Annotated in this window: 53 protein-coding genes, 2 tRNA genes and 1 riboswitch (1 of these 56 cut by a window edge); of the genes, 23 read left to right on the plus strand and 32 right to left on the minus strand. The window is 68.4% G+C overall.

Annotated elements, in window-relative coordinates; translation table 11 throughout:
• Positions 1-91 precede the first annotated feature (91 nt).
• The 5 genes from ACIBH1_RS45855 to ACIBH1_RS45875 all read right to left on the minus strand — a co-directional run bounded on the left by ACIBH1_RS45855 (position 92) and on the right by ACIBH1_RS45875 (position 4009).
• The gene (locus tag ACIBH1_RS45855; RefSeq protein ID WP_397320496.1) at positions 92-1468 is read right to left on the minus strand and encodes an amino acid adenylation domain-containing protein; all 1377 of its coding nucleotides are present in this window, start codon (positions 1466-1468) and stop codon (positions 92-94) included.
• Positions 1469-1483: 15 nt separating this feature from the next.
• A complete protein-coding gene (locus ACIBH1_RS45860) occupies positions 1484-2656 on the minus strand; it encodes a glycosyltransferase (RefSeq protein ID WP_397320420.1) in 1173 nt (390 codons plus the stop codon).
• Positions 2653-2880, minus strand: coding sequence for an acyl carrier protein (locus ACIBH1_RS45865; RefSeq protein WP_181610421.1), 228 nt, complete (start codon positions 2878-2880; stop codon positions 2653-2655). Before ACIBH1_RS45865 ends, ACIBH1_RS45860 begins: the two co-directional genes overlap by 4 nt.
• A gap of 164 nt (positions 2881-3044) precedes the next feature.
• Positions 3045-3443 carry a GNAT family N-acetyltransferase gene (locus tag ACIBH1_RS45870; RefSeq protein WP_397320422.1) on the minus strand — a complete coding sequence of 133 codons (399 nt, stop codon included), beginning with the start codon at positions 3441-3443 and terminating at the stop codon, positions 3045-3047.
• 14 nt (positions 3444-3457) lie between these two features.
• The gene (locus tag ACIBH1_RS45875; RefSeq protein WP_397320423.1) at positions 3458-4009 is read right to left on the minus strand and encodes a TetR/AcrR family transcriptional regulator; all 552 of its coding nucleotides are present in this window, start codon (positions 4007-4009) and stop codon (positions 3458-3460) included.
• Between the two features lie 73 nt (positions 4010-4082).
• On the opposite strand from ACIBH1_RS45875, the gene ACIBH1_RS45880 reads away from it, so the two are divergent.
• Both ACIBH1_RS45880 and ACIBH1_RS45885 read left to right on the plus strand, forming a co-directional pair.
• On the plus strand, positions 4083-5600 hold the full coding sequence (locus tag ACIBH1_RS45880) for an MDR family MFS transporter (protein ID WP_397320424.1): 1518 nt from the start codon (positions 4083-4085) through the stop codon (positions 5598-5600).
• A 269-nt stretch (positions 5601-5869) separates the two neighbouring features.
• Positions 5870-6592: a M15 family metallopeptidase gene (locus tag ACIBH1_RS45885; protein WP_397320425.1), complete on the plus strand. Its 723-nt coding sequence runs from the start codon at positions 5870-5872 to the stop codon at positions 6590-6592.
• Between the two features lie 1449 nt (positions 6593-8041).
• Here the strand turns inward: ACIBH1_RS45885 and ACIBH1_RS45890 are convergent.
• From ACIBH1_RS45890 to ACIBH1_RS45900, 3 genes are all read right to left on the minus strand, one after another.
• On the minus strand, positions 8042-8380 hold the full coding sequence (locus ACIBH1_RS45890; RefSeq protein ID WP_397320426.1) for a hypothetical protein: 339 nt from the start codon (positions 8378-8380) through the stop codon (positions 8042-8044).
• Positions 8381-8392: 12 nt separating this feature from the next.
• Positions 8393-16192, minus strand: coding sequence for an RHS repeat-associated core domain-containing protein (locus tag ACIBH1_RS45895; protein ID WP_397320427.1), 7800 nt, complete (start codon positions 16190-16192; stop codon positions 8393-8395).
• 1200 nt (positions 16193-17392) lie between these two features.
• Entirely contained in the window at positions 17393-17590 is a 198-nt protein-coding gene (locus ACIBH1_RS45900; RefSeq protein WP_397320428.1) for a hypothetical protein, read from the minus strand.
• Between the two features lie 129 nt (positions 17591-17719).
• On the opposite strand from ACIBH1_RS45900, the gene ACIBH1_RS45905 reads away from it, so the two are divergent.
• From ACIBH1_RS45905 to ACIBH1_RS45920, 4 genes are read left to right on the plus strand one after another with little or no spacing between them, the layout of a single operon-like run.
• A complete protein-coding gene (locus ACIBH1_RS45905; protein WP_397320429.1) occupies positions 17720-19096 on the plus strand; it encodes a family 2B encapsulin nanocompartment shell protein in 1377 nt (458 codons plus the stop codon).
• Positions 19097-19098: 2 nt separating this feature from the next.
• Complete coding sequence (locus ACIBH1_RS45910) at positions 19099-21030, plus strand: germacradienol/geosmin synthase (protein ID WP_397320430.1); 1932 nt, start codon at positions 19099-19101, stop codon at positions 21028-21030.
• A complete protein-coding gene (locus ACIBH1_RS45915; RefSeq protein WP_397320431.1) occupies positions 21021-21899 on the plus strand; it encodes a hypothetical protein in 879 nt (292 codons plus the stop codon). Before ACIBH1_RS45910 ends, ACIBH1_RS45915 begins: the two co-directional genes overlap by 10 nt.
• Before the next feature lie 10 nt (positions 21900-21909).
• The gene (locus ACIBH1_RS45920; RefSeq protein ID WP_397320432.1) at positions 21910-22746 is read left to right on the plus strand and encodes an NUDIX hydrolase; all 837 of its coding nucleotides are present in this window, start codon (positions 21910-21912) and stop codon (positions 22744-22746) included.
• Here the strand turns inward: ACIBH1_RS45920 and ACIBH1_RS45925 are convergent.
• The 3 genes from ACIBH1_RS45925 to ACIBH1_RS45935 all read right to left on the minus strand — a co-directional run bounded on the left by ACIBH1_RS45925 (position 22733) and on the right by ACIBH1_RS45935 (position 24892).
• Positions 22733-23752: a DUF4872 domain-containing protein gene (locus ACIBH1_RS45925; RefSeq protein WP_397320433.1), complete on the minus strand. Its 1020-nt coding sequence runs from the start codon at positions 23750-23752 to the stop codon at positions 22733-22735. The genes ACIBH1_RS45920 and ACIBH1_RS45925 overlap by 14 nt on opposite strands.
• Before the next feature lie 129 nt (positions 23753-23881).
• Positions 23882-24496, minus strand: coding sequence for a DUF998 domain-containing protein (locus tag ACIBH1_RS45930; protein WP_397320434.1), 615 nt, complete (start codon positions 24494-24496; stop codon positions 23882-23884).
• A 36-nt stretch (positions 24497-24532) separates the two neighbouring features.
• Complete coding sequence (locus tag ACIBH1_RS45935; protein ID WP_397320435.1) at positions 24533-24892, minus strand: STAS domain-containing protein; 360 nt, start codon at positions 24890-24892, stop codon at positions 24533-24535.
• 92 nt (positions 24893-24984) lie between these two features.
• Here ACIBH1_RS45935 and ACIBH1_RS45940 point away from each other — a divergent pair.
• Positions 24985-25071: transfer RNA gene (locus tag ACIBH1_RS45940), tRNA-Ser, on the plus strand.
• On the opposite strand, the gene ACIBH1_RS45945 is transcribed toward ACIBH1_RS45940, so the two are convergent.
• Positions 25062-26795, minus strand: coding sequence for an AAA family ATPase (locus ACIBH1_RS45945; protein WP_397320436.1), 1734 nt, complete (start codon positions 26793-26795; stop codon positions 25062-25064). The two genes, ACIBH1_RS45940 and ACIBH1_RS45945, sit on opposite strands and share 10 nt — an antisense overlap.
• A 103-nt stretch (positions 26796-26898) precedes the next feature.
• Between ACIBH1_RS45945 and ACIBH1_RS45950 the strand changes: the two genes are divergently transcribed.
• Together ACIBH1_RS45950 and ACIBH1_RS45955 are read left to right on the plus strand one after the other, a co-directional pair.
• Positions 26899-27846: an NAD(P)H-quinone oxidoreductase gene (locus tag ACIBH1_RS45950; RefSeq protein ID WP_397320437.1), complete on the plus strand. Its 948-nt coding sequence runs from the start codon at positions 26899-26901 to the stop codon at positions 27844-27846.
• Between the two features lie 5 nt (positions 27847-27851).
• Positions 27852-28358 carry a bacterial proteasome activator family protein gene (locus ACIBH1_RS45955; RefSeq protein WP_397320438.1) on the plus strand — a complete coding sequence of 169 codons (507 nt, stop codon included), beginning with the start codon at positions 27852-27854 and terminating at the stop codon, positions 28356-28358.
• Here the strand turns inward: ACIBH1_RS45955 and ACIBH1_RS45960 are convergent.
• Positions 28349-29146, minus strand: coding sequence for an HAD family hydrolase (locus tag ACIBH1_RS45960; RefSeq protein WP_397320439.1), 798 nt, complete (start codon positions 29144-29146; stop codon positions 28349-28351). The genes ACIBH1_RS45955 and ACIBH1_RS45960 overlap by 10 nt on opposite strands.
• 221 nt (positions 29147-29367) lie before the next feature.
• Here ACIBH1_RS45960 and ACIBH1_RS45965 point away from each other — a divergent pair, with 221 nt between their 5' ends.
• The gene (locus ACIBH1_RS45965) at positions 29368-29571 is read left to right on the plus strand and encodes a cold-shock protein (protein WP_181610435.1); all 204 of its coding nucleotides are present in this window, start codon (positions 29368-29370) and stop codon (positions 29569-29571) included.
• Between the two features lie 135 nt (positions 29572-29706).
• On the plus strand, positions 29707-30681 hold the full coding sequence (locus ACIBH1_RS45970) for a hypothetical protein (protein ID WP_397320440.1): 975 nt from the start codon (positions 29707-29709) through the stop codon (positions 30679-30681).
• A gap of 9 nt (positions 30682-30690) precedes the next feature.
• On the opposite strand, the gene serS is transcribed toward ACIBH1_RS45970, so the two are convergent.
• From serS to ACIBH1_RS45990, 4 genes are read right to left on the minus strand one after another with little or no spacing between them, the layout of a single operon-like run.
• Positions 30691-31953 carry a serine--tRNA ligase gene (gene serS / locus ACIBH1_RS45975; protein ID WP_397320441.1) on the minus strand — a complete coding sequence of 421 codons (1263 nt, stop codon included), beginning with the start codon at positions 31951-31953 and terminating at the stop codon, positions 30691-30693.
• A gap of 42 nt (positions 31954-31995) precedes the next feature.
• On the minus strand, positions 31996-32913 hold the full coding sequence (gene pheA / locus ACIBH1_RS45980) for a prephenate dehydratase (RefSeq protein ID WP_397320442.1): 918 nt from the start codon (positions 32911-32913) through the stop codon (positions 31996-31998).
• 23 nt (positions 32914-32936) lie between these two features.
• A complete protein-coding gene (locus ACIBH1_RS45985) occupies positions 32937-33356 on the minus strand; it encodes a DUF4446 family protein (protein WP_397320443.1) in 420 nt (139 codons plus the stop codon).
• A 1-nt stretch (position 33357) separates the two neighbouring features.
• Positions 33358-34539 (minus strand): glycosyltransferase family 87 protein, encoded by a 1182-nt coding sequence (locus ACIBH1_RS45990; RefSeq protein ID WP_397320444.1) that lies wholly within the window; start codon positions 34537-34539, stop codon positions 33358-33360.
• 57 nt (positions 34540-34596) lie between these two features.
• Between ACIBH1_RS45990 and ACIBH1_RS45995 the strand changes: the two genes are divergently transcribed.
• Positions 34597-36771, plus strand: a complete 2175-nt coding sequence (locus ACIBH1_RS45995) for a hypothetical protein (protein WP_397320445.1) — start codon at positions 34597-34599, stop codon at positions 36769-36771.
• On the opposite strand, the gene mptB is transcribed toward ACIBH1_RS45995, so the two are convergent.
• From mptB to ACIBH1_RS46010, 3 genes are read right to left on the minus strand one after another with little or no spacing between them, the layout of a single operon-like run.
• The gene (gene mptB / locus ACIBH1_RS46000; protein ID WP_397320446.1) at positions 36653-38068 is read right to left on the minus strand and encodes a polyprenol phosphomannose-dependent alpha 1,6 mannosyltransferase MptB; all 1416 of its coding nucleotides are present in this window, start codon (positions 38066-38068) and stop codon (positions 36653-36655) included. The genes ACIBH1_RS45995 and mptB overlap by 119 nt on opposite strands.
• Before the next feature lie 24 nt (positions 38069-38092).
• A complete protein-coding gene (locus ACIBH1_RS46005; RefSeq protein WP_397320447.1) occupies positions 38093-38803 on the minus strand; it encodes a glycosyltransferase family 2 protein in 711 nt (236 codons plus the stop codon).
• Positions 38800-39147, minus strand: coding sequence for an STAS domain-containing protein (locus ACIBH1_RS46010; protein WP_397320448.1), 348 nt, complete (start codon positions 39145-39147; stop codon positions 38800-38802). Before ACIBH1_RS46010 ends, ACIBH1_RS46005 begins: the two co-directional genes overlap by 4 nt.
• Positions 39148-39449: 302 nt before the next feature.
• Here ACIBH1_RS46010 and ACIBH1_RS46015 point away from each other — a divergent pair, with 302 nt between their 5' ends.
• Positions 39450-39725 (plus strand): hypothetical protein, encoded by a 276-nt coding sequence (locus tag ACIBH1_RS46015; protein WP_397320449.1) that lies wholly within the window; start codon positions 39450-39452, stop codon positions 39723-39725.
• Here ACIBH1_RS46015 and ACIBH1_RS46020 read toward each other — a convergent pair.
• The 3 genes from ACIBH1_RS46020 to ACIBH1_RS46030 are packed head-to-tail and all read right to left on the minus strand — an operon-like array spanning position 39722 to position 40588.
• A complete protein-coding gene (locus tag ACIBH1_RS46020; RefSeq protein ID WP_397320450.1) occupies positions 39722-40117 on the minus strand; it encodes a hypothetical protein in 396 nt (131 codons plus the stop codon). The genes ACIBH1_RS46015 and ACIBH1_RS46020 overlap by 4 nt on opposite strands.
• Before the next feature lie 52 nt (positions 40118-40169).
• A complete protein-coding gene (locus ACIBH1_RS46025; protein WP_397320451.1) occupies positions 40170-40382 on the minus strand; it encodes a winged helix-turn-helix domain-containing protein in 213 nt (70 codons plus the stop codon).
• The gene (locus ACIBH1_RS46030) at positions 40343-40588 is read right to left on the minus strand and encodes a response regulator transcription factor (protein ID WP_397320453.1); all 246 of its coding nucleotides are present in this window, start codon (positions 40586-40588) and stop codon (positions 40343-40345) included. Before ACIBH1_RS46030 ends, ACIBH1_RS46025 begins: the two co-directional genes overlap by 40 nt.
• Before the next feature lie 52 nt (positions 40589-40640).
• Between ACIBH1_RS46030 and ACIBH1_RS46035 the strand changes: the two genes are divergently transcribed.
• The 3 genes from ACIBH1_RS46035 to ACIBH1_RS46045 are packed head-to-tail and all read left to right on the plus strand — an operon-like array spanning position 40641 to position 41683.
• The gene (locus ACIBH1_RS46035; RefSeq protein ID WP_181611165.1) at positions 40641-40817 is read left to right on the plus strand and encodes a hypothetical protein; all 177 of its coding nucleotides are present in this window, start codon (positions 40641-40643) and stop codon (positions 40815-40817) included.
• Entirely contained in the window at positions 40814-41050 is a 237-nt protein-coding gene (locus ACIBH1_RS46040) for a DUF6412 domain-containing protein (RefSeq protein ID WP_397320454.1), read from the plus strand. Before ACIBH1_RS46035 ends, ACIBH1_RS46040 begins: the two co-directional genes overlap by 4 nt.
• Before the next feature lie 24 nt (positions 41051-41074).
• Entirely contained in the window at positions 41075-41683 is a 609-nt protein-coding gene (locus tag ACIBH1_RS46045) for a YidC/Oxa1 family membrane protein insertase (protein ID WP_397320455.1), read from the plus strand.
• Here the strand turns inward: ACIBH1_RS46045 and ACIBH1_RS46050 are convergent.
• Complete coding sequence (locus ACIBH1_RS46050) at positions 41680-42102, minus strand: ATP-binding protein (RefSeq protein ID WP_397320456.1); 423 nt, start codon at positions 42100-42102, stop codon at positions 41680-41682. The genes ACIBH1_RS46045 and ACIBH1_RS46050 overlap by 4 nt on opposite strands.
• A 152-nt stretch (positions 42103-42254) precedes the next feature.
• Positions 42255-44168 carry a PAS domain S-box protein gene (locus ACIBH1_RS46055; RefSeq protein ID WP_397320457.1) on the minus strand — a complete coding sequence of 638 codons (1914 nt, stop codon included), beginning with the start codon at positions 44166-44168 and terminating at the stop codon, positions 42255-42257.
• On the opposite strand from ACIBH1_RS46055, the gene ACIBH1_RS46060 reads away from it, so the two are divergent.
• On the plus strand, positions 44167-44718 hold the full coding sequence (locus ACIBH1_RS46060) for a methylated-DNA--[protein]-cysteine S-methyltransferase (RefSeq protein WP_397320458.1): 552 nt from the start codon (positions 44167-44169) through the stop codon (positions 44716-44718). The genes ACIBH1_RS46055 and ACIBH1_RS46060 overlap by 2 nt on opposite strands.
• Here ACIBH1_RS46060 and ACIBH1_RS46065 read toward each other — a convergent pair.
• The 4 genes from ACIBH1_RS46065 to ACIBH1_RS46080 form a co-directional block, all read right to left on the minus strand.
• Positions 44687-46009, minus strand: coding sequence for a purine-cytosine permease family protein (locus ACIBH1_RS46065; RefSeq protein ID WP_397320459.1), 1323 nt, complete (start codon positions 46007-46009; stop codon positions 44687-44689). The genes ACIBH1_RS46060 and ACIBH1_RS46065 overlap by 32 nt on opposite strands.
• Positions 45999-46112, minus strand: a riboswitch (TPP riboswitch). (Overlaps the previous gene by 11 nt.)
• A gap of 42 nt (positions 46113-46154) precedes the next feature.
• The gene (locus ACIBH1_RS46070) at positions 46155-46583 is read right to left on the minus strand and encodes a hypothetical protein (RefSeq protein ID WP_397320460.1); all 429 of its coding nucleotides are present in this window, start codon (positions 46581-46583) and stop codon (positions 46155-46157) included.
• A 67-nt stretch (positions 46584-46650) separates the two neighbouring features.
• Positions 46651-46974, minus strand: coding sequence for a rhodanese-like domain-containing protein (locus tag ACIBH1_RS46075; protein ID WP_397320461.1), 324 nt, complete (start codon positions 46972-46974; stop codon positions 46651-46653).
• A gap of 13 nt (positions 46975-46987) precedes the next feature.
• Entirely contained in the window at positions 46988-47866 is an 879-nt protein-coding gene (locus ACIBH1_RS46080; RefSeq protein WP_397320462.1) for an Fpg/Nei family DNA glycosylase, read from the minus strand.
• Positions 47867-47908: 42 nt separating this feature from the next.
• On the opposite strand from ACIBH1_RS46080, the gene ACIBH1_RS46085 reads away from it, so the two are divergent.
• A complete protein-coding gene (locus ACIBH1_RS46085; RefSeq protein WP_397320463.1) occupies positions 47909-48556 on the plus strand; it encodes a GPP34 family phosphoprotein in 648 nt (215 codons plus the stop codon).
• A gap of 46 nt (positions 48557-48602) precedes the next feature.
• Here ACIBH1_RS46085 and ACIBH1_RS46090 read toward each other — a convergent pair whose 3' ends face one another.
• On the minus strand, positions 48603-49778 hold the full coding sequence (locus ACIBH1_RS46090; protein ID WP_397320464.1) for an LCP family protein: 1176 nt from the start codon (positions 49776-49778) through the stop codon (positions 48603-48605).
• 392 nt (positions 49779-50170) lie between these two features.
• On the opposite strand from ACIBH1_RS46090, the gene ACIBH1_RS46095 reads away from it, so the two are divergent.
• On the plus strand, positions 50171-51496 hold the full coding sequence (locus ACIBH1_RS46095; RefSeq protein ID WP_397320465.1) for a hemolysin family protein: 1326 nt from the start codon (positions 50171-50173) through the stop codon (positions 51494-51496).
• The gene (locus tag ACIBH1_RS46100; RefSeq protein ID WP_397320467.1) at positions 51493-52500 is read left to right on the plus strand and encodes a hemolysin family protein; all 1008 of its coding nucleotides are present in this window, start codon (positions 51493-51495) and stop codon (positions 52498-52500) included. The genes ACIBH1_RS46095 and ACIBH1_RS46100 overlap by 4 nt, the downstream gene beginning before the upstream one ends.
• A 2-nt stretch (positions 52501-52502) precedes the next feature.
• Here ACIBH1_RS46100 and ACIBH1_RS46105 read toward each other — a convergent pair whose 3' ends face one another.
• Both ACIBH1_RS46105 and ACIBH1_RS46110 read right to left on the minus strand, forming a co-directional pair.
• Complete coding sequence (locus ACIBH1_RS46105) at positions 52503-53993, minus strand: hypothetical protein (protein WP_397320468.1); 1491 nt, start codon at positions 53991-53993, stop codon at positions 52503-52505.
• A gap of 226 nt (positions 53994-54219) precedes the next feature.
• A tRNA-Leu gene (locus tag ACIBH1_RS46110) sits at positions 54220-54302 on the minus strand.
• Between the two features lie 149 nt (positions 54303-54451).
• Between ACIBH1_RS46110 and ACIBH1_RS46115 the strand changes: the two genes are divergently transcribed.
• The 3 genes in view from ACIBH1_RS46115 to ACIBH1_RS46125 are tightly spaced (at most 17 nt apart) and all read left to right on the plus strand, a layout consistent with a single transcriptional unit that may run on beyond the window.
• Positions 54452-55192, plus strand: a complete 741-nt coding sequence (locus ACIBH1_RS46115; RefSeq protein ID WP_181610459.1) for a DUF3662 and FHA domain-containing protein — start codon at positions 54452-54454, stop codon at positions 55190-55192.
• Between the two features lie 17 nt (positions 55193-55209).
• On the plus strand, positions 55210-55677 hold the full coding sequence (locus ACIBH1_RS46120) for an FHA domain-containing protein (RefSeq protein WP_181610460.1): 468 nt from the start codon (positions 55210-55212) through the stop codon (positions 55675-55677).
• 7 nt (positions 55678-55684) lie between these two features.
• Positions 55685-56470, plus strand: the 5' portion of a protein-coding gene (locus tag ACIBH1_RS46125; protein ID WP_397320469.1) for a Stp1/IreP family PP2C-type Ser/Thr phosphatase. It continues 510 nt past the right edge of the window; the window shows 786 of its 1296 coding nt (coding positions 1-786); the start codon lies at positions 55685-55687; the stop codon falls past the right edge of the window.

A 56470-nucleotide genomic window follows, 5' to 3' on the forward strand; every position in this document is an offset into this window, starting at 1 on the left:
CCCACTCAGCATCCGTCATATCGAAGCGCGCCACATCCGACGTTCTACCAGGCTGAGCCACCCCTACCAAGATCCGAACCCCGAACAGCTCCTAGGGCGCCGGCTCGTTGAGGGCTGAGCGGTCGACCTTGCCGTTGGGGGTCATGGGCAGGCTGTCGACCTCGATCACCCGCGTCGGCACCATGTAGGCGGGCAGGATCTGCCCGAGCCTCGCACGAAGGTCGGCGCACCGCCCGACCACGAAGGCCATCAGTGTGTCCCCGCGCACGGCCGCGACCGCCTGCCGTACGCCGGGGAGGGCCTGCATCGCGCTCTCGACCTCGCCCAGTTCCACGCGGTGCCCGCGCACTTTGACCTGGGTGTCGGCGCGGTGCAAGTACTCCAGACCGCCTGGTCCACGCCTCACCAGGTCTCCGGTCAGGTAGAGCCGGCTGCCCGGCTCGTGGCCGTACGGGTCGGGGACGAAACGGTCGGCGGTCAGGGTGGGGCGGCCGAGGTAGCCGCGGCTCACGCCGACGCCGCCGATGGCCAGCTCGCCCTGCTCGGCCGGGTCGAGGCGGTCGTCGACGACGTGGACCCTGACGCCGGGGAACGGCTCGCCGATGGAGATCGAGCCGGGGTCCTCGGGCACGTCCCAGGCGGTGGACCAGACGGTCGCCTCGGTGGGACCGTAGATGTTGATCAGGCGCCCGACGGCCGCGCGCAGTTCCTTGGCCAGGGCGATGGTGAGGGGTTCCGCGCCGGTCAGCGCGGTGACCTCGGGCCGGTGGAAGCCGGCGTACAGCAGCACCCGCCAGCCAGACGGGGTCGCCTGGATGTGGGTGACGCCCTCGGTGTCGATCAGCTCGACCAGCCGCTTGCCGATCAGCGCGGCCCTGGCGTCGGCGATCACGACGCGGCCGCCGGTGATCAGGGGCAGGTAGAGCTCGATCACGCTCATGTCGAACGACAGCGGCGCGATCGCGAGCCAGACGTGGCCGGGTCCTGAGCCGAGCATGGCGCTCATGCCGTCGAGCAGGTTGACGACGGCGTGGTGGGCGACCATGACGCCCTTGGGCCTGCCGGTGGAGCCCGAGGTGTAGATGAGGTAAGCGCACCCATCGAGGCGCTGGCCGGACGACCCCTCGCGGCCGACCAGGTCGTCGTCGGTCAGCAGCAGGTGCGCCCCCGAGTCGGCCAGCATCAGCTCGATGCGCGCCGCCGGGTACGACGGGTCGAGCGGCAGGTAGGCGGCGCCCGTCTTCAGTACGGCCAGCATCGCGGCCACCGGAAACGCCGATCGCCGGGCGAGGATGCCCACCAGGACCCCGGGTCCCGCTCCCGCCTCGGCCAGCCGTACGGCCAGCTGATCCACGTCGGCGCGCAGCTCGCCGTACGTGACCCGTTCTGCCCCCGAGACGACGGCGATCCGGTCGGGCGCGAGGGCGGCCTGCTTTTCGAAGAGAAGTGGGAGCGCTCCCAAAACCATCACGACTCCGAAGATCTAGAAGAGTGCCTCGATGGCCTCGGCCGCGCCGAGCAGCCCCGGCCTGGTAGAGCGCGCCACTTCGGACGCCCGCTCGCGATACCCCTCGCCGGCCTGGGCCGCCGCCCGCAGCAGGGGCACGATCTCGTCCACAGTCCAGCGCCGCTCGGGCAGCCAGCTGCCCAGCCCGGCCCTGGCCAGCCGGATGCCGTTGTCGGACCGGTCGAACCCGTGCGCCAGCAGCACCTGCGGCACCCCGGCCGCCACCGCCCTGATGACCGTGCCGATGCCGCCGTGGTGCAGCACCACCCGGGCACGCGGGATGACCTGATGGAAGGGCAGGTGGGCGAACCAGCGCATGCCATCAGGAAGCGGGTCGGGCACCAGGTCCCGGTAGCGGGTGACCACCAGCGCGGGCAGCCCAGCCGTACGGCAGGCGTCGACGGCGGCCCGGTAGAAGTCGTCGTGGATCATCCGCCCCGTGCCCCCGGTGACGATCACGGCGCCCCGGTCGAGCAGTTCCCCGGCCTCGGCGGGCACGTCGGCCTGGAACATGTCGTCGCCGAACGGCGCTCCCGTCAGCACCGCCCTGGCCGGCGCGGGCACCCCGGCCCGGTCGAACCACTCGGGCCACAGTCCCACGTGCAGCCGCGCGGAGGTGAACCACGCCGCCCAGTCCGCGACCGGCTCCAGCCCGAGCATGATGCGGATCTCGTCGAGCCGGTCGCTCAGCAACGTCGAGTACAGGTGGATGGCGGGGCGCTCCGACATGTACTGCACCGGCGTCACCGCCACCCACGCCGTCGGCACCCCCAGCGCCTCCCCGGCGAAGAGCGCGGAGACGGCCGTGGTGTGCCGGCCCACGAAGACCGTCTCGCCGGGCACGTGGCGCGCTTTCAGCACCTCGCACTCGAACCTGATCTGGTCGAACAGGCCGGCGGCGTCGTAGAAGCGCCTCCAGCGGTCCAGCCCGCGGCCGAGCAGCAGCGGGGTGTCGGCCAGGAACCGCTCGTAGCCCTGCTCGGTGTCGATGGCGGTGAACTCCAGGCCCTCGCGGCGCGCCGTGGGCTCGAACGGCGCGTGCGTGACGAGCTCCACGCGGTGACCGCGGTCGCGCAGGACGCGGCCCAGGCTCACGAACGGCAGGACGTCGCCATGGGTGCCGTGGGCAACCATGATCACGGTGGTCACGCCCTGGCCCCCGCCTCGATCGCCAGCGCCGCCTCGGCCGCGGTCAGACCCTCGGCGAAGAGCACCTCGATCGGGAGCTCGACCCCGAACTCGCTCTCGACCATCGCCACGAACTGCACCATGGCCAGGGACTGTCCGCCCAGGTCATAGAAGTCCTGGTCGGCCGAGGTCACCTCGACGCCCAGGATCTCGCTCCACAGCCGCAGGACGGCGTTCTCGAACATGACGAACTCCCCAAGCTCGTGGGATCGCTCCCACGGCTCACGCTAGGTTTCCCGCAGTGTGACGGTCAACCTTTTCTGCGGATATCCGTCTTCCGTTAAGACGTCAGTTTCTACCGAACACGTGTTCCACAGGGTGTGCATAGCCCTGTGGATAACCGAACAGATCAGCGAGCCAGCGCGGACCGATGCCGCAGCGTCATCCCCGGCACCCGCAGCATGCCGAGCTTCTCGTAGTACGGCCGGAGCTCCTCGTCGCACAGCAGGTCGACGGAGTAGAACCGCTCGGAGCCCTCCAGGACGCGGCGCATCAGCTCGGTGCCGATGCCCTGCCCCTGGTAGCCGGGCAGCACCTCCAGCCACGGGATGAACGCGGTCAGGACCCCGTCGCTGATCATGTTGACGAAGCCGACGACCTTGCCGCCGTCCAGGGCGACGATCGAACGGAAGCTGCCACGCAGGACGGCCAGGTGCTGCTCGGGCGAGGGCGCCGCCGGCCAGCCGACGAAGAAGCCCTCCAGCATCGACGGGTCGAGCGTGCTCGGGTCCTCGGAGTAGTCGATCATCGGCGCGTCCGTTCTCAGGGGGTCAGTGCCGCCGCGAAGACGGCGGTCAGGCGGTCGACGTCGGCGGGGGTGCCCTGTTCTGGACCGACCAGGCGGCGCAGCGTGCCGATGCCGAGGAAGATCGAGGTGACCAGGCGGGCCCGCGCCATGGCCGCGTCAGGCTCGCCCGACTCGGCCAGCAACCTGGCCAGGGGCTCGATGATCACGTTGCGGAGCCGGTCGCGCACCACGTTCTGGATCTCGGGGTGTCCGGCCGACCGTTCGAGGGAGCGCAGGATCGGGCTGTCGGGCTCGGCGTGCATGCGCTGGGCGGCGTACTCCGCCAGCCGCCTGGGCAGCCCCTCCGTGTCGCCGCCGAACACCTGGCGGATGCTCGGCTCTCCCGCCAGCACCTCGGCGAACAGCTCGGCCTTGGAGCCGAAGTAGCGCGCCACGAGTGCGACGTTGGCATCCGCCTCCGCGGCGATCATGCGCACGGTGACGTGCTCATAGCCGTATTCGGCGAACAGGGACCGTGCCGCGTGGAACAACCGCTGCCGCGTCGCCTCGCGATCACGTGACTTCACCCGGGCATTCTATCGGGTTGTAAACGGGCGTATACTTAGCCAATCTAAGCTTTGGGACGGGATTGAGGCCTTCTTGGTGACGACCACAACAACGACACAACCCCCGCAGTACACCCACCGGCAGATCCTGGAGATCCTCTCCGGGCTCATGCTCGCCATGCTGACCTCGATGATCTCCATGTCCGTGGTCGGCACCGCCCTGCCCACGATCGTGGGCGAGCTCGGCGGACAGGACCAGTACTCCTGGGTCGCCACCGCGAGCATGCTCACGATGACCGTCTCCACGCCGCTGTGGGGCAAGCTCTCCGACCTGTACGGGCGCAAGCGCCTCTTCCAGCTCTCCCTGGCGATCTTCGTGATCTCCTCGGTGGCCGCCGGACTCTCCCAGGACATGGGACAGCTGATCGCGGCGCGTGCCGTACAGGGCCTCGGGGTCGGCGGCCTGTCGGCGCTCTCGCAGGTCATCCTGGGCGACATCGTCTCGCCCCGCGAGCGCGGCCGGTACTCCGGCTACATGGGCGCCGTCTTCGGCATCTCCACGGTGGCGGGCCCGCTCATCGGCGGCTTCATCGTCGACGCCGACTGGCTCGGCTGGCGCTGGTGCTTCTACGTGTGCGTGCCGTTCGCGCTGGTGTCGTTCGTGGTGATCCAGAAGGTGCTGCGCATGCCGGTCGTCAAGCGCGAGGCCAGCATCGACATCTGGGGCGCCACCACCATCACCGCCGCCGCCAGCGCGGTGATGCTGCTGCTGTCGCTCGGCGGGCACGAGTTCGAGTGGAACTCCCCCTGGACCTACATCCTCGGCGCGATCAGCGTCATCTCCCTGGTGCTGTCGGTGATCGCCGAGCGCACGGCCAAGGAGCCGATCCTGCCGCCGCGGCTGTTCCGCAACCGGACCTTCGTGCTGAGCTCGCTGGCCTCGCTGTTCGTCGGCGTGGCCCTGTTCGGGGCGATGATCTACCTGCCGCAGTACCTGCAGATCGTCAAGGGCATGAGCCCGACCGCGTCCGGCCTGATGACGCTGCCCATGGTGGTCACCATGTTCATCTCCGGCGTCGTCTCCGGAAAGATCGTGACCTCGACCGGCAAGTGGAAGATCTTCCCGGTCATCGGCCTCGCGCTCGTGTCGGTCGCGCTGTACCTGCTCGCACTGCTGCAGGTCGACTCGTCGGCCTGGCTGATCGGCTTCGACATGGCGGTGCTCGGGATCGGGCTCGGTCTGTCGATGCAGATGCTCATCCTCGCCGCCCAGAACGGCTCCGAACTGCGCGACCTCGCGGCCACCACCTCGGGCGTGTCGTTCTTCCGCTCGCTCGGCGGCGCCGTGGGCGTGGCGGCGTTCGGGGCGATCCTCACCAACCGGCTCAAGGAGGAGCTCGCCACGCGCCTGCCCGCCGGCGCCGGGGGCGGCTCCACGCAGCTGGGCAGCCCGGAGGCCATCCAGCACCTGCCGGGGCCGATCAAGCAGGCGATCCTGGAGTCGTTCACGCGGGCGCTGGAGACGGTCTTCTTCGTCGGCGTCCCGATCGCGGTGCTCGGGCTGCTCGCGGTGCTCTTCCTCAAGGAACTCCCACTCCGCGGCCGCTCGTAGCAGCCACGACCGCACCCAGACGGCCCGCCGGCCCCGCGTCTCTCTCCTCCCGGCGCCGGCGGGCCTCCCTTTCGCAGACCCCGGCGTCGGCGAGCCTCCTCGTGGCACCGGCGGGTCCCTTTTTGTACGGCACGCATGGGTCACCCCCACCCGACGACGCCCCACCCGTCCGTGCCCCACGGCAAGCAGTCGGACGTGGCCGCCCGCCGTGACGTGACGGCGACCGGGCGCTAACACAGTGAGCACGAAGCGTCGCATATGGTGTTCAGATGAAGCGCCCAGCTGCCCTCATGGCCCTGATCCTGGCGGCGGTCGCAGCCTGCAGCGCCGAGGAGCCGGTGGCATCGCCCACCCAGGCGGCCACCACCGCACCATCGCAGAGCCCTGCCCAGAGCGAGACCGCGACCCCGTCGCCCACCGGCCCACCCGCCTTCACCTCGAAGGTGCGCGAGGTGAAGCGCGACGACGTGCCGTACTCCTGGCGCCCCGGCTGCCCCGTGCCGCTGAGCGGGCTGCGCCTGATCACGCTCACCTACTGGGGCTTCGACGACAAGGCCCACACCGGCGAGCTGATCGTCAACAAGAGTGTCACCGACGACATCGTCACCGTGTTCAAGCAGCTGTACGGCTGGAAGTGGCCGATCAAGCGCATGGAGCTGGTCGACGTCTTCAAGGGCGACGACTTCGACTCGATCGACGCCAACAACACCTCGGCGTTCAACTGCCGGGCGGCGACCGGTTCGAGCAACTGGTCGAACCACGCCTACGGGCTGGCGATCGACATCAACCCGCAACAGAACCCGTATGTCACGGCGGGCGGGTCGGTGGCCCATGACAACGCGGAGGACTTCAAGACCCGGCCGCTCGACGAGCCCGGCGTGATCAACGGCAGGGACCGGGTGGTGAAGGCGTTCGAGAAGGTCGGCTGGGAGTGGGGCGGCTACTGGTCAGGCACCAAGGACTACCAGCACTTCTCCAAGGGTGGCGGCTAGGAGCTGGACCGCTGCGGCGGATGTGGGCCTGCCCTGCGGTTTGTCCACTCACCAGTTCTCGACGTTTCCTGGCGCCTCACACCTTCATGTGCCCTGGTTGTGCCCTGCCGTCATAGATCTGCGTGATTTTCGGGTGTTGGTTCGACCACCTGGGCTTGGGGGCGAGATCAAGCTCCTGACCAGAGAGAACGGCTTGCGCTACTTCGCGTTCACTTTCGTGGCCTTTCGCGCCCGCACGGAACACTCACGGAACAAGCGACCGCACGGTCAGCGGTCGCGGGCGAGCGATCGGTGACCCGATCAGCTGGCCTGCGTATGCGATGCCAAGGGCCGACGAAGGAGGTCCTTCGCGGTGGTCCCCCAGCCCTCACGGCGAGTACCGAAGTCGGCGATCGGCACGGCGTCAACCCGTCCGCGGACTGGATGGAGGACACCCGCCTTGGAGAGCGGTGCTCACTCCGAGGGGAAGGGATTCGACGTTTGAACCGGGCGAGGGGGGTCGAAGGCTGGGTCCTGAGCTGAAGATCATCCCGTGACCGGATTGCGCATTTGAGCGAACGCGAGCATTGCTTTGAAGTCGTCAAGGCGTACATCAATTTCGCCCCGCCTCCCAAATTATTAAAGCATCGACAGCGCTCAGCAAACTATCGAACTCGCCGCCAGCAAAGTTGGGCGACTAGGAATGGGGCACATCTGCGCATCCTCATTCAATGGGAGACATCGCCCCATATGACCGGCTCGCGTCTATGAAGGCGATGACTCCTCCAGATGGTGGAACTCAAACCACTCTTCCTCAAAGAAAGAGATCATCCAAGCACGCCACATCTCGGTAGAGGTTGCCAACGCGTAGGCGAGCGCCTCCGAAAGATCGACATCCATCTGCCGCCCTTCAGAAAGGCTGAGGGGCCCAATTAGGTGGTGACACAGATCGGCCCGGGCATAGATCCGACGACACGCCTGTTGGCAGATATCCTCTGGCGCCGTTATGTCCTTGCGTCCTTCACCCAGGTGGCGATCGCCTCTTCGTCGCGCTCGGCGGTGCGGCGCCGGGGGGACCTGCGGGCTCCAGCCCATCCGATGCCACCTGCGCATCGCTAAACCGGCAGCGCTGCCCACATGGCCCTTTCGACGCCAGCGCCTCGGCCCCTGCCGTGCGCCAGGCCTTTTGCCACACACGGGCCGACTTGCGTGAGACCCGCAGCCTCTTGGCCACTTGGGGCACTACATACCAGCGGCGAACAGCCTGGCCGCTTCCAAGCGGACCTGTTAGCGCTTGGCTCGCGCCGCCGGGGTCAGACCACCACCATCCGGATAACGCAACCACCGGCATCCTCCCGAACCCAGCCAAGAGCACGCAACCACGCCGTGTTACCGCAAGCTTTCAACCGCTTTAGCCCGTGGTATCCGAGGTAACGACATGGCCATGGTCAACTTGAACCAGCTGAACATTTACAATCCAGTGCGGACTTCGGATGCAGGATGTTCAAGGTATTGCCGATAAAGCTGGCGAGAAAGTGCGGCATATGCATGCAAATTGCGAGCGGCCTGCCCCACCTCGGAGTCGCCTTCTGCAATCAACACGGTGGCGCGAACCAGGATTTCATCAAGAAAAGATATCACATCCACCTTCGGTGGATCGAATATTCCAAATTCAACCAAATTGGCCACCGATAGAAGGTATTCGTCCGACACCAAAAGATCAGTGCTGATGTCCAGCGTTTCCTCATCAACTCCTGCGGGGGGACGCATGAGCTGTCGCCAGACACAGTAGGAATCCATAAAATTCACAGGCGGTCCATCCTAATCGTTTCGATACCAAAAACTGATCAACTTACCGTTTTGTATAATACCTCCCTTGCCTCCACCGGGGGTAGTGTATTTGATCGCTTTGGTCCCATCGGCCAGCACCACTAGTTTCGAATTTATTCGCTGGCTAGCCGGGTTCGACTCAAGCCACGCCTTTGCGTCCGCATGATATTCGTCCATGGTCTTATTGAAGCGCTTTGCATGTTTTTCATAATGATAACGAAAGGCATCACTGAGTGTCCTGTTAGGAGAACTCCATACAGCCGCTAGCACCTCGTCACATGGCGAATCATTATGGACAAGGATTGCTTGATCGCCTGCGAGCACGTAATAGGTATGGAGGCCAGCGACGGTGAGATTATGTACCCGACGTCCAGCTGTCCATCGCCTGACACTGTCAACTTGGGCCTCGGTACCCACAAAAGTTCGCAGCCGAGATCCAGCACGAAGGTCGGCCGCTTTTACCCACGTGTACAGCGCTGGCACCCAAAAGAGGTGTTCTGCTGTTGCGGTTACGATGTATGAATTGCGCACGCCATCGATTCCGCCAATGGAAATCTCGATCAGGTCTTTGGGACCTTCACTAGAGATGAGAAACGAGACTCTTCGCCCCCCAGCGACGCCAGTCTCCGGGTCGACAGCAGTGACAGAATCACCTACGCGAATATTCTCAATCCGCTTATGGCTACCATCAGCCATGAGCACTCGCGTACCTGGAATAAAGCTACTGCGTCGACACGCAGCAACCGCCACGTCTGCGGCTTCGTCGAACTTCGAGAAAACTCTTCGGAGAAAGGAGATGCCTCCTCTCCCAGCAGTTCCACCAGGGATGAAATTGGTCATGAAGAGTACACACGAGACACCGTCACCTCCAACACACCTTTCGGCGTCTCCGAGGAAGAAGTCGAAGGTCTCGCGAAGAATACTCCGAAGCCAGGATTTCTCGCCCGGGTGTGTCTGCCGATAGATCTCCCACTTAGCGCGCATCTTGTGCCACTGCTTGTCATCCATACCAAGGATGCCAATCACAGTGCCACAATGGGACGAAACTACCCTCCCCATACATTTCTGGTCGAGCTCGCGGATCGCTGTCGCCATAACCGCCGCTCTCCGAATGTCGCTACAGGCGGATTCACCCAGTTGCTTAACACAACTGGTGTAATTCGCAACGGGATCCGATCCGGATCCCCTGCCGCCTGCATCTTGTTGTGCGGGCGGCCCAGCGGCACGCATCCCACCCGGCTTACGTTGGCCACCGCTAAGACCCTGAGCGCCGATGGCTGCTGAGCTCGCCCGCTTAGCCTCTGCAGCTTTCTGCTTGAGGTACTTCCACAGCGCTTCGTTCTGTTCGATACTGTCGGCGTCTCGATACATACTCCGGAACTGATCTTGGAGTGCGGTGTCGGTTTCGTCCCAGAACCCATCGGGGGCTGGGCGTCCGGCACCTTCGCCAGCGTCGATGACGTTGACTCTCTTGGCTTCTTCCTTCTCGAAGGACGGAAGACTGGGAAGGATGTAATTGTCGCGGTACCAGTTCTTGTTGGGCGCGCCATCATGCATATCGGTAAAGCTGGGCATACAGGAGATCCAAGATCCACTATGGTCGTAGCCATAGCCCCAGCATGATCCGCCGCCACCGACCCATTCGCCGTCGGCCCCGATGGAGTAGTACACCATCCCGGCACCACCGGCGGAGATGCCCGCACTGGGGATGTTCGGCCCAACCATTGAGTGTCCGGTTGGGTCGGTTCCGGTTAGTGGGGTGCCGTTGGCGTAGGTATAGCGATTGGCTTGGACGCTGGGGTTGGGGTCCTGGGTGAGGGAATCACGGCTGGCGAATGTGCCGGTTCCTGGCTGGTACCAGCGGGCGTGCATGTTGACCTTGCCGGTGTCCGGGTCGGTGTATTCGCCCTGGTACCCGAGGCTGGTCTTTTCGCCGGTCTGCGCTACGACTTCGCCGAACGGCCCGTAGCTGGCCGTGGTAGCAAGAGTGGTCGTGGTGAAGGTCGCGACCAGGTCGGTGTGCAGGTCAGTCAGGGTCGCGACCGGCGCCGCTGTCCCTTCTTGCATGCCGAGTAGGTCACCGGATGCGTCGCGTCCGTACTTGGCTGCGAACGTGCTGGTGCTCGCGTCGCTGATGGCGGCCAGGTCGTTGCCGAGTCCGCTGTAGCGGAAGGTCTGCTTGCGGGTGCCGTGGATGCGGGAGGTAACGCGGTCGAGTGCGTCGTAGGAATAGAGGCTGTCGCCGTCGGCGATGAGCCGGTCGAAGGCGTCGAAGGTCAGCTGGGTGGTCTGGCCGTCCTTGGTCTCGGTGGCCAGGGTTCCGCGGGGTGTGTAGGCGTAGTTGCTGCCAGCGCCGGAGGAGAGGCGATTGCGCTCATCGTAGGCGAAGGTGTCGTTTCCAGCTTTGGTGCGATTACCAGCGTCGTCCCACTCATACGGGGTGATGGTGCCGTCTGGGCGCGTCCAGGATGTGAGGCGTCCGGCGTGGTCGTGACTGTAGGTGTTGGTCCCAGCTCCGGCGAGCCCAGCGACAGTCTTGCTGGTGAGACGGTCGTTGTCGTCCCAGCCATATGTGATCTTGGCGAGTTGGCTGCCCGCTGCGTTCTTCAGTGTCTGGCTGGTGAGCCGGTCGAGGTCGTCGTAGCCGAGGGCCTGGCTGTCGGCCGCTGCTCCGGTGCTGGTCTTGGCCGTGAGGGAGGTGAGACGGTCGGCGATGTCGTAGCCGTAGGTCAGCGTGCGTCCGGTCACCGGGTCGGTCGCGGTTGCGAGGCGTCCTGCCTGGTCCCAGGTGAACGTCGCTATCCCGGCTGCATCCGTGCGCTGGCTGAGCTGGCCAAGAACGTCGTAGCTGAAGGAACTTTCCTGCGTTCCGTTCTTGGTGACGGTGAGGGGCAGGCCTCGGTCGTTGTAGTTCAGGGTGAGATCGCCCACGGTTGTGGGCTGGCCAGTCAGGTCGTAACCGAATGTCCGTTCGGCTGTGGCTGCGCCCCCGCCTTCGCCGGTCTCGGTGAGCAGACGGCCCAGGTGGTCGAAGGTGCGATCGATCCGGACGCCGCCGGGTTGGAGTGTGGTGACTGGGAGTCCGCCCTGGTTGTAGATCGTGGTCCACGTCCGGTCGGAAGCTTGGGGGTGGGCGGTCGTGGCGGATTCTGTGACGGTTTCGACCAAGCCCAGGCTGTTGTAGTTGGTCCAGGTGGCGTTGCCTCGCCCGTCGGTGAGGCGGGTGCGGGAACCGCCGGCGTTATATCCGAACGACGTGGTGATCGTCTTGCCGTCGGCCACCGGTTCAATAAGCGAGATCGGGCGGTTAAGGGCGTCGAACGTCTGCCTGGTGGCGTGACCAGCGGGGTCGATGGCTCTGATGGGGTTGCCGACAGCGTCGTATTCGACGCTGTAAGTCCGTAGCACCGCGCCAGCGGCATCCAGGTCCTTCACCGTCGTCGGGCGTCCCGCCAGGTCGTAGTCCGTGGAAGTGACCTTCTTGAGGGCGTCAGTGATCTTGGTCAGACGCCCTGCCAGGTCATAGGCCATGTCGGTCTTGTTGGTCAGCGGGTCGCTGACCTGGGTGACTTCGCCGACCGCGTTGACCGTAAGGTTAGTGACGAGGTTCCCGGGCAGCGTGGTCTTGGTCAGGTGCCCGGCGTCGTTGTATTCCAGTTTGGTGGTGGCGACTGACGACGCCGGCTTGCGCTCGATGGTCGTCTGGGTGATCTGCCTACCGAGATCGTCGTAGGTGGCTTCCGTTCGGGCCCCACGCGGGTCGACGGCTGCTGACTGCTGACCTGCGAGGTTGAATTCGTTCACCCACTGGCCCGCTTGTTGTCCCTCCGGTGCCGGGTCGGTGATGCGTACCTGACGCCCGAGGGCGTCGAACTCGAAGGTGCGGCTATAGCCGCGCGGGTCCGTGGTCTTGATCAGTTGACCGGCAGCGTCGTAAGCGAAGTGAGAGATGGGGGTTAGCGCGGTGCTGCTGCCGGGTGGTGTGTAGGCGGGCGTCTTGGTGCTGATCAGTCGTCCGGCGCGGTCATAGGCCGACTCAACGGTTCGGCCTTCTGCGTCCACTTGATGGGTCTGTTCACCTGCGGTGTTGTAGCCCCGGCGCACGGTCGGACGTGCGGTCGTTGCAGCGCCCGCCTTCTCCACCGGTACTTCGGGGGCGGTGGCCTCGACCAGGCGACCGATGGCGTCGTACCTGAGGGTTACGGCGAAGTCGGCGCTGTCGGCGCCGGCAACGTGTCCACGCGGATCGACTGTGCTGATCACTAGGCCGCGATCATCGTACTCGAGAGTGGAGATGAGATCTTGCTCGCCATTTTCGACGACTTCGCGGTTTATCTGCCCGGTCTTGGTGTAGCCGTACTCCCGAACCTCGGTTCGGGTAGTTCCGGCACCAGACAGGACCGACTTGATCACGTTTCCAGCCGCGTCATACATGAAGGCGGTCTTGCGCTTGGCCCCGGTGGGATCCACGGTCTGCGACGTCAGCATTCCTGCCGCGTCGTAGACGAAATCGGCGGTCAGCCGGTTACCTCCGGTGACAAGCTTGGTGGGATTTCCTGCAGCGTCGTAGGTGTGCTCCTCCAGCACCACATCCCGCGCCGTCGTGGAGCCGTTCAGCTTCACATCATCCGCGATCTTCTGCCAAGGCAGATTATCGGTGTAGTACGTGAAGGAGGTCTTGCGACCCATCACATCCGTCCGAGTGGCCAGCCGGCCCCCTGGGTCGTAGGCGAAGGCTTCCACTACCACGTCTTGGGCAGGCTGCGGGTTCACCGGGCTACCCGTCCAGGCCTTCAGCGTCTTTGTGATCAGCTCGCCGCGCTTGCTATAGCCGTTCTCGATCACAGTGCCTCGGGCGTCGGTAGTGCTCGCCACCTGCCCCAGTGCGTTCCACGACTGACGGATCACTCCGCCTTCAGGGCCGGTCGTGCTTGTCAACCGCCCACTGGCATCGTAGGTGTGCGTCGTGACCCGTGCCGGGTCACCACCCGTGGTGTCGGCAACCGTCATGGTCAGGGTGTTGCCGTCAGCGTTGTAGGTGTAGCGGTGCTGTGCTGTGTGGGTAACTCCAGTGACCTCGTTCTTGACGCCTGCACCCGTCTGCACCGCAAGTAGTCCAGTGGCGTCGTATCCGAAGGTGCTGGCCACACCCTCAGGGTGCGCCCGTGAAAATTCGGTCGAGGTTTGGAGACGGCCGATGGCATCGTAGGTCAGTTTCACGACCAACCCCACCGGATCAGTCTGCTCAGCCAGGTCCCCCGCAGCCGTGTAGGCGTAACGCCAGACGCTACCTGCTGGATCGGTTCGAGTTGCAACCAATCCAGCAGGGGTTGCGCCGCCTCCGACCGCTGGCTCGGTGCCCTCTGTAACCGTCACGGCCACGACGCGGCCGGAGGGGAAGTCCGTCGTGGTCGGACTGATCAGTTTGATCTGCTCACCGAATTCGTTGAACTCCGACACCCAGGCGTAAGTGTTGTCGGTGGAACTCGCGGAGCGGGCGTCCCGCTCCTTGATCATTCGGTCGTTGCGGGGATCGAGAGGGTTGCTTGTGTTGAGGTAGTACTGCGCGTAAGCGGTTTGACAGCTACCGCTCTTTCGACAGGTGGCGGTCGAGATCAGGTTGCCGCGCTTGTCGTATGAATGGGTGACGGTGTTGTCGTTGGGGTCGGTGGTCGTCTTTGGGAAACCTGCCGTGTCGTAGGTGAAACTCGTTTTCTTCCCTAGCTGGTCTGTGCGCGAGACGAGCCGGTTACCCCGCTCTGCGTCGTAGGTGTATGTGATCGAGTTCTTGTCAGGGTCCGTGACCGTAACGGTGGAGATGCCGGTGGACTTGTTGTGCACAGGGGAGGACAGCTGCCAAGTGCCTGCATGGACATTGGTATAGCTCTTGATGCGATCATTGGCAGTGTCGTAAGTGCTCTGCATCCACACGCGACCCGACGGCGTCGTGATCTTCGACATTAGGTGGGGCGCTGCGCTCCGGGCCGCGAAGTGGGTTGTGACGTCCTGAGTTTCCAGTGGGGCGTCGTAGAGCGCCACTTCGTCCAGATGGCCGACAAAGCCGAGGTTCTGGCTGCTGGCGGGGCCACCCGGCCACTTTCCTCCCTCGAGCTTGCCGTTGCCGAAGCGTGCCCCGACTGGCCAGCCGCCAAAGCCCGCGCCTGTGGCGGTGCCTACGCTCTGCCCGTCGAGGAACATCTCCTGGGTGGTGTTGGCCAGCGTCAGGACTACGTGGTGCCACTGCCCATCATTGACAACGCCATCCGAAGTGATCGGCGCGGGTGCCGCTGTTCCCGTAGTCGGTCTGAACTGGCCTCGCAGCTTGCCGTCGGAACCGACGTAGATCACCGATCGAGCCAAAGCATTACTGTCATCGGTGCCAGCCGACATAATGACGCCGGCTTGGCTGGTCTTGAACCAGGCCTCCACCGATGCCGCACCGCTCAGCTGGCTGACCGCGGGCTCGGGGATGGTCAGGGTGCTGGTTCCTGAGAACTTGGCTGAGGTATCCGTACTTGCCTCGACCGCGCCAGACTGCCCCAGCGTGACACCCGCGTATGTGGCGGTGCCTGCCTGTGCTCCGGAGTCAGCAGCCTGCGTGCCGGATGCCTCTCCCAATCGCCAGTAGCCGAGCGGGTCGGAGTTGCGCACGGCGCTGAAGTACTGGGAGCCGCTTGTGTACTCATAGGTCGTGCACAGCGGCACCTGAGGGGTCGAGCCCGGTTGGCACGCGTTGACGAGCTTGTCGCCTTCGTAGGTGTAGGTCCATGTCAGTGGCGCGCTGTCGACTGGGTTTGTGGCGACCTGGATGACATGGCTTCCTGTCCAGATGAAGGACAAGAAGCGGCCGCCCACCCCGGAGACCTTGGAGAGTTTCCCGTCCGCGCCGTATTCCAGCGTCTGGGTGCGTCCCCGCAGATCCGCAATTCTGGTTAGGCGGCCCTGAAGGTCGAAGAAGAAGGAGGTGGACGACTTGTCCATCAACTGCCAGCCAGTGGCGGCACCGCCAGCGCTCTCCCGCGTCTGAACCAGCGTGGCGTACATGCCAGGCGGTGGCTGATACGTACCGGCCGTACCACCGTCGGGAGCGAACTTCACCTGCCGACCGCTAGGAAACGTCACCTGCGCCACGCCGCCGTAAACGACGCTCAGCTTCATGTCCCAGCGCGTCGACCACCCGGCCCCGAACATCCCATCCCGACGGGGGTCCAGACTGTTGTACGAGCGCACCACCGACAGCGGAGGCCCAACCGTTGCCACCACAGCATCCGTAGCCGAAGTCGTGTAGTTGCCTGTGGCGGGCTCGAACTCCTGCCCGTCAGGGGCACCCGTCGAGTACAGCGAACCCGTGGCCGGTTGGCGCACACCCGTGGTGAACGTGCCCTCAGTCCACGACGTCGTCAAACTGTTGCTCGTGTCGGTGACGGTGATGTCCCACCAATACTGCGTACTCCACGACAGCGCCTTCGACGTCGGAACACGCCAAGTGTTCGTCGACAGCGTCCCCGAGGCGACACATCCCGTCGTGCGCGCCGCGTTCGTGCACACCTTGAAGGCGAACCGCACCGAGCCGCCATCGTTGCTGTGCGCCTCAGCGCCCAGCAGCGGAGTGCGCGACCCGATCAACATCCCATTCAGTGGGAAGACAGCGGTCAAGGACGGCGGATACTCCGGGTCCGGCGGCGCATCCGTGCACTCACCAAGCCGACTCCAATAAGGCTTCGAAATAACCGTGCCGTTCACGTTCTCGTAGTAGTCCGACGAGGGGTTCTGATTCATCGGCACGTACACGTTGGCTCGGTAGACATACCGTCCCGACGGGAAGCCTGTGGGGTTTACCCACCACACCTGCGACCCAGCCGAGTAGGTACTGCTCTGGGAGTACTGAGGGTAATCAGAGCAATAGCCAACAGACAAAACAGCTGTCTCCACGCCGGCACGCAAGTCAACCGGCATGGCCCCCTTAGGCTCTTCGGCCGCTGTCTGCGCTGCTGTGCTACGCGTTTGGGTCGTGTTGGGCTGCGTTACTGCCGTGCTGACCAACGATGGCAGCCCCTCAGCTGTACCCGTCTGCTGCTTCGGTGTGTCAGGCGGCGAAGATTGCACAATCGCGGATTCGACTGCCTCCCCCACCGCGACGGGCATGGACGGCAATATCAACAGTCCGGGCACCGAGATTAGAGTGGCCGCCACCACAACCAAAGGCTTCCGCCAGTACGAGCGCAGCAACCAGCCACCACGATGCATGCGAAAGCACACTCCAAGCCACGACGAGGAGACGTCACATCAAATGTGTGGCTCTCTGCCTCAGGCCCCATCGGACAGGTATCAGCTCGGAGCTACTCAAACGAGGACAAATTACTGATCCTTGGCGAGCTGAGTCAAGGTCATCTTTATGGTGACTTTACGCACACCTCAAATGGAGACGAGATGCGCTACTAATCACCTGGTACGCAGACAGTCCTCTGCAGGAGTGGCAGCGGGCCGGGGCAGGCGTGTCAAGCCCGGCTTGATGCGGAGGAGCCGGGCTGGTGGGCTTCAGTCGATGGCTTGTGAGGCGCTCAACTTGGCCGCAACGACGCGATAGGCTCAGGCCGAGCGGGATGACCATCGCAGGCCCCAGAAGTCCCCCGTCGGGAGGCGTGCCCTGCCCGGTTACTGGCTGCGGCTTGTTCGGCTGCCATCAAGCCGTGGTCCGTGTCGACCTGCATCCGATTGATCGTGTCACCCTGACGGCTGAGCCCGGAGGTGCGCTGGCCCTGGTCGGCCGGAGAGCTGCAGCCCGGACAACTGGTATCACCGCGCTGTGGGCGGTATCTATGTCGTGGAGACAATTTCTCATTGACCCGGCGTCGGGTTAGGGCCGGCTGACGAAGCCACTCCTGTTGCGGAGGTGTAGATGGCCCCTCTCTTCGGAGAAGTCTCGACCGCCTTTGTGGCGCTCTGGACCATCGCAAGAAGCCTGGCACCCTGCGACGACTGACAACTCCGTCAGTCCTGCTGCCGCTTCCGTGCGATCGTGACCGACAGGGAGCCGAGGGCGGCACCGATCGCCATGCCGATGCCGATGCCCAGCGCCAGGTTGTCGAGGAGGAGCCCGAACGCCACCCCGATCGCGATCCCGCTGCCGATCATGGCCGGGAAGGCGGCGCAGGTGGGGTTCGGCTCGGTGGGGTCGTTCTGCGTCATGCATAGATCTTCGCAATCTTGAGCCCCCGCCCCCAGTCGCCCCAATCATCGGCTGGAGATGACAACTGTCATCAAAGGCTTGCCCATCTGCTCAGAAGGCCCGCGTCATGGTCACGAGGGTGAAGCCTCATGACAGAACAGAACCTTTCCAGTCTCAGCACAGCCGCGGCGCGGAACCTCGCCACCACCACCAAGTCCGTCCCGCAGATGCAGGGCATCTCCTCGCGCTGGCTGCTGAAGGCCCTGCCGTGGGTGGAGGTTTCGGGCGGCACCTACCGGGTCAACCGGCGGCTCAGCTACACGGTGGGCAACGGCCGCATCGAGTGCGTCAAGACGGGCGCGACCGTGCGGGTGATCCCGCAGGAGCTCGGCGAGCTGCCGATCCTGCGCGGCTACGCCGACGAGGACGTGCTCGCGGCGCTGGCCGAGCGCATGCACCAGGTGGAGTACGGGCCGGGCGACATGATCGTCCAGCCGGAGCAGGAGGTCGACCGCTTCTTCATCCTCGCCCACGGCAAGATCGACCGGCTGGGCACCGGGAAGTACGGGGACCCGGTCTCGCTGGGCATCCTGTCGGACGGCGCCTACTTCGGCGAGCAGGCGCTGCTCGACGAGCACGGGGTGTGGGAGTTCGGTTTCCAGGCGGTCACCCCCTGCGTGCTGCTCACGCTCTGCAGGCGCGACTTCGCCCTGATCGCGAGCGCGGCCGACGGGCTGCAGCGGCATCTGCGGTCGTTCCTCGACGCCGACGCCCCGGCGACCGACGCCTCCGGCGAGGCGGTGATCGAGATGGCGTCGGGCCACATGGGCGAGCCGGTGCTGCCGAGCACCTACGTCGCCTACGAGACGAGCCCGCGTGAGTACGAGTTGTCGGTCGCCCAGACCGTGCTGCGGGTGCACACCCGCGTCGCCGATCTCTACAACGAGCCGATGAACCAGGTCGAGCAGCAGCTCCGCCTGACCGTCGAGGCGCTGCGCGAGCGCCAGGAGCACGAGATCATCAACAACCGCGACTTCGGCCTGCTGCACAACGCGGAGTACGGCCAGCGCATCTCGACCCGCACGGGACCGCCCACTCCCGACGACATGGACGACCTGCTGGCGGTGGTGTGGAAGGAGCCGAGCGTCTTCCTGGCCCACCCGCACACGATCGCCGCGTTCGGCCGCGAGTGCAACAAGGCCGGGCTCTACCCGTCGACCGTGGAGCTGCTCGGCCGCGAGGTGCCCGCGTGGCGGGGTGTCCCGATCCTGACCTGCAACAAGATCCCGATCAGCGACTCCGGCATGTCGTCGGTCGTCCTGATGCGCACCGGCGAGGCCGTCCAGGGCGTGGTGGGCCTGCACCAGACGGGGCTGCCCGATGAGTACGAGCCCGGGCTCAACGTGCGCTTCATGGGCATCAACGAGCAGGCGATCATGTCCTACCTGGTCAGCGCCTACTACAGCGCGGCCGTGCTGGTGCCGGACGCGCTGGGCGTGCTGGAGAACGTCGAGCTGGGCCACTGACGGTGCGCCCCTTCGAGCTGCCGGACTTCTACCGGCCGTGGCCGCCGAGGGTCAATCCGCACGTCGAGGCGGCCCGCGCGCACGCCAGGACGTGGGCCGCCGAGCTCGGGCTGATCGACGCGGCGGTCTGGGACGCGGCCACGCTGGACTCCATCGATCTGGCGCTGTTCGCGGCCTACTGTTTCCCCGACGCCGACCAGGAATCGCTGGAGCTGATCACCGACTGGTACGTCTGGGGGTTCTTCTTCGACGACTGGTTCCTGGAGCACTACAAGCAGCACGGGGACGCCGAAGGGGCCGAGGCGTGGATCGCGAAGGCGCGGGCCTTCATGCCCGTCGACCTCGGCGATGCCGTACCGGAGCCGGAGGACCCGGTGCAGGCGGCGCTGGCGGACCTGTGGGCGCGCACGGCGCCGGGCACCGGCGCCGACTGGCGGCGCCGGTTCGCCGACGAGACGTTCGCCCAGCTCGGCGACGCCTTCTGGGAGCTGGAGAACCTCAGGGCCGGGCGGGTGCCGAACCCGATCGACTACCTGGAGCGCAAGCGCGGCGTCAGCGCGGGCCGCTGGGTGGCGACGCTGGTGGAGCAGGTCGACAAGCTGCACCTGGCGCCCGATACGGTGTCGTCGCGGCCGGTGCAGGTGCTGCGCGACACCTTCACCGACGCGCAGGTGCTGCTCAACGACGTCTTCTCCTACCAGCGCGAGGTCGAGGTGGAGGGCGAGGTCCACAACTTCGTGCTGGTGCTCCGTGACTTCCTCGGGCTCACGCCCCAGGATGCGGCGGACACCGCCAACGACCTGCTGACCTCGCGGCTGCTGCAGTTCGAGAGCACGCTGCTCACCGAGGTGCCCGAGCTGGCGGAGCGTGAGCAGGTGGCCAGGCTGGCGTGCCGGCTGCAGGACATCAACGCGGGCTCGCACGAGTGGCACCTGCGGTCGAGCCGGTACATGAACGAGGGCACCCGCGGCGCCGACCCCTACGTGCCGATCTGGCGGTATCCGACGGGGCTCGGCACGTCGGCCGCCCGCCTGTGGGCGGGTCATCGTCCGCTCGATCACCGGCCGTACGGCTTGCGCCCGCCGGAGGTGACGCTCCAGGCCAGGACCAGCCCGCACGCGTCGGCCGCCCGCATCGCGGCGGCCGGCTGGGCGCGGCGGATGGGCCTGCCGCCCAACCCCGACGCCGTCCAGCGCACGGCGGCGAGCCTGCCTGACGCCCCGCGCGAGCGCCTGGAGCTGGTCGCCCAGTGGCAGGTCCTGCTGGCCGAACTCGACGCCCACCTGGAGGGCTACAAGTCGCGGCATGACCTGATCGGCGGCCGGGCCTTCCTGGACCGGCTCCCCCGGTTCCTCGATCCCGCCCCGCCCGAGCCGGTCAACCCCTTCGAGCGGGCCCTGGCCGACCTGTGGAGGCGCACCGCGTTCGAGGCGCGCGAGCAGGTGGCGGTCCACTTCGCCGACCTGGTCGCCGCCCGGGAGTGGGAGCTGGCCAACAGCGTCAGGCAGCGCGTGCCCGACGCGGTCGACTACCTGGTCGTACGGCGGGGCGAGGGCACCGGGATGCTCCTGGACCTGCTGCAGTTCGGCATGGCGCTGCCCCAGGACGAGCGTCCCACGGGCGACCTGGCCGACTGTTTCGCCGACGCGGCCACCTCCCAGCGTGACCTGGCCGCCTTCCATCGGGCCGACCACAACAACGGCGTGCTGGCCGTACAGCGGCTCTTGGAGTGCGAGCCGCCGGGCGCGGCGGCCATCGTGGGCGACCTGCGCGCGGCTCGCCTGGCGCAGTTCGACCGGCTGGCGCCAGGTTCGCCCCGCTACGCCCCGGCCATGCTCGCCTGGCTGGCCGGGGAGCAGAACTGGAGCCGGGCGCCCCGCCTGCCGGCAGGTCCGACCGGGCTGGGCACGAGAGGGGTGAAGGCATGGCTCTGAGCACCACGGCCGCGCGGAACCTGGCCACGACGACGAAGACCCCGCCCGTCAACGCGTCGGCCACACCTGGCTGGCTGCTGCGGATCATGTCGTGGGCCGAGGTCCCCGGCGGTGTCTACCGGCGCACCAGCACGGTCCGCCGCACGATCGCCCGCCACGGCAGCAGCCAGCCCGGCGTGATCGTGTCGGCGGGCCACCACGGCGAGCCCGCCCTGCCGGGCATGTACATCGAGTACGGCTCGCCGCCGCGTGAGTACGAGCTGTCGGTCGCCCAGACCGTGATGCGCGTCCACAACCGCGTCGAGGACCTCTACAGCGACCCGATGGACCAGTACGGCCAGCAGCTCAGGCTCACCGAGGAGGCCCTGCGGGAGCGGCGCGAGCACGAGCTGATCAACAACCCGGCGTTCGGCCTGCTCCACGCGCCCCCGCCGCGCCACCGGGTGAGCGCCAGGACGGGCCCGCCCGCGCCCAGCGACCTGGACGCGCTGATCTGCAAGCAGACCCGCCCGCGCTACCTGCTGGCCCACCCTCGGGCGATCGCCGCGTTCGCCCGGCAGTGCAACCGCCACGGGATCGTCCCCGGCACCGCCGAGCTCGACGGTCAGCGGCTGCTGAGCTGGCGCGGGCTGCCGCTGCTGCCCTGCGACAAACTTCCCGTCGCCGCCGACCAGACCACGTCGATCCTGGTCGTGCGGCCGGGCGAGAAGCGCCAGGGCATCGTGGGGCTGCGTCCCGAGGGCGGGCTGAAGATCCACAAGCTGGGCACGGACGACCGGGCGGTCACCAGCTACCTGGTCAGCGACTACTTCTCGGTGGCCGTACTGATCCCGAACGCCGTCTGCGCTCTCGACGGGGTTCAGCTCTAGCCTGGTGACCATGGCAGCGAGTGACGGTGACGGCTGGGCCACGTGCGCGCAGGGGCACACCCACTGGGGGGTGCACGGCGCCTCGGGACTCCTCGTCGTCCACCACGACGCCGCCGGCGTGCCGTACATCCTGATGCAGAAGCGGGCTCTGTGGAGCCACCACGGCGGCACCTGGGGGTTGCCCGGCGGGGCCCGCGACAGCCACGAGGACCCCATCGCCACGGCCATGCGCGAGGCGCGCGAGGAGGCGGCGCTCGACAAGCACGATCTGCGGGTCAGCGGCGTCTACCTCGACGACCACGGCGGGTGGACCTTCGACACGGTGATCGCCGAGTCGGGCGGGCTCATCGACGCGCGCCCGGCCAACGCCGAGAGCACGGCGCTGCGGTGGATCCCTCTCGGCGAGGTGACGGGCAAGCGGCTGCATCCCGGTTTCGCCCACACGTGGGTGACGATCCAGGACGTTCTGGCGCCGCAGACGCTGGTGCTCGACGTGGCCAACATCGTGGGCGCGCGCGCCGAGCACGGATGGTGGAGGGACCGGGCGGGGGCGGCCTCCCGGCTGCTGACCGAGGTCGCCGCCGCCCGGCTACGGCACCCGGTGCTCGATCAGTGGTTCCCGCGGATCGTGGCGGTCGTGGAGGGAGCGGCCCGCGGGGTGGAACCGGTGCCCGGCATCGAGGTCGTCGCCGCTCAGGCGAGCGGCGACGACATGATCGTCGACGTGGTGCGGGGCGTGCCCGGATGGCAGGGGGTCACGGTCGTGACCGCCGATCGCGGGCTGCGCGACAGAGTTTCGGACAGGGCGCGGATCGAGGGGCCGAAATGGCTGCTCAACCAGCTCTGACCAAGGCCTGCACCGCCGCGGACTCCACCTCGGCGGCCTGACCGGCCAGCGCGGCGATCTCCTCCAGCGGCTTCCCGGCGAGCGCCGCCGAGGCGAGCGCCGACCACACGTCACCCGCCTCCCGATACAGCCGGGCTTCGGCTCCCACCTCGTCGAGGAAGTCGGCGTACAACGGCCGCGTCGCCCCCGGCGTGGTGTACTCCAGCTCCAGGCACTCGTGCAGGCGCCGCAACGGCACGGAGAGATCGTTCCACCGCTTGCCCCACGACGGCAGCTGGGCGGCGAGCTTGCGCATGCCGGAGAGCCCGAAGTTGACGTCGAAATTGTTGCCCATCACCGGCCCTGTGAGCTTGGCCGCCGTCCCGGCGACCGCCTCGGCGACCATCGGCTCGCCCGTAGCCTCGCCGGTGACGGTGATGAGCTGGTGCTTCTCCTTCTTCACCGCCGACCAGGCGGCCATGAAGTCCGGCAGCGGGAGCTCGTGGACGGTGTCGTCGTCCACGGTCACGACGTCACCCGTGATGCCCGTCACGGCGACGTCGACCGGGTCGGGGAAGGGCATCGAAGGCCGCCAGGGCAGCTCGTGGCGCCCCACCCTGCACAACGCCCCGCCGTACTCGTCGACGGCCGCCCGCAGGTTGCGCTCCGCCACCCGCGGCGACCCCGTGCGCTTCGTGTCGTACGGCACGCAAAGGCGGCCGAGCGCGAGCGGGATCATCGGCTCCGGGTGCGCCTGGCAGACGATGGTCAGCATGGGAGCGTGACCGGAGTACTCGAACACGAAGTACATGAACCCGATGCCGCCGCCGAGCCCGAGCAGCAGCGCCTCGGAAGGGCCGCCGCCGAGGAAACGCCGCAGCAGGGCGGACTCGTGGTGGTGACGCACCGGCGCGGCCGCGTCGCCGTCGACGTGGCGGGCGGCCACGGTCCAGTTCTCGCCGGTTTCCGCCATCCGGGACCGGATCGCGCGCGTGCGGGCTCGATGCTTGGCGTCGTGAGTCATCATGATGTCCTCCGGCGGAGTCCCACGTTCCTCCGCGAGGTCATGGTGACAGGCTCGCCCAGGATCCACACGCTGCGTCAGGGACGGCTTGTCCTCGGTCGCATGATCGGGTGACGACGTGGGCGCCGGTGATCAGGCTCGGAGTCGGGCAGGCGTGTACGGCCGACTCCGACGGTACCCGCTGCCACGGACCGCGGCAACGACCAGCCACCCGAGGTCGGCCGCGAGCGCGATCCGCTCGGTCACCCCCAGGAGCGGGGGCAACGACCGCGTGGCCATCGCGTCGACCAGGGTGACCAGGAAGAGCAGCAACCCGACCACGACCGCCACGGTCATAGCCAGCAGCACGGGATCACGCGGCAGGGCCCGGGTGATCACGATGGCGGCGATCATGAGGGCGAGGAGCGCCACCCACGCGGCCAGGCCGTGCACGGTCTCCGACAGCGACGGGTCGTCCCACCGGCCGGGAGGGTCTGCGGGGAAGATCGCCGCCACGAGGATGCCCGCCGACCAGACGGCGAGCAGGCCGGTGCCCAGCCGGCTGAGGCCCGCGCGGGCGACCATGGCGGTCAGGGCCGCCGATCCCATCGCTATGCCCAGCAGACCGACGGTGACCAGCCAGCCGGCGTCGGTGTTGACGAACCGGCTGACCGTCTCCTCGACGGGGCTCATGCCGGTGTTGACGATGTCGGAGAGGGCGAAGGCCAGGGCTCCGACGAGGGAACCAGTGATCACTGCTTGCTTCATGCGGTGGACAGTAGGGAGCAGGCGAGGCCTCGCGCGTCATACCGGGGGAGGCAGCTGCGTACCACGCAAGTTGTGAGGAACCGCCCCATCCGTCGGAAAGGCCGCCGAAAGCCCCGTGATCTCCAGGATGCGCCGCAACACCCCGTGCACCCCTTCGAGCCTCATCGCCCCGCCCTGCTGGCGGATCTGCTGCTGCGTCTCCAGCAGCAGCCACAACCCGCTGGAGTCGCAGAACGCCAGCTCGGTCGTGTCGATGACCAGCGACGTGCAGCCATCGGCGATGAGCGCCCTGACCGGCCGCTGGAGCTGGGGCACGGTCGTCTTGTCCAGGTCGCCCATGAGGCGTACCAGCGCGGTCGAACCGGATCTCTCCACCTCGACCATGAGCTCGACCAACGGGAGTGCCTCCTGGCCTGGAACCTGGCCCTGACGCTACACCTCAGCAGCGCGACGCGTCAGGGGCCGCTATCGTGGTTTCCGCAACCTCTGGAGGGTTCGCATAGTGGACTAGTGCAGCCGCCTTGAAAGCGGCCAGGTCAGCGATGGCCTCAAGGGTTCGAATCCCTTACCCTCCGCTCGTCCCGGCGAAGCCGTCCCCGACAAAGGCCGCCAGCTGCAGGTAGGCCTCACGGGTCTGCTCCTGCAGCCTGTCCAGGTCGATCTCCGCGCCTTCCTCCAGGTGAGGGTCGTACGGCACGCGCACGACAGCCCGGCACCTGGCGGCGAAGTGCGCCTCCAGCTTCTTGATGTCGACCGCCGACTTCGAGCGCGGCCGCACGCTGCACAACACGACGGTGGCCTCGCGAACGAGGTCGCCGTAGTGGTGCGCCTCCAGCCAGTCGAGCGTCGCGGAGGCGGCGCGGGCGCCGTCGACGGACGCGGAGCTGACGAGCACGATCTGATCGGCCAGGCCGAGCACACCGCCCATCGCCGAATGCAGCAGCCCGGTGCCGCAGTCGGTGATGCAGATGGAGTAGAAGTTCTCCAGCACCTGCGCCACGGACTGGTAGTCGGTGCCGCTGAACGCCTCGGAGATCGACGGGTCGCGGTCGGAGGCGAGCACCTCCAGCCGCGAGGGCGCCTGCGTGGTGAAGGCCCGGATGTCGACATAGCGCTTGACCTGCTCACGCTCGTTGAGCAGGTCGCGCACGGTCGCCGAGGTCTCCAGCTCGACCTTGTCCGAGAGCGTTCCACGATCGGGGTTGGCGTCGACCGCGATCACGCGGTCGCCGCGCACCTGGGCGAGCGTCGCGCCGAGCCCCACGGTGGTCGTGGTCTTGCCCACGCCGCCCTTGAGCGACAGGACGGCCACGCGGTGGTGGCCCGTGGCGACCGGGGTGCGGGCGCGCCCCAGCAGCTCGCGGCGCCGCCGTACCTCGGGCGACTCTCCGGGACGGATCCAGCCGCCCGACGCCTTGTAGACCAGACGCCGCCAGCCGCCCGCGGGAGCGTTCCTACGGCCGGCGCCGCGCAGCAGCGACTCGGGGTCGAGGCTGTCGGCGGTCGGCCCGCCAGGCGTGGCCTGCGGGATGGGGATGTGCCTGCGCCGCCGCGGTTCACGCGGTTCAGCGACGAAGGCCTCCTCGAAGGCGGGCTTCTGCCGTTCGAAAGCGGAAGGCTGGGGCTGCTCGAACGGGTGGGGCTGCTCGAACGGCGACGGCTGCTCGAACGGCGACGGCTGGTCGAGCGCGGACGGCCGCTTCAGGCCAGGATCCGTCGCCGACTCCAGCGCCTCGTCGAACGCCCGCGCCTTGCCGAACACCGGCGCGGCCGGCTCGGCCTCCGGCTCCTCGGCGGCCGGCTGCTCGTCGAACGCCGAGCGGCGCGGCTCGTCGAAAGCCGACCTGCGCGGCTCCTCGAAGCTCGTCTGCGGCCACTCGGGCGGCTTCGGCCAGGTCGTGCCTGACGTGCCCGCCTGCTCCTTCTTCTGCCCGGCGTCGAACAGGCCGCGCGACTGCTCCAGCGAGGTGTCGGTGTCGTCGGGACGCGGCAGCGGCTTCAGCGGCGCCAGGAAGCTGTCCTCGGCGGGCTTGGCCTGATCCAGCCACTCGTTGGCGGTCGCCTCCTCGGCGGGCGCCTCTTCAGACGTCGCCGGGCCGTACACGGTGTCGACGGCCGCGCGGAACAGCGGCGGCGTCGACGTCTCCCCCCATGGATCCTTCGGGTACGGCGAAAGGGAGCCGTCGTCCGCCATCGTCACCGCGCTCACCGCGATGGGCGTGGAGTCCTCGGCCTCCTTGATGGCATCGAGCCATGCCAGCTGTTCTTCTAGAGATTCTTCACGATCGTGTCTTGCCACCGTGTTCCCCCTCGGGACGGGTGCAAAGGGGTAGCAAATACATTGCAGATTAACGCCCCGTGTTCCCATGAATGCGGTCAACCCACAAGTTAGCGTGGTTGGCATGAGAGCAATAGTGATCACCGAGGCCGGCGGGCCAGAGGTGCTGGAGTGGCGAGAGGTGCCCGAACCCACGGTCCGACCTGGGGAAGTACTCATCGAGGTGACCGCGTCGGCGGTGAACAGGGCCGACGTCATGCAGCGCCAGGGTTTCTACAATCCTCCGCCAGGAGACCCGGAGTACCCCGGTCTCGAATGCTCCGGAGTGATCATTCAGGGCGGTTACGGATTCGAACCCGGTGATCAGGTGTGCGCCTTGCTCGGCGGGGGCGGATATGCCGAGCGCGTCGCCGTTCCGTGGGAGCAGGTGATGCCGATCCCGGAGAACATTTCCATAACAGATGCGGCCGGGCTGCCAGAAGTGGCGTGCACCGTCTGGTCGAACGTCTTCATGCTCGCCCGCCTGCGCCGCGGCGAGACGCTGCTCGTGCACGGCGGCGCCAGCGGCATCGGCACGATGGCCGTCCAGCTCGCCAAGGCCCACGGCGCGCACGTGGTCGCCACCGTCGGCTCCCACCTCAAGGGCGCGGCCGTCTGCGCGCTGGGCGCCGACGAGGTGGTCAACTACCGCGAAGAGGACTTCTCCGAGAAGGTCAAGGCGGACGTGATCCTCGACATCATGGGCGCCAAGTACCTGGCGGACAACGTCCGCGCGCTCAAGACCGGCGGCCGGCTGGTCGTCATCGGCCTCCAGGGCGGCATCAAGGCCGAGCTCGACCTGCTGACCCTGCTCAACAAGCGCGCCGCCGTCCACGGCACCACCCTGCGCTCCCGCCCGGCCGACGAGAAGGGCGCCGTCTGCCGCGGCGTCGTCGACAACGTCTGGCCCCTGCTGTCGGCGGGAGCCGTCCGGCCCGTGGTGCACACGACGCTCCCGATGGCCCAGGCCGCCGAGGCGCACCGCCTGCTCGATTCCGGCGAACACGTCGGCAAGATCCTGCTAGTACGGTGAGACGTATGAACGCTGAGGACAACAACACCCCCCACATCGTGGTGGTTGGGCCTGACTTCAAGAGTGGCGAGGAAGAAGGCGAGGAGCGTTCGATCACCAACCTGGTCGAGCAGCCCGCCAAGGTGATGCGTATCGGCAGCATGATCCGTCAGCTGCTCGAAGAGGTGCGCGCCGCTCCCCTCGACGAGGCGAGCCGTAAGCGCCTGAAGGAGATCCACGAGAGCTCCATCAAGGAGCTCGAGGACGGTCTGGCGCCCGAGCTGGTCGAGGAGCTGGAGCGGCTGTCGTTGCCGTTCACCGACGACACCGGCGCCCCGCCGAGCGAGTCCGAGCTGCGCATCGCCCATGCTCAGCTGGTGGGCTGGCTCGAGGGGCTCTTCCACGGCATCCAGACGACGCTGTTCGCGCAGCAGATGGCGGCGCGGGCCCAGCTGGAGCAGATGCGGCGGGCGCTGCCCGGCGGCATCCAGCAGCAGGCGCCCGAGGGCCGCGGCTCCGGGCCCTACTTGTAGAGCTCTTCGAGCACCTGGGCGACTCCGTCGTCGTTGTTGGCCGCGGTCACGTGTTCGACCGCGGCCAAGACACTGGGGTGGGCGTTGGCCACGGCGTACGACCGGCCGGCCCAGCCCAGCATGGGCAGGTCGTTCGGCATGTCGCCGAACGCCACCACCTCTGCCGGCTTGATCTCGTGGCGTTCGGCCAGGGTGGCCAGCGCCGTGGCCTTGGTGACGCCTCGTGCGCTCATCTCGATGAGGGCGCGCCCGCTGGAGTGGGTCGCGGTCACCAGATGCCCTACGAGCTCGTCGACGGCCGTCTGGAGCGTGTCTGGCTCCATCCGCTGATGCAGGGCGAGCAGTTTGAAGCAGGGCCGGGCCGTCAGGGTCGAGGTGCCCACGCGCAGTCCGGCGACCGCGTTGCGGTCCCAGCCGCCGAGCTGAAATTCGGACTCGTGCGAAAATCCCCCTTCATACTCAACCGAAAAGGCCAGATCCGGAACGTTCGCTCGAAGCTGAGCGACGACTTCGGCGACCACCTCGGCGTCGATCAGGTGAGATTCCACTATCCGCTCGGTGTGCAGGTCGTAGACGAGGGCGCCATTGGCGCAGATGGCCAGACCCCGGTGCCGTACGGCTCCCGCGACCGTGCTCATCCACCGAGGTGGACGGCCTGTGACGAACACCAGCTTGGCCCCGGCCTCCTCCACGCGGGCGAAGGCGGCGGCGGTGCGCGGCGAGATGCTCCCGTCGGTCCGCAGGGCGGTTCCGTCGAGGTCGGTGGCAACGAGGCGTGGTGGTTCCATGACGGTTCCAGTTTGCACTGTGATGTGCCCCGCCAGAAATCTTCGTAGGGACAGGAACACCAACGACCCTGAATGGTGTTAGATGTGATGGCGTTGTATTAGCTGATCCCGAAGTGAAAACCAGCACGACTTTGTCTGAGCCACCCGGGGTGTTTGCTGTACGACACACTGGGAGCCGCGAGGTGCGGCTTCCTTGGATTCACCATCCTGAGGAGAGCTTCATGGCTCAGGGAACCGTCAAGTGGTTCAACGCCGAAAAGGGCTACGGCTTCATCGCCCCGGACGGCGGTGCGCCGGACGTGTTCGTTCACTTCTCCGAGATCCAGGGCAACGGTTACCGTTCCCTTGAGGACGGCCAGCGTGTGGAGTTCGAGGTGACGCAGGGCCAGAAGGGCCCGCAGGCCTCGGCAGTCCGCGCCATCTGACCTCAGATCGGCCGAGACCTAGGCGGGACTCACCCCCGGTGAGTCCCGCCTTCGTCGTCTCCGGGGCCGTCTCAACCGGATCACAATCCCGGCATCTCACGAACCCGGGCTCCGCAGGGGGCCGTCTACTCGGGCATGAGAGCCGGATTATGGGTCGTCATCGCCCTGCTCACCCTCGCCGCCTGCAGCCCCGTTCCCGTCGACCGCGTGGACGTGGTGGAGCGCAGGGACGACGCGCTGTTCGCGTACTCCAACCTGGCCTCCTGGATCTCCCGCGACCACGGCCGCACCTGGACCTACTGGTCCGGCGAGGCCGCCAAGAGTCCCCAGACGAGCGCCTGCCACTCCCAGTCGTGCTACCGCGTCGGCCCCCGGCCCCTGTCGGTCGAGGAGTCGACCGACGGCGGCGTGAGGTGGCGGGAGGCCTGGTCGGTCTCGGAGGGCCGCGTGGAGCTCCTGAGCCGCGCGCTCGACGGCCCGCCCGAGTCCACGACTCTGGCCGTCCTCGGCCGCCCCGGGGGCTCCCACGTGGTCGTGGTGGCCAATTCCTACGACGGGATCGCCGTGCGCGACGAGAGGGGCGTCTGGAGGCGCTACGGCGTCAACGGCGGCGAGCTCTCCCTGGCCGCCGCGGTGCCGCTCGACCACTCCAGCCAGGACCACATCGTCCCCGAGACCGCCATCGCCGTCCTGGCGGGGCTGTGGACGCTGCTGGCGGGTCTTTTCCTCGCCGTCGCCCCGGGGCACGGCAACAGGCGCTCCCTGGCCGTCCTGCTGGCCGTGGGGACGGCCACCACCCTCGTCACGGCGGTGGGATTCCTCGACGCCTACGGCCTGACCGTGCTCGGCGGGGTCGCCACGGTGAGCCTGCTGATCGGCTCGGCCGCCGTCGCCGTGTCATCGCGCGTCGGCGGCCAGGCCCTGTCGCTCGTGGCCAGCGCGGGGATCGTCGTCACCCTGGCCGTGCTCCTGCCCTTCCGGCTGTGGACCGGCGGCTGGCCGGATTCGTACGGCACGGCGCTGCTGGCTGCGGCCGGGGGCGGGCTCGCGCTCGGCTCCGTCGCCCTCATGGGCGTGCGGCGTCACGCGCGCCATGCCGTACTGAAGTGACGCCCCGGGTTACTTGGCCGGCTCCAGCACGTCGAGCCCGACGAACGGCCGCAGCGCCTGCGGGACGACGACGGAGCCGTCGGCCTGCTGGTGGTTCTCGAGGATCGCCACGATCCACCGCGTGGTCGCCAGGGTGCCGTTGAGCGTGGCCGCGGACTGGGTCTTGCCGTCCTTGTCGCGGAAGCGCACCCCGAGCCTGCGGGCCTGGAACTCGGTGCAGTTGGAGGTCGAGGTGAGCTCGCGGTAGCGGCCCTGGGTCGGGATCCAGCCCTCGCAGTCGAACTTGCGCGCGGCCGACATGCCCAGGTCGCCCGCGGCCGTGTCGATGATGCGGTAGGGCACCTCGATCTTGGCGAGCATCTCCTTCTCCCACCGCAGGAGGCGCTGGTGCTCCTCCGAGGCGTCCTCGGGACGGCAGTAGGAGAACATCTCGACCTTGTCGAACTGGTGGACGCGGATGATGCCCCTGGTGTCCTTGCCGTAGGAGCCCGCCTCGCGGCGGAAGCACGACGACCAGCCCGCGTAGCGCAGCGGCAGGTCGCCCTCGGGCAGGATCTCGTGGGCGTGGTAGCCCGCGAGCGCGACCTCGGAGGTGCCGACCAGGTAGAGGTCGTCGTCCGGCAGGCGGTAGATCTCCTTGTCGTGCGCGACGTGGAAGCCGGTGCCCGCCATGGTCTCCGGCTTGACCAGCACCGGAGTGATCATGGGTACGAACCCGGCCTCGATCGCCTGCTGCATGGCCATGTTGAGCAGGCCGAGCTGCAGGCGGGCGCCGACGCCCTTGAGGAAGAAGAACCGCGAGCCCGACACCTTGGCGCCGCGCTCCATGTCGATCGCGCCGAGCAGCTCGCCGAGCTCCAGATGGTCTCTGGGCTCGAAGTCGAACTCGCGCGGCGTGCCGACGGTCTCGAGCACGATGTAGTCGTCTTCGCCGCCGTGGGGGGCGGCCGGGTCGACGATGTTGGGGATGGTCTGCATGAGCTCGTCGAGCTCGCCGCCCAGCCGCTCGGCCTCGGCCTCGGCGGTCTTGACCTGCGCGGCGAGGTCTTTGGCGCGCTCGAGCAGAGCGGCCTTCTCCTCGCCGGAAGCCTTGGAGACCGACTTGCCCATGGACTTCTGCTCGGCGCGCAGCGTCTCGAACGAGGTCAGCGCGGAGCGCCGGCGCTCGTCGAGCTCGAGCAGCGAGTCGACGACCGAGTCGCTCTCGCCGCGGGCCCGCTGCGATGCACGCAGCCTGTCGGGATCCTCACGAAGGGTACGCAGGTCAATCACGACACTAAGGCTACAGAGGTGCGACTGCCGCCCGCGCCCGGATTACCCGCCTGCGCGCACCCTCTTGAGCCATTCGGCCGCCTCGGCGAACTCGGGGTCGGCCGTCCCGCGCTTGATCTGCGGCGAGACGCCGTCGGCCCGCGGGTAGGAGCCCAGGAAGCGCACCTCGCCGCAGATGCGGTGCAGGCCGGAGACGGCCTCGCCGACGCGGGCGTCGGCGATGTGGCCCTCGAAGTCGAAGTGGAAGAAGTAGCGGCCGATGCCGTCGCCGGTGGGCCGCGACTCGATGCGGGTCAGGTTGACGCCGCGCACGGAGAACTCGGTGAGCATCTCCAGCAGGGCGCCCGGGTGGTCGTCGGCCAGGAAGACGACGAGCGTGGTGCGGTCGCTGCCGGTGGGCTCCGACGGGGTTCCCGGCCGGGCGACCTGCACGAAGCGGGTCATGGTGTCGGTGCGGTCGCCGATGTCGGAGGCGATCTCGGTCAGCCCGTAGTGCTGTCCGGCGATCGGCGCGGCGATGGCCGCGTCGTACGGCGAGCCCGGCAGCGCCACCTCCTGGGCGGCTCCCGCGGTGGAGGGCGCGGCCACCACGACGGCGTCGGGCAGCTCGCGCGAGATGTAGCCGCGGCACTGCGTCAGCGCCGCCGGGTGGGAGTAGATGCGCTTGATCTGGTTGAGCGTGGTGTCGGGGCGCGCCAGCAGCGAGAAACGCACCGGCAGCAGCACCTCGGCGGTGATCAGCAGCGGCTCGCCCCAGGCGAACTCGTCGAGGGTGGTGGCGATCGCACCTTCGAGGGAGTTCTCCAGCGGGACCACGGCTCCGTCGGCCTCGCCGCTGCGCACGGCGTTGAGCGCGGCCGGGATGTTGGCCGCGGGCAGGCCTTCGGCGTCGGGCGCCAGGCGCCGCAGCGCTTCCTCGGCGAAGGTGCCCTCGGGTCCGAGATAGGCGAGTCTGACCATAATCCCCAGGGTATCCGCCCCGTTCACCTGCGCGCTTGAGAAGGCTCGATCTCGGGGCCGAGCCCGAGCCTGGCCGCGCGCACCGCCTCTTCCTCCTCGGGCGACAGCGGCTGGCTGCCCTTGCCGCCCACCACGGGCCGGATGTAGGTGCGGGTCTCGGAGCGGCCGTTGATCGAGGTGAGCACGATGCCGTCGCCCAGCCCGTTGATCATCGCCACCGAGAACGACAGCCGCCCCGTCATCTCCTCGAGCGCGTCGTAGCGGTAGACGGCGACGTCGCGGATGGCCTTGAGGTCACCCGCGGCCCCCACGCCGGTCTGCCGCGCGAGCATCTGCTGGCACTCGTCGACCGCGATGCGGGCCTGTTTGAGCGCCACGTAGCCGATGACCACGCCGCCGGCCCCGGCGAGAACCCCAACGATCACCCATATCGTAATCAACACATTACAAAGAGTAGCGTCGTTTGGGCAGCCACGTCCCGAGCAACCACACCAAAGCCAGCGCGCCCAGGCCGTAGGCGTTCTGCACGACCTTGCCGAGCACCGGGCTCAGCACCGGGATCTCGGCGGCCTTCAGCGTCACTCCCCACCAGGGGATCGGCAGCACGTAGTAGAGCCACACGCCGGCCGCCACCCTGATCCTGGTGACGTCGGTCGCGTCGCCGACGATCGCTCCCAGCACCACGACGACCCAGGCCAGGTGGTGGATCCAGGCCACCGGCGACAGCAGCACGGCCATCAGGCCGACGAGCGCCACCGCCGTGATCGGGTCCTGCCGCCGGTAGGCCTCACGCGCGAAGCGGAAGCCGTACCAGCCCACCACCGCGACCAGCGCGAGCCAGATCGCCGACGTCAGCAGATCGGACGGCAGGTAGAGCCTGATCAGCATGCCGCGCATCGACTGGTTGGTGGTGCCGGCGTTGGAACCCAGCCGCTCTGGGTCGAGCAGCGCGTGGAACCAGAAGTCGACCGCGTCCTGCGGGATCACCGCGAACGGCAGCAGCGTCAGCAGCGCGGTCACCCCGGTGGCCGTCCAGAAGGTGCGCCACTGGCGGGTGATCAGCAGGTAGATGAGGAAGACGCCCGGCGTGAGCTTGACCGCCGTGGCCAGGCCGATCAGGAAGCCCCTGGGCCACCGCGGCCGCTTGGCCACGCAGTCGGCCAGGCAGAGCGCCACCAGCAGGATGTCGACCTGGCCGAAGCGCACCTGGTCGCGGATGGGCATCAGGTAGGTGCACGCCACCATGAGGAAGGCGAACACCAGCGGGCGGTAGTCCTTCAGCGATTCGCGGAAGGAGAAGCCGACCGTGATGCCCAGGCAGACGAAGATGCCCGCCGTCCAGACCCACTGGGCGGTGTCCCACGACATCAACGCCAGGGGTACGGCCAGCAACGCCGCGATCGGCGGGTAGGTGAAGGGCAGCAGCTGCGGCGGCGGTGTGACGAAGTCGTAGACCGGTCGCCCGTCGAGGATCATCTGGCCGCCGACGCGGTAGACCTCGAGGTCGACCAGCCGCTGATCGTCGGGGTTGGAGAGCCAGTACTCCACGAGCGGCCACACGCCGAGCACGATGACGATCGCGACCGCCGGCCACGGCCACCACTGCCGCCAGTTCACTCCTGCCACGGTCAGGCACGTTACCGTGAGGTCAGTTGATCCAGTGTCATCACCGGGGGTAGCCGAATGCGCCGTCTCGCCGCGCTCTTGCTGGCGTTCGTGCTGATGGGCCTGCTCGCCGCAATACCCGCGAACGCCGCGATGCCCGCGAACGCCGCCCCGCAGGGCCGGGTCGCCCTCGTCGGCATTCCCGGCCTGCAGTGGAGCGACCTGTCCGCCGAGCGCACCCCCAACCTGTGGCGACTCATCGGGGAGGGCGGCTCCGCCTCGTTGTCGACGCGTGCCGTGCCGCCTCCCGACCGGGGCGTCACCTGTCCCACCCAGGGCTGGCTGACCGTCTCGGCGGGCCAGCGTGCCGGTGCGCCCGGCCGTGGCTGCTCGATGCCCCCTCAGCCGTCCGGCGACGCCGTCCCCGGCTGGCAGGAGCTGGTCGCCTTCCAGGCGGGCACCGGCTACGACGCTCGCATCGGCACCCTGGGCCAGGCCGTGCACGACGCCGGGGGCAAGATCGCGGCCATCGGTCCCGGCGCCGCCCTGGGCGGCGCCGACCTGCAGGGACGGGTCGACACCTATGCCGGGGAACCCGGGCTCGCCGGCGACCTGTCCGGCTACAGCCTGATCGTGATGGAGGCCGACCAGCTGGCCGCCGCCTGGACCGCGCGGCCTCGCGACGAGCAGGGCTTCTCCCAGGAGCCCACCGTCCAGGAGCGGCTCAGCGCCGTCGCCGCCGCCGACGTCACCGTGGGCGCCCTGCTCGGCAAGCTGCCCGAGGGCACCACCGTCCTGGTCGCGGGGCTCTCCGACACCACCGTCAACGCCCACCTTCACGTCGCCGTCGCGCACGGCTCGCCGTACGAGCACTCCTTCCTCACCGCGAGCTCCACCCGGCAGGACGGCCTGGTCACCATCACCGACACGACCGCCACCGCGCTGAAGGTGCTCGGGCTGCCCCAGCCCGCCCACGTCGTGGGCCGGGTCTGGGAGAACGGCGGCCCCGCGCCCTCGGCGGCGGAGACGGTGGCGGGCCTGGCCGACCAGGACACCGCGAGCCAGGTGCTGCGCGAGGTGCGCGGGCCGTTCTTCACGGTGCTCGTCAGCGTGCAGGTGCTCTTCTACGTGCTGGCGGCGCTCGCCTTCCGCCGCCGGGAGGCCAAGACCTCCGCTCCCGCGTCCAGGGTGCTGGCCACCGTCCAGGTCGTCTCCGTCGTCAGCGGCTCCATCGCCATCGCCACCTTCCTGGCCCAGCTCGTCCCGTGGTGGCAGCTGCCCGCGCCGATGCTGGGCGTGATCGCGACCATCCTCGGCTTCGCCGGGCTCGTCACGCTGCTGGCCTTCGCCGGGCCGTGGCGCTCGCATGTGATGGGCCCGCTGACCGTGGTGGCCGCCGTCACCTCGCTCACGCTGCTGATCGACGTCATGACCGGTTCGACGCTCCAGGTCAACGCGGTGACCGGCTACGAGCCGGTGACCGGCGGCCGGTTCTACGGCTTCAGCAACATCGCCTTCGCCGTCTACGCCACCGGCACCATCCTCGCCCTGGCCGGGGTCGCCCACTGGCTGCTGCGCCGCGGCGTGTCCATGACGGTGGTCCTGGTCGCCTGCGCGCTCTACGGAGGCTTCGCCGTCTACGCCGACGGCTCCCCCGCCTGGGGCGCCGACTTCGGCGGCGTGCCCGCCTTCGTGCTGGGCCTGGCGGTCTTCCTGATCCTGCTCTCCGGCCGGAAGGTGTCGCTGGTCAAGCTGGCCCTGGTCGGGGTCGCGGGCGTCGCCCTCATCGGCGTCCTGGCCTACGTCGACTGGCTGCGCCCCTCCGACCAGCGCACCCACCTGGGCACGTTCGTCCAGCAGATCATCGACGGCACGGCGCTGACGATCGTCACCCGCAAGTTCCTGGCGATGATCGGCCTCATCTACGGCAACTGGTCGCTGACCCTGCTCTCGCTGGTGGCGCTGGCCTTCCTGTTCTTCGTGCTCGACCGCCCCTCACGCTGGGGGGCGGCGGCTCTCGGCCAGGCCTACGCCTACGCTCCGGAGCTGCGCGCCGGCCTGTTCGGCGCGCTCACCAGCGCTCTGGTCGGCTTCCTGATCAACGACTCGGGCATCGCCATCCCGGCGATGGCCCTCACGGTCGCGGTGCCGCTGGCTCTGGCCGCCTCGGTGCGCGCGCTCCGGCTCGCCACGCCCACCACACCAGCGCAACCGTCAGCCCCAGCAGCGCCCACGGCACCAGACCCGCTCTGACCACGGTCCTGAGCCACTCGACGTCGTCAGGGACCTCCTGGATCCTCGCCGGGAGGTAGCCGAGCGACAGGATCGCCAGGTGCACGGCCATGAACCGGTCGAGCGCGGAGGCGGCGACGAGGGCGAGCAGGCCGAAGGCCAGGCCGTCGTACCAGGGCAGGATGTAGGGCGTGGCGACCAGGTAGGCGATCGCGAGGGCGGCCGCCACCCGCGGCGCGTCGACCTCCCGGCCCGAGGCGCGCAGCAGCCGCCAGGCGAGCAGCGCCATCAGGAGCAGCGCCCCCACCTGGATCTCCGCCCGGTAGGCGCCCGAGCCGAACAGGCCCTGCAGCCACCCCTGCACCAGCTTCCACGGCGAGGCGAACGAGATCGCCTTGCTCGTACGGCCCAGCTGGTCGAAGGCGGCGCTCCCGGCGATCGCGTATCCCACCGCGACCACGGCCAGCGCGGTCCCCGCCATCAGCGCGAGCCGCCCGGGCCGCCGCCGCAGCTCCCACGCGGGCCCGAGCGCCACGAGCCCGGCGTTGAGCTTGACCGCCACCCCGAGCCCCAGCAACGCTCCCCCGCCGACGGGATGGGCGCGGGACAGCAGCGCGGCGACCATGAAGGCGATGGCGAGCGTGTCGATGTGCATGCCCGCGACCAACTGGTAGATCAGCAGCGGGTTGGCCGTCCACAACAACGCGCCCCGCAGCCGCAGCGCCGGGTCGTGGCGGGTGAAGCGGTCGATCAGCAGTCCCGTGCCGATGAAGGCGGCGGCGTTGACGACCGCCAGCATGAAGATCGTCAGCTTGACCGAGTCGCCCCCGATCCAGCTCGCCAGCGCCTGGACGGCGGTCGCGACGGGCCCGTAGACGCTCGGTTCCTCGCGCCATGGTTCCTCGACGGCTCCGGCCACCGGATCGCCCGGCAGGTCGATGGCGCCGTGGACGTAGGGGTTGAGCCCGAGGGTGACCATGCGGCCGTAGGCGGCGTAGTTGAGGTGGTCGGCCGAACCGGAGGGCGGCAGGAAGGCGAGCAGGCCGGCCGCGGCGTATCCGGCCGTGACGAGGCGGCGCGGATCGACGGCGGGCGGCCTGACGAGGCCGGCGACGAGGCCGATGCCGCCAGTGACGACCGCCAGGGCCGACAGGGCGATGACCAGGTGGGGGCCGGGGTGCGCGGCCAGGGAGTAGGGAGGCTGCCAGGCCTCACCGGGCAGGGCGGGGACGACGGCCGAGGGTCCGAGCAGACCGATGGTGATCGTGAGCAGCACGGACGACGCGATGGCCACCAGCGCGGCTTTCGATCCTGTCACCCGCAAATTCCAGCACACCCGGCGCTACTTCGACGCGGCTCCCCGCATCAGGCTCTCGCGCGCCAGCAACGCCCTGGCCACGTCTCTCAGCTGCCTGGCCCGGTGGAGCTGGGCCTTCCAGTCGGTGCCGGTGGCGCGGTGGGCCATCTCCACCTCGACCTCGACCACCCGGAATCCCTTCCTGAGCAGGTCGATGAGCATGGCCGTCTCGACACCCCACCCGTGGGCGAGCGGCCTGGCCGCCTCGAAGGCGTCGCGGGTGAGACATCGCTGGCCGTTCAGGGGCTGGGCGGCCTCGAAGCCGGTGGCGCGCTTGACCCCTTCGCGCGACAGCCCGACGACCATGCCGAGCCCGCCGAGCTTCACCCGGTTGACGAAGACGGCGGTCGCCATGTCGGCGACGCCGGCGCGGACGGGCTCGACGAGCGCCGCCGCCGTGGCCGCCGACGCGCCGAGGTCGGCGTCGAGGAAGAGCAGGTGCCGCGGCGCCGCCGTGTCGAGCAGCCGCACCGCCTCGGCGCCGGTCTCCATCGCCGCCGACTTGCCGCGGTTGCGGCTGTGTCGCACGACTCTGGCGCCGGCGGCGCGGGCGACGCGTCCGGTGTCGTCGCGCGAGCCGTCGTCGACGACCACGACGAGATCGACGCCTGGCAGCGCCAGAGCGGCGACGACCGTCGGCCCGATGCGGGCCCCTTCATCCTTGGCCGGGATGACGACCGCGGTGTCAGGAGTCATGATCCCTCTGAGATCAGGAACTCCTCCGGCACCGTCTCGTGCACGGTGAACACCGAGTCGAGCCCGGTGACCTGCAGAATCTTGCGTACGGCCGGACGTGGCGCCGCTACGTCCAGCTGGCCGCCCTGCTCCTTGATGCGCTTGAGCGCCGAGAGCAGGACGTTCATCCCCGTGGAGTCGCAGAACTCCACGCTGGACATGTCGATGACCACCCGGCTGGGCCCGTCCTGGAGAAGTCGGGTGAACTCCGACTGCAGGCGGGGTGCCGTATAGAGGTCGATTTCACCGGCGATCGCCACCAGGGCGTGGCCGGCGTGTGATCGAGTCGAGACCTTGAGCTCCACAGAGGGCAGGCTATCGGCGACGGCGCTCCGGGTCACGTTGTCACGCCGATCGGGGGGTGTCAGGTTTTTGTCCCCCGTTTGGCCTGCAAGCAAACGCAGAGTACGCAAAGCTTAACAGCGTGACACCGGCGAAGCCGGGAAGGGGGGACGGGCCTAGTGCCTCAGGCCTGCGCAACAACATGAACATAGAGCGTGCCGAAGATCCTCAACGAGCCAGGCTCCGCGAACGGCTGGAGTCGATCCTGCTTCGCACGGAGAAGGCCACTTCATGGCATGACGAAGCGGGCCATCTGCGTGGCCTGGTGAACCACGAGGGCTACGTGCCCATCCGCGCCCGGCTGGCGGGCGAAGATCTCGACTTCCTGGCGGGCGCGCGCGACGAGCTCCTGGTCTTCGCCGAGCTCGGGCTGCGGCTGCTCGATCTGCACCAGCCGCGCGACGCCGGCGGCATCACGAGCGACACGGCCCATCCGATCCTGCGCTGCCGCAGCTGCATGTGGCGCTGGCCGTGCCCCACCTTCCGCGCGATGGCGGAGTCGTTCGGGGCACAGCCGTCGGCCCTCACGGAGTCGGCCTAGTCGGGCGCCCAGTACTTCTGGAGGATCTTCTCCAGGTGCGCCACCACCGGCCTCCACGTCTTCGTGAGCGTGTACTTACTGACCCGGTGCCCCTTGTAGGTGAGGGTGTACTTGATGAAGTCCGCGCCCTGCGGCGGCTTCTGCGAGCGGCCCAGGCTCAGCTTCTTCAGGTACCCCTTCAGCTTGCGCACCTCCCCCGCGGTGAGGCACTTGTCCACGGTCGGCCCCGTGCGACGGCTGAGCCGCACGCAGCCGTCCTTGTAGACGGTCACCCGGTCCTGGAGTCCGGCGAACCCGCCTTCCTCGCGGAGCTGGATCCAGACCGTCCTGCCCGCCGCCTGCGCCGGGGGTGCGGCTGCCAGGCCCAGGGCCAGCAGCAGGGCGGCGGTCACGACACTTCGCCATACCTTCATGACCATAAGACGCGCGGGCGGGCCGTACGGCTCACGCGGGCTCGTAGCGGTAGCCCACGCCCCAGACGGTGACGATCCGGCGTGGCCCGATCTTCTCGCGCAGCCGGCGCACGTGCACGGTGACGGTCGACGCGTCGCCGAAGGACCATCCCCAGACCTGGTCGAGGAGGGCGGCGCGGCTGAAGGCCTGGCCCGGGTGGCGCATCAGGTGGGCGAGCAGGTCGAACTCGCGCGCGGTGAGCACGATCTCGTGATCGCCGAGCCGTGCCTGCCCGGCGCCCACGTCGACGGGCCGAGCACCATGAGGTCAGGGGGCGCGTCGAGGGCGCGCCGCATCGCCTCGACGCCGTCGGCCACGCATTCGACCACGTGGCCGTCGTGTTCGAGGTAGCGGGCGACGACCTCGGCGACCATCGGATCGTCCTCCACCACCAGGATCCTGCTCCGCACGACCCCCACGGTAGGCCTCGCGGCCGGGCGCCGCAGGACGTACCGTGTCCCCATGGGTCGAATGGTCATGCTCGTCGTGGGCACGCTGCTGGCGATCTTCGTGCTGTTCAACTTCATCGTCCCCATGGTTCTGGGGCTGCTGAAGATCGCTCTCATCATCGGCGTCATCGGGGTGGTGTTCTTCCTGGTCATCCGCGTCTTCAGCGGATCGTCCTCGTCGTACCGGTGACCCTCCTTTTCGCGCTGGCCCTTCTCCACGATCCGGCCAGCCTGATCCTCGTCGCGGGCCTGCTGTTCGCCTTCTGGCTGAGCAGCAGGCCGGTGCCCTCGAGCGACGTCGGCGTGCCCGCCTTCTTCAGGGTGTACGGCACGCGCACCCCCGCCGCCCGCCTCAGCGACCCAGACGCGGCGGGCAAACCGCATCCAAGAGCCCCATCAGGGAGCCCTGTCTTCGCGCAATGACAGGGAACTCCTTGAGAAGGGCACATGATCGAATTCATCACCGGCCTGGCGCATCCCGCGATCGTCATCGTCGTCTTCACGCTTGCCGTACGCCTGCTGATCCTGCCGCTGGCCATCCGCCAGGCCCGGGTCGCCAAGATCCGCCAGAAGCTCGCCCCGCGCCTGAAGCAACTGCAGAAGCGCTACGCCAAGAATCCTGAGCGACTCCAGAAGGAGATCACCGCGGCGCACGCCCAGGAGGGCATCTCGGTGTTCGCCGGATTCCTGCCCGCTCTGGCGCAGCTGCCGTTCATGTGGCTGATGTATCGCGTCGCGACACACCCGACCGCACTCGTCGGCTACGACCCGCTCGGCCTGAGTCTCTCGGCCGTGGTCGCCAATTTCGGTCTGATCAGCTGGCCATTTTGGGTCTTCGCCGCGATGATTCTGGCGATCATCGCGGTGGCCTGGCTCACTTCACGCAGGGTGAAAGCGAAACTACCCGAAGATCAGCCCGAAATGATGCGGAAGATGCTCCCGTTGATGGCGTACGGCGCGGCCGCGGCGGCGTTGTTCCTGCCGATGGCGGCCGGGCTGTACCTACTCATCTCGACGACGTGGAGCTACGCGGAACGCGTGGTGTTGTACAGCTAACCCGCTTCCTTGAGCGCCGGCTCACCGACGGTGTGCGGGGCGGGCAGAACCGCCCACACCGTGGTCACCTCACCCTCGTGACGCACTCCCCATTTCTGCGCCACAAACTCAACGATGCCCAGGCCACGGCCCCCCAGCGAGGAGAGGGTGGGCCGTCCGGCCCGTGGTTCCGTGGCCGCGCCGCCGTCGCTGACGGCGACCTCGACCACGTCGTCACTCCAGAACCATGCGACGCGGACCATGCCGGAAGGCAATGGATGGGCGTGCCGGAGCGCATTGCTCAACAGCTCGCTCACGACCAGGACCGCGTCGTCGATGGCGCCGGAGAAGACCCCCCACTCCTGCAATTCAGTGCTGAGGCGCTGGCGTGCGACGGCGACGCTGGACGGTGCGTACGGAAGTAGCACCACGCTCGACACACCCACCTCCCCGATCCCAGTCCCCCCGTGGGCTCACAGTGGGAACACACCCCGGTACGACCGAAATGCCCCGTTACCCGGTCCCAGAAACCGGACTACGATCACAGCTTGTACACATTGGACGATAGTTCAGCGCATCCGTGACCACCTCGTTACCGCTCCGGTGTGTCGGGTTCGATAATGAGCGCCAGCCGCATCCTGGTTCCTCCCCCTGGCCTGGGATGAGCCGTCACCTGACCGCCCTGCGCACGCGCCAGGCTGCGCACGATGTAGAGCCCCAGACCGACCCCTCCGAACTGACGGCGGTCGCCGCTGTCGACCTGGACGAAACGCTCGAAGATGCGCTCGCGGTCGTCAGGCCGGATGCCGACGCCCTCGTCGTCGACGGCCACCACCACGGCGCCGTCCTCCTCCCACGCCTCGACCGCGATCAGCCCGCCGTTGGGTGAGTACTTGAAGGCGTTCTCCAGCAGCTGGCCCAGGATGATGTCGGTGGCCAGCGCGTCGCCGCTCACGCGAGGGAGCCGGTCGGGCACGTTCACCTCGACCCGGTGGTCGTCGGACAGCTCGGGCAGACCGAGCGTCGCGGCGTGGATGCGCTCGGCCAGGTCGAAGCCCTCGATGCGCACGGCCAGCTCGTCGGCGCCCGCCCTGGCTCCCAGCAGCAGGTGGTCCATCAGCTGACCCAGCGAGCGCGAACGTTCGGCGATGGTGCGCACCGCCCCACGCCGCTCGAAGTCGTTCATCTTGTCCCACCGCGAGTCGAGCGTGCTGGCGAAGCCCCGCACGATCGTGATGGGCGTGCGAAGCTCGTGGCTGGTCATCGCCAGGAACAGGTCCTTGGCCTCCTCGAGCTCCTTGGCGGCCGTGACGTCGCGGAAGTCGACCACGACCTCCCCCGTCTCCACGATCTCCGCCGCGACCACGTCGAGCCAGCGGCCCGTGGTCAGCTGCACGGTCAGCTTCTCGCCGGGCGCGGGCAGCGGGAAGGGCGGCGGGCCGCCGAGCACCGCCTCGCTGGAGAAGCCGGTCAGCTCGCCCGCCGCCGGGTTCCACTGGATCACCCGGCCCATGGCGTCGAGCACCGCTATGCCGTCGGCGCTGGCGTCGAAGACCGCCCGCTCGTGCGCCCGCTGGCGCACGGCGTCCTGGTAGGCGACGGCGTTCGACACGGCGATCCCCGCGTGCCCGGCGAGCAGTTCGAGGAGCTCCAGCTCCACGTGGCCCGGCTTGCGCTTGCAGAACAGCGCGTAGAGCCCGCCGTACGGCCGGCCGCCCACCGCCGCCAGGCCCAGCGCGATGGTGTGCAGGCCCGGCAGCTGCGCCCAGATCAGGTCGTCGAGCTCCTGGCCTTCGAGCATGACCGTCTTGCCGGTGCGCATCAGCTTGCCGACGAGGCTGGTGTCCAGGTCGGCCGTGGCGTCCTTGAGCTGCTCGGGCAGCTGGTGCGAGGCCACCAGGCGCAACCGGTCGCCCTCGATGAGCACGAATCCCCCGGCGTCGGCGCCGGTCAGCTCGGTCAGGCTGGCGGCGATCCTGTCGAGCACCGCCGGTAGCTCCAGGGCCGCGTTGATGTCGCCGACCACGTCGGTCAGCTTGCGCACCAGCTGCGCCCGCCTGGCTCCGCGGCTGCGCGCCGCGATGTCGTCGCGCACCAGGTGGTGCACGCACACGTAACCCACCACCGAGGTGCCCTGGCACAACGCGCTGGTGTCGACCCGCAGGTCGAGCAGGGTGCCGTCGCGGCGGAACCGCTTGGTGCGCAGCGAGACCTGGCCGCCGGTGCGCACCCTTTCGAGCACGGCGTTGTGCTCGGCCGTGAGCTCCTCCGGCACGATCGGGGCCCTGCGGCCGACCATCTCGTCGGCCGTCCAGCCGAACAGTCGTTCCGCGGCGGGATTCCACATCAGGACCGTCTGGTCGCGGTCGAGCGCCACCACCGCGTTGGGCGAGCTGGACAGCACGGCCTCGGCCAAGCTGTCATCCCAGTCGCCACTCACATCTCCATACTGCCGAGGTCGTGAGCGCTCCGCAGGCACTATGGTCCGATACGCTGCCGTCACCATGTCTGACCTCGAAGCCCTGTTGCGGGTCACCTCACCCACCTACCGGGGCGATGGTCCGCCCGACATCGCCTTCGGCACCTACGCCGGCGCCGTGGGCACGCTCGTGCTGGCGGCGTCCAACCGCGGCGTCGTGGCCTGCAGTTACGAGGACGAGCACGTGGTCTTCGAACGCATCAGCCGCGTGGTCGGCGGCACGATCGGCGCCGACGCGCGCCGGCTCGACCCGGTGCGGCGCGAGCTCGACGCCTACTTCTCCGGGCGCCTTCGCACCTTCACCCTCTCCGCCGACCTGCAACTCGCCACTCCGTTCGCGCGCACGGTGCTCAAGATGATGGTCGCCGTGCCGTACTCCACCACGACCACCCACGCGGCGCTCGCCGAGCGCATCGGGCGGCCGCAGGCGCTCCACGCCGTGAGCAACGCGCTGCAGACCAATCCCGTGTGCGTGGTCGTGCCCTGCCACCGCATCGCCGACGACGGCGGCTACGCCGGAGGCGCCGCCGCCAAGCGTCATCTGCTCACCGTCGAGAGCCGCGCAGCAGCCCGATGAGCAGCGTCACCAGCGCCGCGACGACGAAGGCCCCGAGCGCGCCGTTCATCCACGGCTGGCGCTCGAAGCCGATCGCGTCGCGCACGCCTGTCCAGAAGGAGTCCCAGCCCGCGACCGTCGCGGCCGAGGTCGTCAGCCAGTAGGCGACGAAGCCGAGCGCCCACGGGATCAGCATCGACCAGCGCGAGGGCGCGTCCTCGTCGGTGTTCCAGCGCGCCCTGCCGCCCAGGACGAAGTAGTCGACCGCGAGCACGGCGAACATCGGCACGAACACGGCGCCGATCACCGACAGGAACGACGCGTAGGTGTCGGCGCTGACCCAGATCGCGATCAGCGTCGTGATCACGCCCACGATCACCGACAGGACACGCCGGTCCACGCGCGGCAGGAAGTTCTGCAGCGACATGGTCGTCGAGTAGACGTTGGCGAACGACTGGTCGGTCTCGCGCAGGATGAGGATGCCGAAGAACAGCGCGCCCAGCGGCACCGCCACGAAGGTGGGGAAGACGTCGCCCGAGCCGGTCAGCGCGACCGCGTAGATGCCCAGCCCCAGGCAGGCGACCTGGGCCAGCGTGTAGCCGCCGACCACCCCGGCGAAGGCGGCGCCGGAGCTGCGCGAGTGCCGGGCGAAGTCGGCGGCCAGCGGCACCCACGACACCGACAGGGCGATCACGTAGTCGACCGCGGGGCCGAACCCGGTCCACGAGCCGCCCGACTGCGGCGGCGCCTGGCCGAGGAACCGCCAGGCGTAGTAGGCCAACGCGATGATCACCGCGATGGTCACGTAGCGCCGCAGCACCCGGATCGCGCCGAGCGGCCAGATCGTCAGCACCGTGGTCAGCACCCCGGCCGCGATGACCCACACCGCGTACGGCACGGCGTCGCCGAAGATCGCCTGGCAGCCGATGGCGATGACCCACAGCTCGAAGGCCCCCCAGCCGAGCATCTGGACCACGTTCAGCACCGTGGGCACGTACGACACCTTGGCCCCGAACAGGCCGCGCAGCAGGACCATCGAGGGCCGGCCCGTCTGGGTGCCGGGGATGGCCGACAGCGCCACCATCACGGTGCCGATCAGGCTGCCGACGACGGTGGCCGTCAGCGCCGCGGCCAGACTGAGCGGGGCCCCCTGGGCCGCGTTGACCAGGGCGAGCGCTCCGGAGAAGCCCAGCAGGCTGACGGCCAGGTTGGCCCAGAGCGCACCCTGGTCGAGCACGCCGAGCACCTTGGGCGGCGCGCCCTCGAGGGTCAGCGGGACTTCGGCATGATGCTGATCGACGACGCGCGTCATCACACTCTCCCTACGCCGGCATTACCCGGACAGGTTCATGCGGTCGGCGACAGCCGTAGTCGCCCTCTCAGCCTGGTTGCCCCAAGCTCCCGCGTTGATTTTGGTGCCAATGATGCACCATTCGCCCCGCTTTAGGCCACTCGGGCTAGCTGATCGTGACCTTCGGGGTCTGGCCGTACTTGTCGCCGCTGAAATTGACGTACCACTTGCCGGACTGGGCGCCGGTCCACCCTGTCCCCGTGACGGTCTCGTCGCACCCGGAGCCGTTGTACTTCGTCCACAGCGCGAGGTCCCCCCGGTGGATGGTGATCCGGACACCGGACTTGTCGCACTTGGTGTCCTTGAGGGAGAAGGAGACGAAGTCCTGGTTGCGGTAGGTGTTGGAGCCGGACTTGACGTCACAGCCACGCGACATGACGACCCGGGCCTTCACCCAGCCGAGGTAGTGCTCCGTAACCCTCGAGCTGTCACACCCGGAAACGCTGGCGGCCGAGGCCGCGGGAGCGGTGACGACCAGGCCCGTCAACGCCATGAGGACTCCCGCCGCCAGCGCGGACACGGATCTCAACTTCATGTCGACTCCTTCGATCTTGGACAGGTGCCCAACACCGTAGGAGTCGGCGGTATGTCGGAGGTATGCGCTAGGCGACGAACGGGTCCTGGCCGGTCTCGCTGACCATCGGGAGCTGCGCGGCGTCCCAGGCCTGCATGCCTCCGTCGACGTTGATCGCCTGGCGGCCGATGTGGTTGAGCCAGGCCGCGGCGTTGTAGGAGCGCCCGCCCACCCGGCAGATCACGTAGACGGTCTCGCCCGCGGGCACCTCGTCGACCCTCGCCTGCAACTCGCCGAGCGGGATGTGCACGGCCTTCGGCGCGTGGCCTGACACCCACTCCATCTGCTCGCGCACATCGAGCAGGTAGGCGTCATCGGGCACTTCACGCGCCTGGATCTCGGGAACCGTCATGGGTCCTAGTTTCTCACTTCAGCAGCTTGGACATGCGGCGGTCGGCCAAGGGCTTGCCGCCGGTCTGGCAGGTGGGGCAATACTGCAGCGAGGAGTCGGCGAACGACACCTCGCGGATGGTGTCGCCGCAGACGTCGCAGGGCTGCCCGGCGCGGTTGTGCACGCGCAGGCCCGACTTCTTCTCCGCCTTCAGGTCCTTGGCGGCCAGGCCGTGAGCGCGCTCGACCGCGTCGCGCAGCGTGGTCACGATGGCCTCGTGCAGGTCGGCGACCTGCTCGGGGGTGAGCGACGCCGCGATCTTGAAGGGTGACATCTTCGCGGCGTGCAGCACCTCGTCGGAGTAGGCGTTGCCGATGCCGGCGATCACCTTCTGGTCGCGCAGCAGTCCCTTGATCTGCGTGCGGTTGCCGCCCAGGATCTCCTGCAGCTTGGCCACGGTGAACTCCGGCGCCAGCGGGTCGGGGCCGAGCGCGGCCACCCCCGGGACCTCGGCGGGATCCTTGACCACGTAGACGGCCAGGCGTTTCTGCGTGCCCGCCTCGGTGAGCTCGAAGCCGGGAGCCAGGCCCAGTTCGTTCGGCGAGAGCCGTACTCTCACGGCGAGCGGGCCCTTGCCCGGTCGTACCGGTTTGGCGCCCGACAGGTCTTCCTTCCACCGCAACCAGCCCGCCCTGGCCAGGTGGATCACCAGGTGCAGCCCGTCGCAGTCGAGGTCGAGGAACTTGCCGTGCCTGCTGACCCCGGTGATCTCCAGGCCGCCGAGCGCGCTGACGGGCGGGTCGAAGGTCTTGAGAGCCTGGAAGCCGACCACGTCGACTCCGACCACGGTGTGTCCGACGGCACGATCGCGGAGGAACTCTGTGAGCGACTCCACTTCGGGAAGTTCCGGCATGCATCCAGATTATGGTCCACAGCCTGTGGAAAACTACGCGGCATGAGCGTCACGATTGCGGAGGAACTCCTCCTCCTCGCCCACAGCGAGGAAGCCGGCAAGCAACTCGTCGACTCGACCTCCCTCAACCTCGCGCTCGGCGGCGCGCTCCTGGCCGAGCTGGCCCTGGGCGAGCGGATCGACCTCGAGGGCAAGCACGTGGTGGTCAAGGACCCCACGCCCGTGGGTGACGGCGAGCTCGACCGGGCGCTGGCCAGGATCGTCGAGGAGACCAAGCAGCGCAAGCCCGACTGGTGGGTCAACAGGCTGCACGCGGGCAAGCTGCGCGACCGGCTGCTCACCCGGCTGGCCGACGCCGGGGTGCTGACCGAGCAGCAGGGCAAGGTGCTGGGGATCTTCCCGTCGAAGCGCTGGCCGGAGGCCGACGGCACCATCGAGGCGGGCGTGCGCGAGCGGATCGCCAGCGCGCTGGGCGGGAGCGACCCCGACCCGCGCACGGCGGTCCTGGTCGCCGTCATGCACGCCGTCAAGCTGGAGCGCAAGGCCTTCCCCGGCGCCGACAAGAAGCGCATCAAGGAGATCGCCGAAGGCGAGTGGGCGGGCGCGGCGGTGGCCAAGACGATCGCCTCCATCCAGGCGGCGATCATGGCGGGCGCGGTGGCCGCCGTGGTGGCGGCGGGCGCGTCCTGACGACCTTCAAGCGGTACGGCCGCGCCAGCCGTACCGCTTGAAAGACTCAGTTGACCTGGAGCGCTTCCTTGGGCACGGGCTTGTCCTCCGCCAGCGCGTTGAACAGCGCCAGCGCCCTGGTCCTGTCCCACTTGACGCCCTCGCCGCCGGCGACCTGCTCGGTGCCGCCGAAGGGCACCACCGTGGTGACCGGGCTGTCGCCCATGGCCAGCCCCAGCGACAGCAGGTCGAACGCGCCGGTGCCCTCGCTCACGTCGACCGAGTCCGTCGCGGCCGTCGCCAGCGGGATCGAGGTGAACGGGTTGATCAGCACGCCGGGGCTCGCGGCCTTCTTGACGACGGCGCCCAGGAACTGGCGCTGCCGCTTGGTGCGCTCGTAGTCGGGCAGCGCGCCGTTGTAGCGGGTGCGGACGTAGCCGAGGGCTTCGCCGCCCGACAGGATCTGCTTGCCCTTCTTGAGCTTGAGCCCGGCCTTCGGGTCGTTGATCGCCTCGGTGACGTTGATCTCGACGCCGCCGACGGCGTCGACGATGCCCACGAAGCCGGCGAAGCCGATCTCCATGTAGTTGTCGATGCGCAGCCCGGTCGCGCCTTCGACGGTGCGGACCAGCAGCTGCGGGCCGCCGCCCCTGAGCGCGTCGGAGTAGGCGGCGTTGAGCTTGTTGCGCCCGTTGCCCGGGATGGTGACCGCCGAGTCGCGCGGCAGGCTCACCAGGGTGGCCTTCTCGCCGCTGTCGGACAGGTGCAGCAGCATCATCGAGTCGGTGCGGCGGCCCACGGCCTTGCCGGTCGCCAGCTTCCTGCGCTGGGCGGCGGTCAGGCCCTTGCGGCTGTCGGAGCCGACGAGCAGCCAGTTGGTGCCGGGACCGTCGGCGGGGCGGCCCTCGTAGTCGTCGAGCACGCCCGCGATGGTGTTGATGCGCCCGTCGATCCAGAAGAATCCGACGACGCCCAGCACCAGCAGCGCGGCGAGCAGCGCGGCCAGGATCTTCACCAGGGTGCCGACGCGGAACTTGCCGCGCGCGCCCGAGGTGCCGCCTGAGAACATCCGCCCTCCCGGACGGCCGCCGTCGGGGGGACCGCCCTGGCCGGCGGGCGGCTGCCTGTCCTTGTCGGACTTGAGCGGCCGGACCGGGCTCTTGCCCTCGCGGACCTTGCCGTAAACGCGCGAGCGCGCGCTGGGCTGCTGCTGCTGCCCTTGGTCGGCCGGTGATCCGTACATGGCCGGAGATTCGTACTTGGCCGTGCCGGCGACGCCGGGGACCTGGTGTGCCGGAGCTCCGGCAGCACGGGGCGGGCCGTCGGCCCTGCCCGGCAACGGGCGGCGATCCTGCGGCGGGCGCACGGCTCGCGTTCGATCGTCCTCGGACATCCTGGTGGCTTCCCCCCTCATGCTTTGCATTAGACGGTACGTCGCTTGAATGACCATTGCAGACGACTAACCAAGGTTTTGATAGGCAGAAGTACGCACTGCCGCCGGCCGGAAACATCTCCGCCAGCTGGACCGTTACCTTTTATGCACGTCCGCATCATCGAAGGGAAGATCGTGTCCGCTCCAGATCCGTGGAGTACCTGCCCGTGCTTCGGCACGGGAACCTCTGAGGTCTCCGCACGGTGAGCGCTTATCTGGGCCTCCTGGCCCTGTTCCTCCTCACCGCGGCCACTGGTTACTTCGTGGCCCAGGAATTCGCCTTCGTCGCCGTGGATCGCGGGATCCTGCGCGACCAGGCCGCGGCCGGCGACAAGTCGGCCGAGAAGGCCCTCCAAGTCACCTCTCGCCTGTCGTTCATGCTGTCGGGCGCCCAGCTCGGCATCACGGTCACCGCGCTGCTCGTCGGCTTCCTCGCAGAACCGGCCATCTCCGCCCTGGTCCGGCCCCTGCTCGGCGACACTCCCGGCTGGGTCTCCGTCGCGATCGGCGTGTTCGCGGCCACGGTCGTGCAGATGGTGCTGGGCGAGCTGATGCCCAAGAACCTCGGCATCGCCAAGCCCGAGCCGGTCGCCAAGGCGCTGGCCGGTTCCACCCTGGTCTACCTCGCCGTCGCCGGTCCGGTCATCAAGCTGTTCGACGCCGCCGCCACCGGCCTGCTGCGCAAGGTCGGCGTGGAGCCCGTCGAGGAGGTGGAGCAGGGCGCGACCCCCGAAGAGCTGTCGCGGATCATCGCCGAGTCCACCCAGGCGGGCGAGCTTCCCCCGCGGCTGTCCGAGCTGCTGGAGCGCGCCCTGGAGTTCGGCGACCGCATCGCCGAGGAGATCATGGTGCCGCGCCCCCGCGTCGTCGTGGTCCGGGCCGACCGGCCCGTCTCCGAGCTGATCGAATCGATGCGCAGCAGCGGCCACTCCCGCTTCCCCGTGATCGGCGCCGACGGCGACGTCGTGGGTGTCACCGGCGTGCGCGAACTACTGGCCTCGGGACTGACCGAGGGCATGATCGAGCAGATCAGCCGTCCGGCCGTCCTGGTGCCCGACTCGCTGCCGCTGCCGACCGTCCTGGCCCACATGCGCCAGGCGAAGGACGACATGGTCTGCGTCATCGACGAGTACGGCGACCTGGCGGGCGTCATCTCGGTCGAGGACATGGCCGAGGAGCTCGTCGGCGAGCTCGTCGACGAGAACGACCCCGAGCCGCTGGGCGCCGTCGAGCAGCCCGACGGTTCCTGGGAGGTGCCGGGCACGCTCCGCCTCGACGAGATCGAGCGCGCGACCGGGCTGGCCCTGCCGGAGAGCGACGACTACGACACCGTCGCCGGGCTGATCCTGGCCCGCCTGGGCCGCATGCCGGAACCAGGAGACACCGTGACCGTCGAGCTCACTCCCGAGAGCGACCCCTTCGACGAGGATTCCCAGGAGCAGCAGGCGGTGCTCACCGTCCTTTCGCTGCACCGCCGCGTGCCCGAGTGGGTACGGCTGGCGCCGGTGCGCGTGGAGGTGACCCAGTGATCGGCCTGTTGCTGCTCAGCCTCGGCCTGCTGGTCGCCAACGCGCTCTTCGTGGCCGCCGAGTTCGCCTTCGTCTCGGCCAAGCGCCACCGGCTGGAGGAGATCGCCTCCGGCGGAAGCGGCGTGGTGAAGGTCATCGCCAAGTCCGCGGTCGCCGGAAGCCGCCAGCTGTCGCTGATGCTCGCCGGAGCCCAGCTCGGCATCACCCTGTGCACCCTGGGCCTGGGCATGGTCACCGAGCCCGCCATCGAGCACGCCCTGGAGCCGGTGTTCGCGGCCATCGGCGTGCCCGAGGGCCTGCGGGTGCCCATCTCGCTGGTCCTGGCCCTCTCGCTGGTGACCTTCCTGCACATGGTGGTCGGCGAGATGGCGCCCAAGTCCTGGGCGCTCACCCACCCCGAGACCGCGGCGATGGTCCTGACGGTGCCCTTCCGCGGCTTCACCTGGCTCATGCGCCCGCTGCTGTCGTCGCTCAACGGCCTGACCAACCTGATGCTCAGGGCGTTCGGCGTGCAGGCGCGCGACGAGCTGGCCACCACCCGGACGCCGCGCCAGCTGGCCATGCTCGTCGGCGAGTCGGGCCGCATGGGCCTGCTCGACCGGGCCGAGCACGACCTGCTCACCCGGGCTCTGCGCCTGGAGGCCGAGGGCATCGAGCGGCTCATGGTGCCGATCGGCCGGGTGGTCTTCGTGCCCGCCTCCGCCGACTCCGAGGAGACCAAGCGCGCGGCCGCGTCCTCCACGCACCTGCGGCTGCTCGTCGGCTCGCCCGACGACATCAGGGGTGTCATCCATGCTCGCGACGCCTTCCTGCGGCCGTCAGCGCGCGCAGGGGAGCTCGCCAGGGAGCTCCCGCGCCTGCCGTGCGTCACGCAGGTCCCCGAGGCCGTGGCGGCCCTTCAGGAGGCCCGCGCGCACCTGGCCCTGGTCACCGGCGGCGACGACGTGATCGGCATGGTGAGCCTCACCGACCTGCTCGGCGAGTTGCTCGACACGCGCGCCTGAGGTCAGAACCACGAGAACCGGTGGACGTACAAGCACGTGGAGTGGGTGTAACCGGACCTGATCTTCCAGGTCGTCTCGGTCATGCCCGCTCCACGCTTGAACATGAAGTAGTACGTCCCCTTCGGCAGCCACAAGGTGCGCTTCGGGTACGTGCGTGAGCCCTTGCAGGCCCGCGCGTCTCCCGTCTTCTCGCTCGTGTACCGCTTGCAGCCGCCGCAGCTCTTGAGCGTCCAGCGGGCGGTCACCGGGCCGGTGTGGAGGATCTCGACCTCGCCCCTGCCGTCGTTGGTGATCGTCAGCGGCATCAGCGCCCCGCCCGGCGGCTTCTCGCGCGGCAACCTCGCGCCCGCCTTCTTGTTCGACTCGTCGGCGATGCGGGCGGCGATGACGATCTGCCGCGCTCTGGCGGAGTCAGGGCTGCTGCGGTAGTCCTTGGCGTACTTTTCGAGCGTCTGGGCCGCGGACGCGAACTGCTTCTTCTTGAACTGCCGCACGCCGCAGTCGAAGGAGCCCTTCCGGATCAGCTCGCCCGTGCGGCCCACCAGGTCGCCCTGGAGCGAGGCCATCTCCTTGAAGATCGCCCTGGCACCGGTCAGGCGGCCGAGCGCCCGGCAGGGATCGCCGGACGAGGCGTCCTCCAGCTCGTCGTAGGCGCCCTGCAGCAGTTCCCCGGCCTTGGCGACGTACGGCGAGGCGGGCGCGACGGAGACCAGCGTGGCGAACTCCCTGGCGGAGCCGATCGTGAAGTCCTCCCCCGGCGTGCCCTCCCTGCCCAGCTCCTCACGGAGTTTGATCGCCCCGCACTCGTACAGCGAGTGCGCCAGCGGCTCGTCGGGCCATCCGGCCAGGTCGCCGAGAAGCACGGGATCGACCTTCGCCGGCAGCCCGCGCAGGTAGCCCAGGGCCTGCGGCGCCTGGCAGTAGTCGCCGTTCCGGTACGGCGCGGCGACCCGCTCGTAGAGCTTCTCGATCCCCGCGCGCACCCCTGCCGCGGCCCTGCTGCGCGCGTGGTTCTCGCTCAGGTCCACGTAGATCTCCAGGGCGTCGTCGAAGCTCCCCTCGCCGGCGAGCCTGCCGGCCTCCGCCAGCCGGGAGAGCTGCTCCCGCTGGTAGGCCTCCTCCTGGGCCGAGCGCTGCATGGCGTTGTGCACGAACACCGCCGAGACCGGCACCGCGAGCAGGGACACGGCCAGCGGCAAGGCGATGGGGACGAGGCGGTCACGTGCCGTCGGCGGCGTGGCCATCATGGCCCGCCAGGCGCCGTGGACGGCCGCGGCCACCGCCGCGACGACCCACACGGCCACGATCGGCCCCGGCACGCCGTCGGGCTCGACGGGCACGGCCAGCGCGATGAGGAATCCGGTGGCGCCGAGGCCGGCGGCCGCCGCGAGCCATCGGCCTATCAGCAGGTATCCCAGGCCGAAGCCCGACAGGTTCAACAGGGCGACCGTGGCGGCCCGCAGCGTGCGTAAGCCCTCGTTTGGCTGCTCCATGAGTCAACTGTTCAACAATTCAACACGCTTGGCAAGATATCTAGTTCGCTGAAGGCGAACGCGATAAGCGAGAAGAAAGTGCTCTGCAAGAAGCCGGGCATAGAATCCGTCGCCATGGCGGGCGCGGGGCGAACAAAGATCCAGATACGCAACAAGGCCCCGGCTCTTGCGAACCGGGGCCTTGTTTCGACACTGTTGGTCTGCCCGTGAAAACGAGCGAACCGAGTGGGCGAGGAGGGATTTGAACCCTCACGTCCTTTCGGACACACGGACCTGAACCGTGCGCGTCTGCCGTTCCGCCACCCGCCCTTGTTGGGTGCGGAGAAACAGTAGCACGGAACAGCCGGTAGTACTGAACCCGGATACGATCGCATCAGACACGGAAGCGGAGGAACAGGGTCCATCGCGTCCGTGAGGGGAGGCGCCGCCTCTATTTGCACGAGAGGGAGGTACACCCGGTGGGAGTCCTTCAGCGCTTCGAGCGAAGGCTCGAAGGCTTGGTTGAGGGGGCCTTTGCGCGGGCGTTCAAGTCCGACCTGCAGCCGGTCGAGGTCGCGAGCGCGGTCCAGCGAGAGATGGACGAACGCGCGGCCATCGTGGCTCAGGGGCGCACGCTCGTGCCCAACGACTTCGTGGTCGAGCTGTCCACGACCGACAGCGAGCGGTTGGAGGTCTACGCCGACAGCATCAGCCACGAGTTGGCCAATCTCGCCCGGGAGTACGCCAAGGAGCAGGGGTACTCGTTCGTCGGCCCGGTCAGGGTCCGTTTCGAGACCGCGGCCGATCTGGCCGTCGGCCTGTTCCGCATCCGCTCGGGCGTGATCCGCGGCGCGACGGTCGAGCAGGACGAGATCAGGCAGCCGGCCAGCGATCTTCCGCCCGCGCGTTCACACGCGTTCGGCGGCCGCCCGCGCCTGCTGGTCTCCACGCAGGACGACCCGCAGGGCGACAGGTCCTACGAGCTGACCACTCCGGTCACCTTGCTCGGTCGCGGCACCGACTGCGATCTTCGTCTTGTCGATCCCGGAGTGTCGCGCCATCATGCGGAACTCCGGGTCGAGGGTCCGCAGGTCGTGCTCGTCGATCTGGGTTCCACGAACGGCACTTTCGTCAATGGCCAGCCGGTACGCAGAATCGAGCTCCAGAACGGCACTCGCGTGACGTTGGGGCGTACGACTCTGGTGTTCCGGCGCGATTAGGGGTAGACAAACGGTCCATGTCCGAGCTCACGCTGCTGCTGATCCGGCTAGCCTTCCTGGCGGTGCTGTGGTTTTTCGTCATTGCCGCAGTCGGCGTGATCCGGACGGATCTGTTCGGCTCCCGCACGGCGCCCGCCACGGCCGCGAGGAAGGCGCCGAAGGCCCCCAAGCCAGTGGCCAAGCCCAAGAAGGGCGAGCCCAAACAACTCGTCGTCACCGGTGGTCCCCTTCAGGGCACCACCATCAACCTCGCGGAGTCGCCCATCACCATCGGCAGGGCGAACGACGCCACACTGGTGGTCAACGACGACTACGCCTCCAGCCGGCACGCCCGGCTCTTTCCTCAGGACGGTCAGTGGATCGTGGAAGATCTTGGATCGACGAACGGCACGTATCTCGACCGCTCGAAGGTGACCCGCCCAACCCCCGTTCCGCTCGGAGTTCCGATCCGGGTCGGCAAGACAGTCATTGAATTGCGCAAGTGACCCCGATATGACGATCGCACTCCGCTACGCAGCCCGCTCGGACGTCGGCCTCCTCCGCGAAGGAAACGAGGACTCGGCGTACGCGAGCGGCCGCCTGCTCGCCGTCGCCGACGGTATGGGCGGGCATGCACACGGCGAGGTGGCCAGCTCAGTCGCCATCGCCGCCATGGCCTCTCTCGACGAGGCCCCAGGGGGTGACCTGCTCGACTCGATCGAGACGGCGGTCCACGACGCCAACCGCCAGCTCCACGAGATGGTCGGGCGCGATCCGACGCTCAAGGGGATGGGCACCACCCTCACGGCGATGTTGTGGAACGGCACCCAGGTCGCCCTCGTCCACGTCGGCGACTCGCGCGCCTACCTGCTGCGGCGGGGTGAGCTCTACCAGATCACCCACGACCACACGCTGGTGCAGCAGCTCGTCGACGACGGCCGGATCACGCCGGAGGAGGCCGCCACCCACCCGCAGCGGTCGATCCTGCTGAAGGCGCTCGACGGCAGCGACGAGGTCCGTCCCGATCTGGCGCTGCGCGAGGCGCAGGTGGGCGATCGCTACCTCCTGTGCTCCGACGGCCTGTCGGGCGTGGTCAGCGCGGAGACCCTCCACGCCACGCTGACGAACATCGACGACCCGGAAGAGGTCGTGCGCCAGCTCATCGACCTGGCCAACAGGGGCGGCGGGCCCGACAACATCACCTGTGTCGTGGCCGACGTGCTGGAGCTGACCGACGGGTTCCAGGTGCCGCACGAAGCGGCGATCGTCGGAGCGGCGGGCATGAACCGCCTGCGCGGC

The sequence above is a fragment of the Nonomuraea sp. NPDC050663 genome (genome assembly GCF_044456985.1).
In the GTDB taxonomy this organism is placed as follows: Bacteria; Actinomycetota; Actinomycetes; order Streptosporangiales; family Streptosporangiaceae; genus Nonomuraea.

Coding starts and splice junctions, on each gene's coding strand:
- ACIBH1_RS45885 (WP_397320425.1), top strand. CDS start 5,870: ATGAAGCGCCCAGCTGCCCTCATGGCCCTGATCCTGGCGGCGGTCGCA.
- ACIBH1_RS46105 (WP_397320468.1), bottom strand. CDS start 53,993: ATGGAGCAGCCAAACGAGGGCTTACGCACGCTGCGGGCCGCCACGGTC.
- ACIBH1_RS46080 (WP_397320462.1), bottom strand. CDS start 47,866: ATGCCGGAACTTCCCGAAGTGGAGTCGCTCACAGAGTTCCTCCGCGAT.
- ACIBH1_RS46045 (WP_397320455.1), top strand. CDS start 41,075: ATGATCGAATTCATCACCGGCCTGGCGCATCCCGCGATCGTCATCGTC.
- ACIBH1_RS45950 (WP_397320437.1), top strand. CDS start 26,899: ATGAGAGCAATAGTGATCACCGAGGCCGGCGGGCCAGAGGTGCTGGAG.
- ACIBH1_RS46005 (WP_397320447.1), bottom strand. CDS start 38,803: ATGACTCCTGACACCGCGGTCGTCATCCCGGCCAAGGATGAAGGGGCC.
- ACIBH1_RS46055 (WP_397320457.1), bottom strand. CDS start 44,168: ATGGTGACGGCAGCGTATCGGACCATAGTGCCTGCGGAGCGCTCACGA.
- ACIBH1_RS46075 (WP_397320461.1), bottom strand. CDS start 46,974: ATGACGGTTCCCGAGATCCAGGCGCGTGAAGTGCCCGATGACGCCTAC.
- ACIBH1_RS46085 (WP_397320463.1), top strand. CDS start 47,909: ATGAGCGTCACGATTGCGGAGGAACTCCTCCTCCTCGCCCACAGCGAG.
- ACIBH1_RS45905 (WP_397320429.1), top strand. CDS start 17,720: ATGACAGAACAGAACCTTTCCAGTCTCAGCACAGCCGCGGCGCGGAAC.
- ACIBH1_RS45870 (WP_397320422.1), bottom strand. CDS start 3,443: ATGATCGACTACTCCGAGGACCCGAGCACGCTCGACCCGTCGATGCTG.
- ACIBH1_RS45970 (WP_397320440.1), top strand. CDS start 29,707: ATGAGAGCCGGATTATGGGTCGTCATCGCCCTGCTCACCCTCGCCGCC.
- ACIBH1_RS45965 (WP_181610435.1), top strand. CDS start 29,368: ATGGCTCAGGGAACCGTCAAGTGGTTCAACGCCGAAAAGGGCTACGGC.
- ACIBH1_RS46060 (WP_397320458.1), top strand. CDS start 44,167: ATGTCTGACCTCGAAGCCCTGTTGCGGGTCACCTCACCCACCTACCGG.
- ACIBH1_RS45900 (WP_397320428.1), bottom strand. CDS start 17,590: ATGACGCAGAACGACCCCACCGAGCCGAACCCCACCTGCGCCGCCTTC.
- ACIBH1_RS45865 (WP_181610421.1), bottom strand. CDS start 2,880: ATGTTCGAGAACGCCGTCCTGCGGCTGTGGAGCGAGATCCTGGGCGTC.
- pheA (WP_397320442.1), bottom strand. CDS start 32,913: ATGGTCAGACTCGCCTATCTCGGACCCGAGGGCACCTTCGCCGAGGAA.
- ACIBH1_RS45855 (WP_397320496.1), bottom strand. CDS start 1,468: ATGGTTTTGGGAGCGCTCCCACTTCTCTTCGAAAAGCAGGCCGCCCTC.
- ACIBH1_RS45960 (WP_397320439.1), bottom strand. CDS start 29,146: ATGGAACCACCACGCCTCGTTGCCACCGACCTCGACGGAACCGCCCTG.
- ACIBH1_RS45925 (WP_397320433.1), bottom strand. CDS start 23,752: ATGATGACTCACGACGCCAAGCATCGAGCCCGCACGCGCGCGATCCGG.
- ACIBH1_RS46065 (WP_397320459.1), bottom strand. CDS start 46,009: ATGACGCGCGTCGTCGATCAGCATCATGCCGAAGTCCCGCTGACCCTC.
- ACIBH1_RS46120 (WP_181610460.1), top strand. CDS start 55,210: ATGTCCGAGCTCACGCTGCTGCTGATCCGGCTAGCCTTCCTGGCGGTG.
- ACIBH1_RS46070 (WP_397320460.1), bottom strand. CDS start 46,583: ATGAAGTTGAGATCCGTGTCCGCGCTGGCGGCGGGAGTCCTCATGGCG.
- ACIBH1_RS45995 (WP_397320445.1), top strand. CDS start 34,597: ATGCGCCGTCTCGCCGCGCTCTTGCTGGCGTTCGTGCTGATGGGCCTG.
- ACIBH1_RS45920 (WP_397320432.1), top strand. CDS start 21,910: ATGGCAGCGAGTGACGGTGACGGCTGGGCCACGTGCGCGCAGGGGCAC.
- ACIBH1_RS46035 (WP_181611165.1), top strand. CDS start 40,641: ATGGGTCGAATGGTCATGCTCGTCGTGGGCACGCTGCTGGCGATCTTC.
- ACIBH1_RS45930 (WP_397320434.1), bottom strand. CDS start 24,496: ATGAAGCAAGCAGTGATCACTGGTTCCCTCGTCGGAGCCCTGGCCTTC.
- ACIBH1_RS45915 (WP_397320431.1), top strand. CDS start 21,021: ATGGCTCTGAGCACCACGGCCGCGCGGAACCTGGCCACGACGACGAAG.
- ACIBH1_RS45955 (WP_397320438.1), top strand. CDS start 27,852: ATGAACGCTGAGGACAACAACACCCCCCACATCGTGGTGGTTGGGCCT.
- ACIBH1_RS46090 (WP_397320464.1), bottom strand. CDS start 49,778: ATGTACGGATCACCGGCCGACCAAGGGCAGCAGCAGCAGCCCAGCGCG.